Genomic DNA, 57000 nt, shown 5'->3' with positions numbered 1-57000 from the left:
TGCGCGGCCGGCCGGTGCTGCTGCACGCGTTCCAGATGCTGTGCCCCGGCTGCGTCGCGCACGGCACGCCGCAGACCCAGCGCGCGTTCGAGCTGTTCAAGCATTCGGACCTGCAGGTGATCGGGCTGCACACCGTATTCGAGCACCACGCGGCGATGACGGAGGTGTCGCTGGAAGCCTTCATCCACGAGTACCGGCTGACCTTCCCGATCGGCGTCGACGAAGCAGGCGAAGGCACGCCGATCCCGGTCACCATGCAGCGCTACGGCATGCAGGGAACGCCGACCAGCATCCTGATCGGCCGCGACGGCAACATCGTGCATCAAGGCTTCGGACAGCAGAGCGACATGGCGCTCGGCGCGATCATCGCGGCCGAGCTTGCCGCGCCGCATGGCCGATAGCGGCCCGCCCCGGCTGCAACCCGGCTCACGCGACTGCGTTATGACGGCGTCGCGCAATGCGTGATAGCGTTCCGCCAACCAGAACCATCGCCTTGCGGGAGGATGTCATGAAAACCTATCAGCTCTACATCAACGGCCAGTATCTCGACTCCGCCAATGGCGAATGGTTCGACAGCATCGATCCCTATCGCGGCGAGGCCTGGGCGAAGATTCCGCGCGGCACGGCCGCCGACGCCGACAAGGCGGTGAAAGCCGCCAACGAGGCGATGTGGAACGGCCCGTGGGCGAAGATGACGGCGTCCGCGCGCGGCAAGGCGATGCGCAAGCTCGGCGACCTCGTCGCGGCCAATGCCGAGCGCCTTGCCGAGATCGAGGTACGCGACAACGGCAAGCTGATGGCCGAAATGCTCGGCCAGCTGCGCTACCATCCGGAGTGGTGGTGGTATTTCGGCGGGCTCGTCGACAAGCTCGAGGGCGGCCTGGTACCGATCGACAAGGCGGACACCTTCGCCTACACGACGCATGAGCCGGTCGGCGTGGTCGCGGCGCTGACCGCCTGGAATTCGCCGCTGCTGTTCGTGGCCTGGAAATGCGCCGCCGCGCTCGCCGCCGGTTGCGCCGTGGTCGTCAAGCCGTCGGAATTCACCTCGGCCAGCACGCTGGAATTCGCCGCGCTGACCAAGGAAGCCGGAATTCCCGACGGCATCTTCAATGTGGTGACCGGCTTCGGTCCCGAGGCGGGCTCCGCGCTGATCGCCCATCCCGGCGTCGCCAAGATCACCTTCACCGGATCGGACACGACCGGCGCAAAAGTCTACGAGACCGCGGCCAAGAGCCTGAAGCGCGTCTCGCTCGAGCTCGGCGGCAAATCGCCCAACATCGTGTTCGAGGACGCCGACCTCACCGCCGCCGCGGCCGGCGCGATCTCCGGCATCTTCGCCGCCACGGGGCAGACCTGCATCGCCGGATCGCGCCTTCTGGTGCAAAGCTCGATCAAGGAGAAATTCGTCGCGCGCGTGCTGGAGCTGGCAAAGTCCGCGAAGATCGGCGATCCGATGCAGTCCGACACCAATGTCGGCCCGATCACGACGCCGGCGCAATACAAGAAGGTGCTCGACTATATCGATATCGCCAAGGCCGAAGGCGCGCGCTGCCTGCTCGGCGGCAAGCCGGCCACTGGCGATGGCATCAGGGGCGGCCAGTTCGTCGAGCCGACCATCTTCACCGACGTCGACAACACCATGCGGATCGCGCGCGAGGAGGTGTTCGGGCCGGTGCTGTCGATCATCTCCTTCGACACCGAGGAGGACGCCATCCGGATCGCCAACGACACGATCTACGGCCTTGCCGCCGGCATCTGGACCAAGGATCTCGCGCGCGCCATCCGCGTGCCGAAGCAACTGCGCGCCGGCACCGTGTGGGTGAACACCTACCGGGCCATCAGCTACATGATGCCGTTCGGCGGCATGAAGCACTCCGGCGTCGGCCGCGAAAGCGGCATCGACGCGGTCCGCGAATATCAGGAGACCAAGAGCGTCTGGATCTCGACCGCGACGGACGTGCCGGCGAACCCGTTCGTGATGCGGTGAGCTTTCCGCACTGACGTCGCTTGGTTCACCTTTCCCGGACGGACAGAGGTACGGCGGCACCCGCGTGCCAAGCGGCCGCACTTGACGTGCAGCGCGGAGCAGCGATCATGAGTGCCCACGGCACACACCGAAGAGTGTGGCCGATACTTGGGGAGATTCGCCATGACGTTTCGTTACTCGCGCGCAGTGTTCTGCGCGCTCATGCTCGCCGCCGCCCAGCCTGCCCTCGCCGACAAGAAATACGGCCCCGGCGTCACCGATACCGAAGTGAAGATCGGCCAAACCATGCCCTATAGCGGCCCGGCGTCCGCCTACGGCACCCAGGGGCGCATGGAAGAAGCCTACTACGCGATGATCAACGCGAAGGGCGGCGTGAACGGCCGAAAGATCAAGCTGATTTCACTCGACGACGCCTATTCGCCGCCGAAGACCGTGGAGCAGACGCGACGCCTCGTGGAACAGGACGAGGTGCTGGCCATCATCGGCACCATTGGCACGCCGACCAATTCAGCGATCCAGAAGTATCTGAACCAGAAGAAGGTCCCGCAGATCTTCATTTCGACGGGCGCGGCAAAATGGGACGACCCGAAGAACTTCCCGTGGACCACCCAGCTCTATCCGCCCTACCAGATGGAGGGTATGATCTTCGCCAAATACCTGTTGAAGAACAAGCCCGACGCGAAGCTCGGCGTGTTCTCCCAGAACGACGATGCCGGAAAGGATTACGTCAAGGGGCTGAAGGATGGCCTCGGCGACAAGGCGAAGACGATGATCGTCAAGGAGGTGACCTACGAGGTCTCCGATCCCACCGTCGACTCGCAGATCGTTTCCCTGAAAGCATCCGGCGCCGACACGCTGTTCACGATGGCGACGCCGAAGTTCGGCGCGCAGGCGATCCGCAAGGTCTACGAGCTCGGATGGAAGCCGCTGAATTACGTGGTCAGCGTCTCCTCATCGATCAAGGGCGTGATGGAGCCGGCCGGCATCGAAGCCTCGAAGGGACTGTTGACCGCGCTCGCGTTCAAGACGCCCACCGATCCGAGCTGGGAAAACGCAGCCGACGTGAAGGAGTTCAAGGAGTTCCTGGCAAAGTGGTACCCGCAAGGCGACATCGCCGACGGCAGCAACGTCACCGGCTACATCTCGGCCTATATGACGGTGAAAATCATCGAGATGTGCGGCGACGACCTGACGCGCGAGAACCTGCTGAAGCAGGCGACCAATCTCAACAAGGTCGTCGCGCCGCTGCTCCTGCCCGGCATCGCCATCTCGACACGGCCGGACCGCTATGCGCCGTTCACCCAGATGCAGATCGCGACGTTCGACGGCAAGAGCTGGGTGCCGCAAGGCGAGACCTTCAACACCGACGCGGCGGCCGGTCAGTGATGGCGACGCCATTCGCGATACGGTAACTCACCGCATCGCGGCCTACCCTTTCGCCGCGTTCGGCACACCGCCGAACAATCTCGCCTGCTCGGCGCGGCCGGCCTCGACGATGCGGGTGGTGGCGGTTTCGATCGCCTCGCGCAGGCGGGTCATGAACTCATCGCGCGGCAATCCCGGCGGCAGCGGATCGAGGAATTCGACCACCAGCGTGCCGGGATAACGCATGAAGGTGCGGCGCGGCCAGAACAGCCCGGAATTGAGCGCGATCGGCAGGCACGGCACGCCGCTCTCGGCATAAATCTGCGCGACGCCGGCCTTGTAGTTCGGCGCCGCACCGGGTGCGGTGCGGGTACCCTCGGGGAAGATCACAAGCTGGCGGCCGAGCTTCACCTCGGCCGCCGCGCGCTTCAGCGTCTTGATCAGCGAACGCGGACCACCGCCACGCTCGACCGAGATCATGCCGACCTTCTTGAGATACCAGCCGAACACCGGGATCATCATCAGCTCGCGCTTCAGGATGAACAGCGGATGCTCGAAGAAGCGCACCAGCGCGAACGTCTCCCAGAACGACTGGTGCTTCGAGGCGACGATCAGCGGCCCGCTCGGAATCTTATCGACGCCGCGGAACTCGATCCTGATGTTGCAGATCACGCGCATCAGGAACAGGCTGGTGTTGGCCCACGCGACCTCGATCGCCATCAGCGCGCCGCGCGGCAACAGCAGCGCCGGCAGTGCGATGATGCAAAGCACCACCAGCACGAGATAGAACAGCACGTTGAAGATCAGCGAACGCAGGAAGATCATCTAAGTCCCAGTACTAATTCGCCAGCGCCGTAGCCGGGCGGCGTGGCGGCGTTGCCGGCTGCTCGGCGAGATCGGAGGTCAGGTCGAGGCCGAGATCGGCCAGCCGCACCCGCATCTCCGCGGCGACATATTTGGCGTATTCCGATAGCAAGAGACGGAACGTTCCGCCACTCGTCCACCACGGCTCGTCGCGCCATTTGTCGCCGACCACCGCGAACGGGATCAGTGTGACGTCGGGCATCGCATGTGACAGTTCCACGAGCGCCCGCGGCATGTGGTAGTTCGAGGTCACCACGATCAGCGACTTGAAGCCGCGCTCGCGCGCCCAACGCCGGGTCTCCGCCGCATTGCTGCGGGTGTTGACCGCCGAGCGGTCGAGATCGACGCAACAGCGCATCAGCCCCTGACTGTCCGGAACCGTGCGGGAAATGTCGTGGGCGTCGTTGGTCGGATGCACGCCCGAGATCAGCAGGCGCTTGCCGTAGCCGGCAGCGAGCAGCTCCATCGCATCCGACACCCGCGACGAGCCGCCGGTCAGCACCACGATGCCGTCGGCATTGTGCGGCGGATCGGTCTCGACGCCGCGCAATTGCGAGAGGAAGCCGACAAAGCCGACCGCCGCGGCGACGAAGGCAAGCGCCAGCGGCGCGACGATGGCGGCGCGCAGCCAGCCGCGCGGGCGCGCAGCAAAGCCATTCGGCGACGTATCGTCGGACTGCAAACTCATGTGATGCGGTTATCCTTCCCCCCGGGCGATTTTAAAGCATGATCCGGAAAAGTGGAAACCGGTTTTCCCGCCCGCCAGGGCCGTGTGCATGCGCGCGAAATCAAACCTGGGCGACGGAATGCGATCACGAGGCGGCGCCATGATTTCGAATTTTCGCGGCGCCGTCAGTCGATGTCGTCGAGCGTGGCAAACAGGGTGCGCCGCGATGCCCAGGCGGTGATCGCCGCGATCAGCACCGCCTGCATCGCCAGCACCAGATAGCCCGACGGGCGCAGCGAGAACGTGCCGAGCAGGGCCGCGAACTGGTCGCCCACCGGCGTGCCGGAGAACCAGTTGGCGATCGACTCGGAGAAGCCGAACGCCAGCATCGCCGCACCGCCGCCGATCAGGCCGCCTTCGAGGCCGAGCCGAAGGAAATGCCGCAGGAAGCGGTTGGCGATAAAGCTGTCGCCGGCGCCGACGAAATGCAGCACCTCGACGATCGGGCGGTTGGCGGCCATCGCGCCGCGGGTCGCGAACGACACCGAGATGATGGTGGCGATGATCACGAGGATGAGGATGCCGACGCCGGCGAACATCGTGGCGCCCGTCATCGAGCGCATGCGCTCGATCCAGGCGCGGTGATCGTCGACGCTTGCGGTCGGCGCCGCCTGCGTCACCCGCGCGCGTAAGCCGGCAAGATCGAGCGTGGTGCCGGGCTGCACCCGCGCCACGATGACGCGCGGCACCGGCAGTTCATCGATCGAGAGCCCGCTCCCGAGCCATGGCTCCAGCAGCTTGGCGGATTCTTCCTTGCTGAACGGACGGACCTCTAGAATGCCGGGCTGCGCCCGCATCGCCTCCACCGCGGCCTGCGCGTCGCGATCGAGGTCGCGGCCCGGCGACGGGCGCACCTGGATGGTGATCTCGCTCGACACTTCCGACTGCCATTCGGCGGCCGACGCGCTGACCAGCAGCACGGTGCCGGTCGTCAGCGAGGCGAGGAAGGTCATGATCGCGACGACCGCGACCAGCGCACGGCCCGAGATCGAGGCGCGCGGCACGATCGGCGACATGTTGCGCGCGGTGGCCGGGACCTGCGGGCGTTCGCGCCCGAGATCGACCAACGGCACTTTCTCGTCGCCGCTCCTATTCATAGATGTGCAGCCGTCCCTGATGCAGCACCAGCCGCCGCGCCTCGTATTGATCCATCAGCGTGATGTCGTGGGTCGCGATAATGACCGCGGTGCCGGATTTGTTCAGCTCGATGAACAGCCGCAGCAGACGGCGCCCGAGCGTCGGATCGACGCTGCCGGTCGGCTCGTCCGCCAACAGCAACTGCGGCCGCGAGATCACCGCGCGCGCGATCGCGGCGCGCTGCTTCTCGCCGCCCGAGAGGATCGGCGGCAGCGCGTCCATGCGCTCGCCGAGGCCGACCCATTTCAAGAGATCGATCACCTCGCGGCGATAGCTCGATTCCTCGCGGCCCATCACGCGGAACGGCAGCGCGACATTCTCATAGGTGGTCATGTGATCGAGCAGGCGAAAATCCTGCAGCACGATGCCGATCCGCTTGCGCAGGTCGGCGACCTGATCCTTGCTCAGCAGCGAGACGTCCTTGCCGAACAGATTGACCAGCCCGCGGGTCGGCCGCAACGACAGGAACAGGAGCCGCAGCAGCGAGGTCTTGCCCGCGCCCGACGGCCCGGTGAGGAACTGGAACGAGTGCGCCGGGATCATGAACGAGAGGTCGCGCAAAATCTCCGGGCCGAGCCCGTAGCGCAGACCGACATTTTCGAACCGAACCAATGCGCTAGCTCCGTTCGAGAGGGCCGATGGCCCAATACCCCACACCGACGGCGAAGACGGCCCGAACCCCGGCCGAGCGCCCGCGAACCGCACAGAAAGCTTGTGCTTCGGTTATGGTTTCCGATTCGTTAACGGTCGCTAAGTAGCATCCGGGCATCCACACGGTGGAGATTCGGCCTCCATGCATATTGTCTGCCCGCATTGTACAACATCCTACGCCATCAATCCGGCCACCCTTGGCCAGGCCGGACGTACCGTCCGTTGTTCCCGTTGCCGGGAGGTCTGGCTGGCCCGGCCGGAGGACGCCATCGGGGCGACCGCGCCCACTCTGGCCTATCAGTCTGCCGGCTCCGACCTCGCCGCCGAATGGGAGGCCATCGGCCGGGAGGAGGCTGAGGCGACCCCGGTGGTCGAGAGCCCCTCGATTTCGGCCGATTTGCCCACCGAGGGCAGCGACGCCGACACGGAATGGCCGGCGCTGGCCGAGGCGGATGCCGCGGCCCATGCCGACGTCGGGGGCGCCGGAACCAGGGGCCGCTTCCGCCTGCCCCGGCTTCCCCGCCTGTTCCGCCTGCCTGCCGTACCCCGAATTCCGTTCATGCCCGTGATCGGCGCCCTGCCGACCACCTGCGGCGCCATGGCGGCGCTGATCATCGCCCTGTTCGTCTGGCGCAACGACGTGGTGCGGCTGCTGCCGCAGACCGCGTTGTTCTACAAGATGGCCGGGCTCGACGTGAATTTGCGCGGGCTCGCCTTCAAGGACCTCAAGATCACCAACGAGACCGTAGACGGCAAGCCGGTGCTGGTGATCGAGGGCATGATCGTCGGCCAGACCAGGAAGCCGGTCGAATTGCCGCGGCTGCGCTTCTCGGTCCGCGACGCCCAGGGCGCCGAAATCTATGCCTGGAACGCCGTGCTGGAGCAGCCGGTGCTCAATCCTGGCGAGCGGGCCTTCTTCAAGTCGCGCCTCGCCTCGCCGCCGCCCGAAGGCCGCAATATCGACGTACGCTTCTTCAACAAGCGTGATCTCACCGGCGGCCGCGCGTGAGCCGCCGGCCAGCTCTATCGGGAACCGACCAATCACCATGACGCGTGTTCTGATCGCCGACGACGAAGACTCGATGCGCTCGCTGGTGGCGCGCGCCATCGCCATGGACGGCCACGAAACCGTGACCGCGCAGGACGGCGCCGAGGCGCTGGAGGTGCTGACGCGCGACGAAGGCGCGTTCGACCTTCTGCTTACCGACATCCAGATGCCCGTGATGGACGGCATCGCGCTGGCGCTGACCGCGGCGCGCGACTTCCCTGCGCTGAAGATCCTGCTGATGACCGGCTTCGCCCATCAGCGCGAACGCGCCTCCGGCCTCGAGGCGATCGTGCATGACGTGGTAACGAAACCGTTCTCGGTGGCCGATGTCCGCACCGCGGTCGCGGACGCGCTGGCGGCGCGGAAGGCCGGCTAGGGTTACGAGCTCAACTCGGAAAGCATGCCCGGGCGGTCAGCGTCACCGGGGACAGATTGAGAAATTGCGCAAATTGAAATGCATAACTCGCGCTGACCACGTTGCCGCAGGCTGACGTGGAATAGGTGAATGTCTGCGCCGGAAGCGTTAGGCCGAACGCCTGCTGCGCGGCGTAATTCGTGATGGCGCTGCCGCTCGGACAGAGCGTGCTGTTGACGGTCGCGCAACGTGCCGCCATTTCCGTGCCGTGCTGCAGCCCGAGCTGGGTCCAGAACAGCAGTCCGAATTCGATGATGCCAAATATGAACAGGAAGAACACGGGGGCGGTCAGGGCGAATTCCAGCGCCGAGGCCCCTCGATTGTCCCGCCATAGCGTTGTGAGTCTCACTGCAGCCTCGCAGTGGACTGGGCGCTATAGGTGTATGAGGCCGCCACGATCTGATAATTGATCAGCGTGTAGTAGGTCCCTTGCGCCGAAACCATGGCGTATGTTCCGGCCTGCGCGCCGCTGGCGCAGACCGCACCGCAACTGACGGTGCTGACCCCCGAGCTGGTCGGACATCCGCAAAACTGGTACGGCTTGGGCGAAGCGCTGATGGCTGTGGAATTCGTGGCGGCTGTCACGGCGCCGGTAACGCCAGTCTCGTCAAAGCCGCGCACGATGGCGTATTGCGCTCCCGCCTGCGCGGCATTCTCCACCTGCATCTTGCGATAGAGCGCGAGTCCGATGTCGGTCACCGAGACGACCATCAGGGACAGCAACGGGATCATGATGCCGAATTCGATGGCCGCGACGCCGCGTCTGTCGTGAACGGCGGCGCTCATGCGCCGTGTCAGAGAGCAAAGCAACCCGCCGTGGCGCGTGGGTGAGGATTTCTGGATTTGCATCGGGGCCAACCTCATTCGATGAGTTGCGCGGTTTGCGAGCCGATCGTCGCGGTGCCGAGCGCCGAACAATTGACCTGAAGGTTCGACGTGCCGCTGAACGTCAGGGTATCGGCGATGATCTTGGTGCAGGATGTGCTGGTGCCGTTACCACCACCGAAGCTGAGGTTGACCTTTGGCAGGTAGATGGCACCGCCGAAGTTCTGGGTGGCGCCACCCGTGAGATTGAAAGCGGTCCCGGCCGGCATGTTGCGGTCGCCATACATGACGATGCCCTTCGTGGAGCCCGAGGTCGGCGCCGTCAGATCGATGATCGCGTTGCTGCCGATCGAAGCCGTGCCCCACTTGCTTCCCGAGCCCGTAAAGACCAGGGTCACGCCGCTGCCCGTGATCGTGGCGTTGCCCGCGACGCTCAGGTTCGAGCCGTCCAGGTAATAAATGCCCGGATCGAGGTTCAGCGTTGCGCCGGCATTCACCGTAATGCTGCCCGAGTAGCAGCCGGGACTGAGCGAGTTCGTCTTGCCGTTGGAATTGACCGTGATCTTGGCATTCGAGCAGCTCGGCTTCGACGGCGGAGAGACGTTCGCATACGGGTCAGCCATCGGCTGCACGTGCGTCTTGACGCCGTTGGTGGCGGTGATGTTGCTGGCGCCGGAGACGTCGCCGACGACGCCGACCTGATTCGCAGAGACGGTCGCGCTGCCGGCCACGTTGAGCGATGGGCTTGCACCCGAGTTGCTGTAAAGGTTGCACTTGATCAGGTTGAGCTGGTTGCCGCCGCTCACGTTGACCGCGGGACTGGCGCTGGCGTTGAGCGCAAGCACGCAGCCCGTCCCGGAATTCGGCAGGGCGACCGCGCGCGCGGTGACCGGCACCGGGGCCGAGCCGAACAAGGCTGACAGCAGCCGCTGTTGCGGCTGGCTCACGATGACTTCGACCGCCTGCAGGTTCGACGTCTGACTGCCGGTCTTCGGCGGTTGATTCACTGTGACCGTGACGTTGTTCGCCCCGTTCGCGTAACCGTAGTTTGCCGTGACCGCATTGGCTTCGGACAAAAGGTCGGCGCCTGCACTTGCCGCCGTTGCGGCGCTTACCGCGCCGGAGTCGGCGGCACTCTGCATGTTCTTATGTTTGTAGTACCACCATCCCACTTCGGTACCGAGCCCTGCCGTGCCGACCAGGACCGGCATGAGCAGCGCTGAAATGATGACATAGCTACCCGACTGGTCTCGACCGAATTGTCGAACCAAGCTGGTCTTATGTTGGTGCCGGCGAGTAATACCCAATGGCCGACTTGACGATGCAATGAATAAACGGCTGTGCCTCATGTGCTCTCCTGAGACGCTTGCCAATTTTCAGAAGTACGGTGACGCAAGCGACTTAAATGCGCGCCAACGGGAACCCGACAATTTTAATGAAATTGTGCGAAACCGGCGAACGCCCCGCGGACCCGATCGCACTGATTGGAGCGAGAGGTGCGTCGCCCGCAGAAGCCGACGTCTGCCGGCTTATGACCGTCGTGCAGATTCCGCATCATGCCCGCGCGAGCGCGGCATCCGGCTTGCCACGGCCGTTCGATTCAGGCGCCGATGTCTCTTGAATGCCGTTACCCGCTTTCGCGGCGACAGTCGAGGACGAAGCGCGGGCCTCAATAGTCCTTCAGCAGCCGCTCGATGTAGTCGAGCTCGATCTGCGGCCGCGACGGATCGGCGAGGCGGCGGCGCAGCTCTTCGAGGATGCGGCGGACGCGCTGCACGTCGATCTCGCCGGGGATCTTCACCGTGTAATCGTCGCCGAATTCGCGGCCGTGCAGCGGACGGCCGAGCGGATCGGTCTGGTTGCCGCCGCTCTGCTGGCGGCCGGCGCGGTTGCCGGGGCTGTCGCCCGGCTGGTCGCCATCGCCCTGCTGCATCGCGTCGGCGAGGCTCTGGGCGCCCTTGCGCAGCGCATCGAGCGCGCGGCCCTGCGAATCTACCGCACCGTCGGCATTGCCCTCGCCGAGCCGCCCGGAGGCGTCGCCCATCGCGGAATCGGCCTGGTCGAGCCCATCATCGCCGTCATCGCCCTGGTCGCCGCCTTGATCGCCCTGCTGCGCCTGGTCGCCCTTCTGACCCTGACCTTTCTGGCCCTTCTGGCCGCGCTGGTCCGGTCCCATGCCGCGCTTGGCGAGCTCTTCCTGCAGCTTCTTCAGGCGATCGCGCAGCGCCTGCTGGTCCTGCTGCAGGTCGCCCATCGACTGCTCGCCCTGCTTGCCGCGCATGCGGTCGCGGCGGGAATCCTGGCCCTGCTTGAAGGTCTTGTCGCGCAATTGCTGCTGCTTGCGGATCATGTCGCCGAGCTCGTTGAGCGACTGCTGCATGTCGTCGTCGCCCTGATTGGGCTGCGCCATCTGCAGGTTTTCCAGCATCTGCTGCATCTGCTCGAGCAGTTGCCGCGCCGCATCCTTGTCGCCGGAGCGTGACAGCCGCTCCATGCGATCGAGCATGTTCTTGAGGTCCTGCTGGCTCAGCACCTTGGCATTGGGATCGAGCGGCCGCGCGAGCTGCTGCGGATTGTTGCGGAACTGCTCGACCATCTGGCGCAGGAAATTGTCCAGCGCCGCGCGCAGATTGTCGGTGAGCTTCTTGATCTCCTCGTCGGTCGCGCCGCGCTCCAGCGCCTGCTTGAGCGCGTCCTGCGCCGCGCGCAGCGCCTTGTCGACGTCGGAGATGTTGCCGTCCTCGATGGTGACGGCGAGCGACCACAGGCTGGCGACCACCTCGCGCAATTGGTCGTCGGTGCGCGCCGCCTCGAGCTGGCGGCTCACGGTGTGCAGACCAAGGTAATAGCCGGTTTCCGGCATGAACATTTCGGGCGCGATCATCAGCGCCTCCAGCGCGGCAAACACCTGGCCGTTCTGGTTGGCGTCGAGCGCCAGGATGCGGCGCTGCTCGATCAGCGCGCGCGCCAGCGGCTTGGTGAATAGGCGCTCCGGCAGCCGCATGTTGAACGGCTCGCTCTTGCCCTCATTGCCGGCCTCGTCCTTGGCCGTCAGCGTCAAGGTCACGTCGGCGCCGGCATAGGGATCTTCACTGAGGTCCTTCACGGTCTGGCCGACGCCGTTGCGGGTCCGCGCATTCGGCAGGACCAGCGCGAATTGCGGCGGCTCGAACAGCGGCCGCGGCTGCGCGGATTTGCCGTCGGCATCCTTCTTGCTGTCGGCCTCCTTCGGCGCATCGGTCGGCCGCGCCACGAACTGCGCGCGCGCTTCGCTGACGCCGTAATCGTCCTCGAGCCGGTAGGACATTTGCAGCGCGCCGCGCGCCTGCCGCTCCGGATCCTTGGTGAGCGCAATCGACGGCGGGCGGTCCGGCGTCGCGGTGAATTTCCACTGCGGCTGGCCGGCCGGCGCACGGACATGCGCGGTGCCGTCGCCGGTGATCTTGAAATGCCGCTCGTTGGTGCCCTTGGGCGCCTGCCCGTCCGGCGCGACCTCGGTCACACCGCCACCGACGACGACGTCAATGCTGCCGCCGCTGGAGCGCACCAGGAGCGTGCTGCCGGCCGGGACCGCGAGCGGGGTGGTGTCGGCCGCGTTGGCGTCCTTGTTGGCGTTCGACAGAATGATCGGCGGCTTGCCGGTGTAGTTAGGCGGCGTCACCCAGGCATCGACCCGGACATTGGCCGGCGCCATGATGCCGTTCCAGTCGAATGCGGAGGCGACCCGCAGGCCGCGCTCGTCGCCGGCGGCGACATAGCTCGCGACCAGCATCACGATGACCAGCGCGCGCAGCGCCCAGGGGTCGTGCAGCGAGACGCGCGGCCGCGGCAGCCCGGCGCGGATGCGCTTGATCGAGGCCAGCGTGCGCTCGCGCTGCGCCTGCCACAGCGCCAGCGCAAACGGGTCCTTGTTGGTGAGCGTGTCGGAGAGCGTGGTCGCCGGGCGATGGCGAATGCCGGCGCCGCGGTCGAGCCGGCTAAGGCCCTCCTCACGGCTCGGCCAGCGGAAGCGCACCAGCGGCGACAGCGCCGCGAGCGCAGCTATGCCGAACAGGCCGGCACCGGCCACGCGTGCGACAAACGGCAGCACCAGCCATAGGCCGGCCCAGGACGCGACCAGGAACAATCCTGCGATCGTCAGGGATCGCGCCAGATGCGGCCAGGCCCGTTCCCACCCAATCGCGAACCTTGCCCGCTGCAGAGCCTCCGTGAGTCTCTGTTGCGTCAGTTTCAGCCGCGCGACCGCATCGCTGTCGCGGACGGCGCGTGACGGGTCAGAGGGCTCGATGTTGGCTCCGCTCAATAAAATCTCCGGGGTAGCCGGCAGGTCAGCCTAGCACGGCGGCGGCTTTGAGGCACCCGTTCCAGGGCGTAACCCACACCGGGAAATACGCATAACACGAAGGCGTGACTGCGGCGGTTCGACCCCGTAACGTCCCGGCCGAACCATCGCATTAACGCATGAGGAACGCGATATGGACCAAAAAACGCACGACAAGGGGCTGGAAATCCGCAAGGCGGTGCTGGGCGAAGCCTATGTCAACAATGCGCTGAAGAATTCGGACAGCTTCAACAAGCCATTCCAGGAACTCGTCACCGAATATTGCTGGGGCGCAGTCTGGGGCCGCGAGGAACTGCCGCGCAAGACCCGCAGCATGCTCAACCTCGCCATGATCTCGATCCTGAACCGGCCGCACGAATTGAAGGCCCACATCAAGGGCGCGCTGACCAACGGCGTGTCCCGCGACGAAATCCGCGAGATCTTCATGCAGGTCTCGATCTATGCCGGCATCCCGGCCGGCGTCGACAGCTTCCGCATCGCGCGCGAGGTGTTCGCCGAACTCGACAACAAGGCGTGAGGCATTGCTGCCTCACCGCCGTCGTCCTGGCGAAAGCCAGGACCTATAACCACAGGCCTTGGTGGTGGGAACACGCTGGCGCTCCAGCGGAGCACAGCAATCAAGCGCGGTGGTAATGGGTCCCGGCCTTCGCCGGGACGACAGTGAATGTGGGGCATGCGGCTCCGCACATAACGACGCAGAGGAAACGACTCATGGAAATCGGATTCATCGGCCTCGGGAAGATGGGCCTCCCGATGGCGCGCCGGCTGATCGAGGCCGGCCACAAGCTCACCGTGTTCGACACCAGCAAGGACGCGCTCGACAGGCTGGTTGCACTCGGCGCGGTGGCCGCAACCTCGCCCAAGGACATCGCCGACCGCGTCGAGACCGTGATGGCGAGCCTGCCCTCCCTGCAGGCTTCGCTCGAGGTCGCAACCGGCGCGGGCGGCGTGATCGAGGGCACGCGCGTCAAACGCTTCATCGACCTCTCCACCGTCGGCTCGCAGATGGCGGTGAAGATCCACGATCTGCTGGCCAAGAAGAACATCGTGCAGATCGACAGCCCGGTCTCCGGCGGCGTCTCCGGCGCCGAGAAGGGCACGCTCGCCGTGATGGTGTCGGGCCCGCGGGCCGATTTCGAACTGGTCAAGAGCGCGCTCGACGTCATCGGCAAGGTGTTCTTCATCGGCACCAAGCCGGGCTCCGGCCAGACCATGAAGCTCGCCAACAACTTCCTGTCGGCGACCGCGATGGTGGCGACCTCGGAGGCTGTTGTGATGGGCGTGAAGTCCGGGCTCGATCCGGCCGTGATGATCGACGTCATCAATGCCGGCTCCGGGCTGAACACCGCGAGCCGCGACAAGTTTCCGCGCTCGGTGTTGCCGCGCAGCTTCGACTTCGGCTTCGCCACCGGGCTGATGGTGAAAGACGTGCGGCTCGCGGTCGAGGAAATGCGTTCGCTCGGGCTTTCGATGGAAGTCGCCGAAGCGGTCGGCCGGCTCTGGGAAGTCATCATCCGCGACGAGGGACCGGATTCGGACTTCACCGCTGCGATCAAGCCGATCGAGAAGGCCGCGGGCGTGATCGTCGGCGGTGGCAAGGGCGGCGCGCACGCTGCGAAGTAAGCGTCGTCGTCCTGGCGAAAGCCAGGACCCATTACCCCCGGCGTTCGTGGTGAGGGAAGCTGGGGCCACAGCGCCGCAAGACAAGCGGTAGTGGTGGTTATGGGTCCTGGCCTTCGCCAGGACGACACCATTGATATGGCGCGCTTAGCACCTCACAACCACGGCGCGGGCTTGTCCATCGCGATCAGGGCGTCGACGTCGATGCGCGGGCGGACCACGGCGTACTGGTCGTCCTTGACCAGCACTTCCGGCACCAGAGGCCGCGTGTTGTAGGTGCCGGACTGCACCGCGCCATAGGCACCGGCGGTCATGATCGCCAGCAGATCGCCTGCCTTCGGCTGCGGCAGCGCGCGGTCGAGCGCGAGGTAATCGCCGGTCTCGCAGACCGGGCCGACCAGGTCGGCGATCATCGTCGGAATGCCGGGCGCAGGCTGGCGCACCGGCAGAATGTCGTGATGCGCTTCATACAGCGTCGGCCGGATCAGGTCGTTCATCGCGGCGTCGATGATGACGAAGTTCTTCGCATCGCCCGGCTTCACATGGACGACGCGGGTGACGAGGATGCCGGCATTGCCGACGATCATGCGGCCCGGCTCGAACATCAGCGTGCAGCCGAGATTGTGCGTGACGCGCTTGACCATCGCCGCGTAGGCGTCCGGCGCCGGCGGCGCGGCGCGATCCATGTAATAGGGGATGCCGAGGCCGCCGCCGAAATCGACATGCGAGATGTCGTGGCCGTCGGCGCGCAGCGTCTGCACGAATTCGGCGAGCAGGCGGAAAGCGACCTCCAGCGGCCCGAGATCGGTGATCTGGCTGCCGATATGCACATCGGTGCCGGTGACCTTGATGCCCGGCAGCTTTGCCGCGCGGGCATAGACCTCGCGGGCGCGCGCGATCGGAATGCCGAACTTGTTCTCGGACTTGCCGGTCGAAATCTTGGCATGGGTGCCGGCATCGACATCCGGATTGACCCGCACCGAGATGCGGGCCGTCTTCTTCATCTCGACCGCGAGACGCGACAGCATCTCGAGCTCCGGCTCCGACTCGATATTGATGCAGAGGATGTCGGTAGTGAGCGCGGCGCGCAGCTCGCCCTCGGTCTTGCCGACCCCGGAGAACACGATCTTCGAGGGCGGAATCCCGGCCGCCAGCGCCCGCTTCAACTCGCCGCCGGACACCACGTCGGCGCCGGCGCCGAGCTTGGCCAGCGTGCGCAGCACCGACTGGTTGGAGTTGGCCTTCATGGCGTAGCAGACGAGCGCCTTCTCGCCGGCGAAGGCTTCGGTGAAGACGCGGTAGTGGCGCTCCAGCGTCGCGGTCGAATAGCAATAGAACGGCGTGCCGACGGCCTCCGCCAGCTCAATGAGATTGACCGCCTCGGCATGCAGCACGCCGTTGCGATAGTCGAAATGGTTCATGACACGCTTTTAGATACTAATTGCCGAGCAGCGGATCGAGGATGAAGGGCCGTTTATTGCCTCGCGGCGCGGCCGGCGCGGCCTCCGAGCCATAGGTCGGATTGAACACGCTGGGCTGCGCTGCCCGCTCGCTCTCGGTGTCGCTCGGTGCCGCGCCCGGCGCGACGTTCGCGGTCGGCGGCAGGTCGAGCGGTCCCTTGCGGCCGCAGCCGCCGAGCGCCAGTGCTGATACGCCCAGCACAATGATGGCCCATCCCGAGGGGGTCAGGCGGTTCTTGCTAATCACGACGAATTCCCCAATTCGGGCGGCACCATACAAACATTGGCGTGCTCTGGCGAGAGGCGGAGCGCCATGAAATCACGGCCAAATTTTCCGGTTCAGCCCAATTTTCGCTCTTTTTCCAGCCGCTTGGCCCAGCTCTTCGCCTGCGCCATCACATTCTTCGGCGCCGTGCCGCCGAACGAGGTCCGGCTCTGCACCGAGGATTCGACGCTGAGCACCTTCAGCGCGTCGGCCGTGATCTTCGGCTCGACCTCCTGCATGGCCTTGAGCGGCAGCTCGTGCAGGGCCACGCCCTGCTTCGAGGCCAGGCCGACGATGCGCCCGGTGACGTGGTGGGCGTCGCGGAACGGCATTTTCAGGGTGCGGACCAGCCAGTCGGCGAGGTCGGTCGCGGTGGCGTAGCCCTCGCCGGCGGCGGCCTTCATCCTGGCCTCGTCCGGCACCAGGTCCTCGACCATGCCGGTCATGGCGCGAATTGCCAGCGACAGAGCTTCGAAAGCCTCCATCGCGCCCTGCTTGTCCTCCTGCATGTCCTTTTGATAGGCGAGCGGCAGGCCCTTCATCACGATCAGGAGCGCGGTGAGCGCGCCGATCACGCGGCCGGTCTTGGCGCGCACCAGCTCGGCCGCGTCCGGATTGCGCTTCTGCGGCATGATCGACGAGCCGGTGGTGAACTTGTCGCTGAGCTTGACGAGGCCGACCAAGGGCGAGGTCCAGATCACGATCTCCTCGGCAAAGCGCGACATGTGCACGGCGCAGATCGCCGCCGCCGACAGCGTCTCCAGCACGAAATCGCGGTCGGACACCGCGTCGAGCGAATTGGCCATCGGACGGTCGAAGCCGAGCGCCTTGGCGGTCGCGGCGCGGTCGATCGGAAACGAGGTGCCCGCGAGCGCAGCCGCTCCCAGCGGCGATTCGTTCAGCCGCTTGCGCGCGTCGGCAAAGCGGCCACGGTCGCGGCCGGCCATCTCGACATAGGCCAGGAGATGATGGCCGAAGGTGACGGGCTGCGCGGTCTGCAGATGGGTGAAGCCCGGCATCACCGTGCCGGCATGCTCCAGCGCGCGGGCGACCAGCGCCTGCTGGAACGCGGCCAGCGCCGCATTGGTCTCATCGATGGTGTCGCGGACATAGAGCCGGAAATCGGTCGCGACCTGGTCGTTGCGCGAGCGCGCGGTGTGCAGCCGGCCCGCCGCGGGCCCGATCAATTCGGACAGCCGCGACTCGACATTCATATGAATGTCCTCGAGCGCGCGCTTGAAATCGAAATCGCCCTTGCCGATCTCTGACAAAATCGTGTCTAGACCTTTGCCGATATTTTTCGCATCAGCTGACGTGATGATGCCTTGCGCGGCGAGCATCGCGGCGTGGGCCTTGGACGCGGCAATGTCCTGGGCATAAAGGTGACGGTCGACGTCGATGGAGACGTTGATTTCCTCCATGATCGCGTCGGGACGTTCCGAGAACCGGCCGCCCCACATCTTGTTGCTCATGACATCTCGCTCACGAATTCGTATTTCAGCCTTGCGGTTTCATGGCCGGAGGCGGCGAAACAGCACCGCAGTTCCGGTCGTATTCCCGGCACTGCTTAGCCACATCTGACCCAGGATGACAAACGATATGCCCGAGACGACCCCACCCAACCCGACCGCCAGGCCGACCGCCAAGTGGCGTATCCCGCTGGTGATCGGCGCCGTGCTGGCCGGGGCCGTGATCGGCTATGTCGGGGTCTCCAGCCTCAGGCATCCCGCGGGCGGCGATATCGCCTGCAACAGCGCGGTGGCTCTGGCGAAGAAGATCGCTCCGCTCGCCCATGGCGAGGTCGCGGCGCTGACCATGGCAACCACCCCCTTGAGGCTGCCCGACCTGACCTTCGAGGATGCCAACGGCCAGCCGAAGAAGCTCTCGGACTGGCGCGGCAAGACCGTGCTGGTCAATTTGTGGGCGACCTGGTGCGTGCCCTGCCGCAAGGAAATGCCGGCGCTCGACAGCCTGCAGACCAAGCTCGGCGGCAAGGATTTCGAGGTGGTCGCGATCAACATCGACACCCGCGACCCGGACAAGCCGAAAAACTTCCTGAAAGAGGCCAATCTGACCAATCTCGGCTATTTTTCGGATCAGAAAGCCAAGGTTTTTCAGGATCTTAAGAACATAGGCAAGGCGCTGGGCATGCCGACCTCGGTGCTGGTCGACGGCCAGGGCTGCGAAATCGCCAATATCGCCGGTCCCGCCGAATGGGCGAGCGACGACGCGATCAAGCTGGTGAAGGCGGCGCTAGCCCCGGCCGCAGCCGGGTTCTGATCAGGCGATGGCGTTGAGGTTGTCGCCGATACCGGGCGACAAATTCGCGGTGGAAGGCGTGCCGAGCAGGGTCTGAACCGCGAACTTCTCGGCGTCGAGGTTCTGCTTCGTGACGCGGGTCGCGATCTCACCCTGCAAATTGCCCTGCTGCATCGACAAGATGCTGGTGACCATGCTCATCATGTCCATACGCGGCACTCCCAAAACTGGGGTTTGAGGTAACGCGCGAAAGTTAATGCTTGGGTAATCGATCGCCGCGTCAGGCTGACGCATCGGCCTCGAAGGTCCCGCTCGCTCGATGATCCGCGTCTCAGGCCGCGTTCGCCGCGAAGGCCGCGCCGAGGGTGCGCAGCGCCTGCCGTGTCCGCGCGTCAGACAGCTTTGAGTGCAGCACCACATCGCGGGACGGCAGCGGCGGCAGGCCAAGCTTTGGCCCGAGGTCGACGGTATCGGCCGGCGCCACCCGGCGCGCCAGCGCGGCAACCGCAAGGCCCGCGGAGAGCGCAGCTCCGATCGTCGACAGCCCGCCGCCGACGAATGCCTCGGTCCAGGCGATGCCGGCGGCGTCGAGAACTTCGATCGCCATGGCCCGCACGCTGCACGGCTCGGCTTGCGTGGCGAGGCGCAACGGCTCGCCCGGCCGATGGTGAAAATCAGGCGCGGCCATCCAGCCGAACAATTCCTCGAACAGCACGTCGCCATCGCGGCGCTTGGCGTCATGGCGAAGCACGATCGCCGCATCGAGCTTGCCGTCGTCGAATGCGCTGAGCACCGAACGCGACGTATCGACGTGCAGCTGAATCACCACCCCGGGATCGGTGGTGTTCATCCGCTTCAGCAGCGAGGCCAGCTCCGATCCGACGATGTGGTGGCTGATGCCGACGACCAATCGCCGATGCTCGACGGCAAACGAGCCGATCGCCGATTGATGCGCGGCAACCAGATTGCGCGCGGCGCCGAGGAAGGCGGCACCTTCAGCTGACAGCCGAACCAGCCGCGGCGTTCGCTCCAGCAGCCGCCGGCCGAGGCCGTCCTCCAGCCGCCTGATCTTCAGGCTGATCGCGGACTGCGTGGTCTCCATCGCCTGCGCCGCGCGCGTGAAGCTGCTGAGATCGGCGACCAGCACAAAGGCCTGCACTGCCTCGATATCGAGTGCTTTCATGGCCATACATTTAAAATCAAAATCATTGAAATACTATTCCATACGATTTTTCAATGATCAAGAAGCTCCTAGGTTGGGTCGAACCCGACAGGAGAACCGCCGTGGCGCCCGCTTCAGCCATCCCATCCGTCTTGCCATCCCTCTCGCCGCGGATGAGCGGCATCAAGGCGTCGCCCGCGTCGGTGCTGCGGCGCCGTGCCCGCGAACTTCGCGCGGCCGGCCGCGACATCATCGAGCTGTCGTCCGGCAATCTGGACTTCCCGACGCCGGATCACGTGATCGCGGCGGCGCATCAAGCGGCATTGCGCGGCGAGACCCGTTACACCGATGTCGACGGCACGCCGGAGCTGAAGCGGGCGGTGCGGGCCGCGCTGCTGCGCGACCATCATCTCGACTACAGGCTGGATGAGATCGTCATCACCAACGGCTCGACGCAGGCGCTGTTCAACGCGCTGCTGACGACGCTGGCGCCTGACGACGAGGTGATCATCCCCGCACCCTATTGGGCGCCCTATCTCGATCAGGTGCGGCTTGCCGGCGCGGCGCCGGTGGTGGTGCCATGCGCGCAGAACAACGGCTTCAAGCTGCGCGCGGAGGATTTGCAGGCTGCGATTTCGGCGCGAACCCGCTGGATCATCGTCAACAATCCGGTCAACCCGTCCGGCGCGCTGTATTCGCGCGAGGATCTGTCCGAGATCGCCGCGGTCCTGGTGCGGCATCCGGACATCTGGGTGCTGGCCGACGGGCTCTACGAGCACATCGTGTTCGATGGCGCGCCCGCGCCGACGCTTGCGGAAATCGAGCCGCGCCTCAAACCGCGGACGCTGACCGTCAGCGGCCTCGCCAAGAGCTACGCCATGATGGGATGGCGCATCGGCTATGCCGCCGGACCATCGACGCTGATTCGCGAGATGATCACCATCCAGTCGCAGACCACGTCCGGCGCCTCGTCGATCAGCCAGGCGGCGGCGGTTGCCGCGCTCGACGGCGCGCAGGATGTGCTGCTTGAGCGCGCCGCCATCCTTCGCGCCAAGCGTGACCGCTTTGCCGAACTCGTGAACGAATGCGCCGGGCTGTCCTGCACGCCGCCGGAAGGCACGTTCTATCTGCTGGTCGCCTGCGCCGGCGTGATCGGCAAGCGCGCGCCGGATGGCAGAGTGATCCGGACCGACCGCGATTTCTCGGCCTATCTGCTCGAGGCGGCCGATGTGGTGGTGTTTGCCGGCGAGGATCTCGGGCTGTCGCCCTATATCCGCGTCAGCTTCGCCAACCCGTCAGCGACCATCGAGGAGGCTGCAGGGCGGCTGAAGCGCGCCTGCGCGGCACTGCAATGACGCCTCACGCACACAGCCAGCGTCTCGCGCTGGCGGCGCATCTGCTCGGACTTGGAACGGGTGTGGCTGTCATCGCAGGTCTCGTGCCCGCAGCGCTCGCGCTCTTGCGGACACTGATCTGAAACGAGAGAGGTGATTACCGCGTCGGGATCGGCTTGTCGCCGCGATAGTCGTAGAAGCCGCGCTGGCTCTTGCGTCCGAGCCAGCCGGCTTCGACATACTTCACCAGCAGCGGGCACGGCCGGTATTTGGAGTCGGCCAATCCCTCGTGCAGCACCTGCATGATCGACAGGCAGGTGTCGAGACCGATGAAATCGGCGAGCTCGAGCGGGCCCATCGGATGGTGCGCGCCGAGCTTCATCGCGGCGTCGATCGCCTCGACGTTACCGACGCCTTCATACAGCGTGTAGATCGCCTCGTTGATCATCGGCAACAGAATGCGGTTGACGATGAAGGCGGGGAAATCTTCCGACACCGCGACCTGCTTGCCGAGCTTGGCGACGAACGCCTTGGCGGTGTCGAAGGTCATGTCGTCGGTGGCGATGCCGCGGATCAGCTCGACCAGCTCCATCGCCGGCACCGGATTCATGAAATGAATGCCGATGAATTTCTCCGGGCGGTCGGTCGAGGCGGCGAGCCTTGTGATCGAGATCGACGACGAGTTGGTCGCGACGATCGCTTCCGGCTTCAGCACCGCGCAGACCTCATGGAAGATCTTGCGCTTGGTCTCTTCCTTCTCGATCGCGGTCTCGATCACGAGATCGCAATCGGCGAGCGCGTCGAGCGACTCGGCGGAGGTGATGCGGTCGAGCGCCTGCTTGCGGTCGGTCTCGCTGATCGCCTTCTTGGCGACCTGGCGGGTCAGATTGCCGTTGATGGTCGCCAGCGCCGACTTCAGCCGGTCGCCGGACACGTCGTTGAGCACCACGTCGAAGCCGGCCAGCGCCGCCACATGGGCAATGCCATTGCCCATCTGACCCGAACCGATCACGCCGACCTTTTTGATTGCCACCGTCATCTTGTCATCCACCGGAACGGCGCGCACATCGCGCCTGCCCAATTCCAACGATACCCGAAGTAAAGCCTTCCGGGTTGCCCAATCCGCCGGAAAACGTTTCCCGGGACCATGATGTGATGACAGGTCATCACATCATGGTCCCATTTCCCCTGTCGAGCATGATCCTTTCGGAAAAACGTTTCCGGATCATTGCCTCGAAAATAATAACACCGGCCGGAGCTTACCCACCCGGCCGGTGTCTTGTCGCTTACTTTCCGAGCTTGCCGAGCGCTTCGGTGAGCTCCGGAACCGCCTGGTAGAGGTCGGCGACCAGGCCGTAATCGGCGACCTGGAAGATCGGCGCGTCCTCATCCTTGTTGATGGCGACGATCACCTTGGAGTCCTTCATGCCGGCCAGATGCTGGATCGCGCCGGAGATGCCGACCGCGACATAAAGTTCCGGGGCCACCACCTTGCCGGTCTGGCCGACCTGCCAGTCGTTCGGCGCATAGCCGGCATCGACCGCGGCGCGCGAGGCGCCGACGCCGGCGCCGAGCTTGTCGGCGAGCGGCTCGATGTACTTGGCGAAGTTCTCGCGGCTCTGCATGGCACGGCCACCCGAGACGATGATCTTGGCCGAGGTCAGCTCGGGGCGGTCGCTCTTGGCGACTTCCTCGCCGACGAACGTCGACAGGCCCGGATCGGCGGCCGAAGCGGCGTTCTCGATCGCCGCGCTGCCGCCTTCGCCGGCGGCGGCGAAGGTCGAGGTGCGGACCGTGATCACCTTCTTGGCGTCCTTCGACTTCACGGTCTGGATCGCGTTGCCGGCATAGATCGGCCGCTCGAAGGTGTCGGGCGCGACGACCTTGATGATCTCGGAGACCTGCATGACGTCGAGCAAGGCTGCGATGCGCGGCATCACATTCTTGAAGCGCGAGGTCGCGGGCGCGACGAACGCATCATAGCCGGGAGCCAGCGCGACGATCAGCGCAGCCAGCGGCTCGGCAAGGTCGTGCTCATAGGCGGGGCCTTCGGCCACCAGTACCCTGGTGACGCCGGCAAGCTTGGCAGCTGCTTCCGCCGCCGCCTTGGTGCCCTGGCCGCCACCGGCAACCAGCACATGGACATCGCCGCCGAGCTGGCTCGCCGCGGTCAGCGCCTTGTTGGTCGCGTCCTTCAGCGTCTCGTGGTCGTGTTCAGCAATCAACAGCGTCGTCATCAGAGAACCCCGGCTTCGGTCTTGAGCTTGTTCACGAGTTCGGCGACGTCCTTGACCTTGACGCCCGCCTTGCGGCCTGCCGGTTCCGCGGTCTTCAGCACTTCCAGACGCGGCGTCACATCGACGCCGTAGTCGGCGACGCTCTTGTCGTCGATCGGCTTCTTCTTCGCCTTCATGATGTTGGGCAGCGACGCATAGCGCGGCTCGTTGAGGCGCAGGTCGGTGGTGACGATCGCCGGGCCCTTGAGCTTGATGGTCTGCAGGCCGCCGTCGACTTCGCGGGTGACCTTGAAGTCACTTCCTTCGACCTCGAGCTTGGAGGCGAAAGTCGCCTGCGACCAGCCGAGCAGCGCGGCCAGCATCTGGCCGGTCTGGTTCGAGTCGTCGTCGATCGCCTGCTTGCCGAGAATGACGAGGCCGGGCTGCTCCGCCTCGACCACCGCCTTCAGGATCTTGGCAACCGCGAGCGGTTCGACATTGCCTTCGGCCTTGACCAGGATGCCGCGGTCGGCGCCCATCGCAAGTCCGGTGCGAATGGTCTCGGAGGCCTGCGCGGGACCGATCGACACCACCACCACTTCGGTCGCCTTGCCGGCTTCCTTCAGCCGCAGCGCTTCCTCGACGGCGATTTCGTCGAACGGGTTCATCGACATCTTGACGTTGGCGAGCTCCACGCCCGTCCCGTCACTCTTGACGCGGACCTTGACGTTGTAGTCGACGACCCGCTTTACCGGCACAAGAACCTTCATCGATCCTCTTTCGCTTTGATTTTATGGGTTTCGGTTGGCTGGCGCGGAACCTAAAGGTCCCGTTTCTCCCGGTCAACGAGCCAAAGCCAAAAAACCGTCCCCCGATTTTGAACCAGTTTAACGGTTCTGGCCCGGCACCCACAACACGTCCCCCGCTCCTTTATTGTTCTGGAAGCGGCTGGCAACGAACAGGAAATCCGACAGGCGGTTCATATACTGGATGCCAGCCTGATTGACCGGCTCATCGGGTTGGGCGGCGAGTTCCACCATCATCCGTTCCGCGCGGCGACATATCGTCCGGGCAAGATGCAGATAGGCGGAGGCGGGCGTGCCGCCGGGCAGCACGAACGAGGTCAGCGGCGCGAGCTGGTCGTTCAGACTGTCGATATCGCGCTCGAGCCGCCCGACCTGGCTTGCCAGCATCCGCAGACGTTCGGCCTTGCCCTCGCGCTCGGGCACCGCGAGGTCGGCGCCGAGATCGAACAGATCGTTCTGGATCCGGCCGAGCATCGCATCGACCTCGGGGCTGCCGGCAAGATGCAGCCGCACCACGCCGATCGCAGCATTGGTCTCGTCTACCGTGCCATAGGCGGCAATGCGCAGATCGTATTTCGGCCGCCGCTCGCCGGAGCCGAGCGCGGTGGTGCCGTCATCGCCGGTGCGCGTGTAGATCCGATTGAGAACGACCATGGCAGGCTCCGGTGTTCGATGTTCGAGTCCACCGCTCCGATCGGGAGAGGTAGAGAATAGCCCGACAAATCTACCTCACCTAGCGCCCCATCGCCCAGACCGCGAGCATTGCGAAGACGATGGCCACGAACTGCAGCAGCACGCGCAGCCGCATCAGCTTTTGCGACGTGTTCGGCGAGCCGCCCTTCATCATATTGACGAGGCCGAGCAGGAGCACCAGCGCGACGGCGCCGACGGCGATGGGAAGAATGATCGTGCTGAGGAGAGATGTCATTTGCGGTACATAACACCGCAGGACGCCGACTTCCACACAGCCCGGCCATGCAACCAACTGGCTTTTCAGCGCGTAATATCAGATGCTGGGTCCGTTCTCGGGCCGAGCAGTTTTCGACAATGCCGGGTGGAATGTGAAGCAGCTTCGTTACGTCACCCACGTCGTGATGGATGCCTTTTACACGTTCCTCGCCGACGACGGCTGGGCGATCGCGAGCCACATCGCGCTGTCGACGCTGATGGCGCTGTTTCCGTTCCTGATCGTGCTGACCTCGGTGGCCGGCTTCTTCGGCTCCAAGCAGCTCGCCGACCAGGCGGTCGGGCTGATGCTGCAGGTCTGGCCGCAGCAGGTCGCCGAGGCGCTGTCCGGCCAGATCCACGACGTGCTGACCAACACCCGCGGCGACATCCTGACCATCGGCGCGGTGCTCGCGGTCTACTTCGCCTCCAACGGCGTCGAGGCGCTGCGGGTGGCGCTGAACCGCGCCTACGCCGTGATTGAGCCGCGGCGCTGGTATTGGCTGCGGCTGGAGTCGATCGGCTACACGCTGGTCGCGGCGTTCACCTCGCTCGCGATGGCTTTCCTGATCGTGCTCGGGCCGCTGATCATCGAGGCGGCGCGGCGCTATATCCCGTTCTTCGTCGAATCCAACGAGAGCCTGCTCAACACCGCCCGTTACGGCGTCACGATCCTGGCGCTGGTCGTCGCACTCTTCATCCTGCACGCCTGGCTGCCGGCGGGCCGTCGCAGCTTCACGCAGATCCTGCCCGGCATCATCTTCACCATGGTGGCCTCGCTGCTCTCGGGCATCGGCTTCGGCATGTACCTCGCACGCTTCGCCAACAACTACGTCACGATGTATGCGGGACTGGCCTCGGTGGTGATCGCACTGGTGTTCCTGTATTTCATCGCCGCGATCTTCGTGTTCGGCGGCGAGTTGAACGCGGCGATCATCAAGTCGCGGCTGCCGCACGGCGTGTCGCTTCATGCAGCGCAGTCGCGAGCGCCCGCGGGGACACAGGCTTGACCAGGAAGCCGTCGGCGCCGGCAGCGCGCGCCGCGGCTTCGTCTTCGGCCCGGCCGGAAATCCCGACAATCACGATGCGGCCGTGCGGCGGCGGCAGCGCGCGGATGCGCTTGATCGCCTCGATGCCGCCGATGCCGGGCAGCACCATGTCCATCAGCACGGCGTCAAAGGCGCCCTGCACGAGCCGGTCGGGCGCGGCCTCGCCCTGACCGACGAATTCGGCGTGATGACCGAGCTCAGTCAGGATCGTGTTGAGCACGACGCGGCCGAACGGATTGTCCTCGACACTGAGTAGCCGCAGCCCTTGTGACATCAGCGCCGCCGCGCTCGCGCCGGAGCCGGTGCCGGCCGGCCCTTCGGCGGGCTCCAGTTCCACCTTGAGCGTGAAGGTGGTGCCCCCGCCGGCGCGACGGTCCGCGACGATGTCGCCGCCCATGGCGCGCGCGAGCTGCCTGACGGAGGACAGGCCGAGCCCGGCGCCGCCGAACCGCGCGGCGATCGAGACGTTGGCCTGCGAGAACGGCCGGAACAGGCGCTTGACCTCCGATAGCGTCAGGCCGATGCCGCTGTCGGAGATCGCGAACGCGACGCCGATCTTGTCGCCCGACCTTCCCTTGGCCGCGCCCACCGGCGCGATACGCAGCTCGATGCTGCCCTGCTCGGTGAACTTAACCGCGTTGTCGATCAGATTTTCGAGCGCCGCGCGCAGGCGGACGGGATCGCCGACCGCGAAGGCAGGCAGCTGGTCGGAGACCTCGACGGAAGCCTGCAGCCCCTTGGCTGCCGCACGGCCGGCCAGCGAATCCGCGGCGTGGCGCGCCAGCGTGCGCAGGTCGAAGAAATCCTGCCGGATCTCGAGCCCCGGCCCCTCGCTCCGGGCGGCGTCGACGAACAGGGTCGCAAGGCTCGCCAAATGCTCGGCGCCGGCCTTGATGGTGTCGACCCAGCGCCGCTCGCGCTCGCCGAGATCGGATGTCGCGAGCAGATTGCTGATCGCAAGGATTCCGGTGAGCGGCGTCCGCACCTCATGGGCAAAGGCGGCAAGCGCGGTATCGACCATGCCGGGACCGGCCTTCGGGGCCGGCTTCGGCACGGCCCGCTTGCGGCGCGGCCTGGCCGCCACCTTGGCCACTCGTGTCTTGGCCACACGCGTTTTGGCAGCACGCGGTCTGGTGGCGCGCGTCTTCGGCGGCGTCCTTTTGGATGGCCGCTTGCTGCGCCGTGCGCGCGATTTTGACGCCATGGTCTCCGTGATCCCCGCCCCGGTCGACAACATGGCATGCCAGGCGTGCCGGAGTCACGGCGGCGTTTCCGGTGCGCCCGCGCAAAGCGCCATGATGGTAACCGCACTCCTTTGCGATCAAACCTGGCCAAAATCCCAGGGCAAACCGACCAGGCGGCGGATATCGGCCGGGCTCGCCCCCTCCGCCCGCAACTCGCGCAGCCCGGTCGCCTGGGTCGATTTCGACAACTTTTGGCCGGCCGCGTCTCGGATCAGCCGATGGTGCCGGTAGTTTGGCACGGGCAGACCGAGCAGTTCCTGCAACAGCCGATGCACGCTCGTCGACCAGAACAGGTCAATGCCCCTGACCACATCGGTAACGCCTTGCAGGGCGTCATCGATCACGACCGAGAGATGGTAGCTGGTCGGGGTCTCCTTGCGCGCCAGGATCACGTCGCCCCAGGCCTCAGGCCGGGCCGCGACGTCTCCGCTCTCGCCAGCCGGCCCCTCACCCGCGTCCTGCCAGCGCAGTTCGCCGGCGCGCGCGCGGGCTGACGCCATGTCGAGCCGCAACGCGAACGGCACGCCCTGCCCGATCAGCCGGTCGCGCGCCTCGGCCGACAGCGATTTGGCCAGCCCCGGATAAAGCGGCGCGCCGTCCGGATCACGGGGCCACGCGCCCCCGGCCTCGCGTTCCGCGACCAGCCGCGCGATCTCGGTTCGGCTTTCGAAACTCGGGTAGACCAGCCCCCGGGCCGACAGGCGGTCGATCGCCGCGCCATAGGCGGCAAAATGCTCGGACTGCCGCCGCACCGGGGTCTCCCAGGCGATGCCGAGCCAGGCCAGATCCTCATAAATCGCCTGCTCGAATTCCGGCCGGCAGCGCGTCGCGTCGATGTCCTCGATCCGCAGCAGCAGGCGTCCGCCCGACTGCCGCGCGAGATCGTGGTTGAGCAGCGCCGAATAGGCGTGGCCGAGATGCAGGTAGCCGTTCGGACTCGGCGCGAAGCGGAAAACGGGTGGCATGGTCATCGGTCACGCATCATTGCCGGGCTTGCCCGGCGACTCTGATTCATGCGCCTGGACAAGACTCTGTTACGATAGGAGATCGATGCGCGGGTCAAGCCCGCGCCTGACAAGCCGATGCAGACCCCGCAAATGCTGATTCATCTCGAAACCCAGGCCGACCTCGACGACGCGATCCACAAACTGGTCGACCAGGACCGCCGCCTGCGTCCGATCCTGGAACTGACCGGCATGCCGGCGATCAGGCAGCGCGAGCCTGGATTTGCCGGGCTTGCCGCGATCATCTGCGGCCAGCAGCTCTCGACCGCGAGTGCGGCGGCAATCTGGGGGCGCGTCAGCACGGCGTTCGACCCGTTCCACCATGACGCGATCCGCAAGGCGCGGGCCGACCGGCTCGGCCGGCTCGGGCTGTCGGCGGCCAAGATCAAGACGCTGAAGCACATCGCGCGCGAGCTCGCCGAGGAGCGGCTGAACCTCGACGTCCTTGCCAATGAGGAGGCCGATGCGGCGCACAACACGCTGACGGCGCTGCCCGGGATCGGCCCGTGGACCGCCGATGTCTATCTGCTGTTCTGCCTCGGCCATGGCGATGCCTGGCCCGCGGGCGACCTCGCCGTGCAGGAAGCGGTCAAGATCGGGCTTGGCTTGAAGGAGCGGCCGACGCCGAAACAGATGGCGCCGCTTGCGGAGCCGTGGCGTCCGCTGCGCGGCGCCGCAGCGCATCTGTGGTGGGCGTATTATCGCGTGCTCAGAAATCGCGAGGGCGTGATCGCAGGCGCAAAGTAGTCGTCGAGAAAAACACACCAACCGCGTCATCGCGTGATATAGAATCAGCGGACAGATACTTTTTCAATTTGCCGGCCTCGCCCATTTAGCACGCGCAGCACGTCCCTATTGCAAGGAGACGGACCTGATTTCTCTCCGTATCCCGCTGACGCTTCTCTCGGTATCCTTGGGCGCGATCGCCGCGGTGTGGTGGTGGCTCGGCATCCCGGTCAACCTGCCGCGCGCGCCGATCGATCCGAACGACAAGGTGCAGTGCATCTCGTACGCGCCGTTCCGCAACAATCAAACATCACTTTCGCCGGCGACGCAGGTCTCGCCGGAACAGATCGCGGAAGACCTCGCTCAACTTGCGAAGATTTCCGACTGCATCCGCACCTATGCGACCGATCTTGGTCTCGACCAGATTCCCGCACTCGCGGCCAAGGCGGGGCTGAAGGTCATCCAGGGCATCTTCCTCGATCGGGACCGCAAGAAGAATGCAACGCAGGTCGCCACCGCGATCCGCCTCGCCAAGGAATATCCGGACACGATCATCGCGCTCGTGGTCGGCAACGAGGTGTTGCTGCGCAAGGAAATGTCGGCTTCCGACCTCGCCGCCACGATCCGCTCGATCAAGGCGCAGGTCTCCGTCCCCGTCACCTATGCCGACGTCTGGGAATTCTGGCTGAGCAATCGCGAACTTTCCGACGCGGTCGACTTCGTCACGGTTCATATCCTGCCGTATTGGGAGAATGTTCCGATCCGGGCGGAAGATGCCGCCGCCCACGCCGACGAGATGCGCCGACAGATCGCGGCGGCTTTTCCGGGCAAGGAAATCTTTATCGGAGAGATCGGTTGGCCGAGCGAGGGGCGCATGCGCGAGTCCGCGCTGCCCTCCCGCATCAATCAGGCGCGAGTGGTTTCGGAGGTCCTCGACCTTGCCCGGCGCGAGCATTTCCGCGTCAACCTGTTCGAGGCCTATGATGAAGGATGGAAGCGGGAGATCGAGGGCACGGTCGGCGGCTCCTGGGGGCTGTTCGATTCCGAGCAGCGCATGCCGAAATATCCGCCGGGCCAGCCGGTCAGCAATTTTCCGCTCTGGAAGCTGCAAATGGTCAGCGGAATGGCGCTGGCGATCCTCGTCTTCGGTGCGGCATGGCTGACCTTGCGCCGCAAGCCGAGAAAGGCCGCATTCGCGTCGTGGCTTGCGATCGCGCTATCGGCGACCACGGCTGGCATCCTGTTTGGCGTCGCCGAGCAAAGATTAGTCTATGAAAGCTACGGAACGGGAGGCTGGCTTGTGTGGGGCTCGCTGCTGGTGGCGGCCACGGCTTCGCCGGTGCTGGGCGCCAACGCCCTGATGTCGGGCCGCGCACCGCCCAGCTTTTTCGAAGTGTTGGGCCCGAAGGGCCACCACACTGAATCGGTGCTGGTGACCCTGCACGGACTGGCCTTGATGATCACCGTCGTGATCGGCACGGCGACCGCAATCGGACTTGTGTTCGACCCGCGCTTCATTGACTTTCCCTTTGCGCCTCTGACCATGGCGGCGGTGCCCTTTGCCGCCGTGACGCTGCTCAATCCTCCCAGCAAGGGAATCCGCCCGCTGGCGGAGTCGATCTTTGCCGGCATTTTCATTGCAACGGCGATCTACACAGGATTCAACGAAGGGGCGGAGAACTGGCAGTCGCTGTGGACCTGCGCGGCCTTTGTCTTGCTCGCGGTGACGCTGTTGCGGGCGCGTGCCTGACAACGCGCCCTAGCCCCGCAGCCTGACGCGGTCCTCGCGCGCGCAGTCGGTGACGAAGCCGATGACGGCGCGCACCGCGGGCAGCGCGACCAGATCGGGATGGGCGAGCAGCCAGAGATCGGAGAGGCTCGAGAGCTTTTGCGGCGCGACCCGCACCAGATCGGGGTAGTCGGCCCCGACCAGGCAGGACAGCGCGCAGATCCCGAGCCCGGCCCGCGCCGCCGCGAGCATGTCGCCCTGCGAGGAACAGCGCATCACCAGCGTGCCCTGCCGGGTGATGACGTCGCTCCAGCGCGCCAGATGCGCATTCGAGGCCTGGTCGGCAAAGCCGATCACATGGTGGCCCCGCCACTCGTCCCGCCGCTCCGGCAGCTTGCGCCCTGCCGCATAGTCGCGGGACGCGTAGAAGCCGGTGCCGAGCCGCCCGATCTTGCGCCCGATCAGGTTCTCCTCTCCCGCATCGACCGGCCGCAGCACCACGTCGGCCTCGCGGCGGCGCACGCTGGCCGGGAACGGATGGGTGATGATCTCGAGCTGGATGTTGGCGTGATCGCGCAGGAACGGGCCGAGGCGCGGCATCAGCCAGTGCGCGGCCAAGGTCGCGCCGATCGACAGCTTCACGACGCCGCGCGCCTGCTCGCCGGTGGCGGACGCGGCCGCCTCCGCGCGGAGCGCCGCCGCGGCCATTGCTTCGGCGTGCTCGCGGAATTTGCGGCCATGCGACGTCAGCGACAGGCCGTCATTGGAACGCGCGAACAGGCGGGTCCCGAGTTGCTGCTCGAGCGCCGCGACGTTGCGACCGACGGTGGGATGGCTGATGCGCAGCCGCCGTGCCGCCCCGGCAAGGCTGCGTGTCTCCGCCACCGCCACGAATGTCTTGCAAAGCTCCCAGTCCATGCCGCTCCCCTTCCTGCGACACCGTTCATTTCTGGCCAATCCGATGTTCAATATTGAACGCCATGACCGAGCCGTCCAGCCTTATATTGCCGCGCCAAGAGCGCCGCCGCTCCAGCCATCACAATAAATCGCGATCCGCCCGGGCCGCCGGCCGGGCGACGCGCATGGAGGATCCGAAAATGACGCTGCCCGCTTCGCTCGCCAACAAGCTTGAACTGCCGGTCGTCGGCTCCCCGCTGTTCATCGTCTCGGGGCCCGAGCTCGTGATCGCGCAGTGCAAGGCCGGCATCGTCGGCTCGTTCCCGGCGCTCAACGCCCGCCCGGCCGAGAAGCTCGACGAATGGCTGACCCAGATCGAGAACGAACTCGGCGAGTACCAGGCGCTGCATCCGGAGAAGAAGGTCGCGCCCTACGCCGTCAACCAGATCTGCCACGCCTCCAACGACCGCCTGATGCGCGACATGGAAACCTGCGTGAAGCACAAGGTGCCCGTGATCATCACCTCGCTGCGCCCGCCGTCCGAGATCGTCGAGGCCGCGCACTCCTATGGCGGCGTCGTGTTCCACGACGTCATCAACGTGAAGCACGCGCGCAAGGCCGCCGAGCAGGGCGTCGACGGCCTGATCCTGGTCTGCGCCGGTGCCGGCGGACACGCCGGCACGCTGTCGCCGTTCGCGCTGGTGCGCGAGGTCAAGCAATGGTTCAACGGCACGATCCTGCTGTCGGGCGCGATCTCCGACGGCTGGAGCATCGCATCCGCGCTCGCGCTCGGCGCCGACCTCGCCTATATCGGCACCCGCTTCATCGCGACCGAGGAGGCCAACGCCGATATCAGGTACAAGCAGGCGCTGACCGAATACGCCGCGCACGACATCGTCTATTCGAACCTGTTCACCGGCGTGCACGGCAACTATCTCGGACCGTCGATCGCGGCGGCAGGGCTCGATCCGGGCAATCTGCCGGTCGCCGACAAGACCAAGATGAATTTCGGCTCCGGCGGCAACATGAAGGCCAAGGCCTGGCGCGACATCTGGGGTTCGGGCCAGGGCATCGGCCAGATCTCCGATGCCCCGCCGGTCGGCGAACTGGTGGCGCGGCTCAAGTCCGAGTTCGTCGCGGCGCGCAGCGATTTCCTGCGCGCCAGCGCCTGACGCTATTGCGCAAAATCCGGGAGTGAACCATGAAACGAGCGCGACACGCGCTGGCTGCCGCGCTTGCGGTCTGCGCGATCACCAGCACGGCCGCCGCCGACAACGGCAACGAGGCGATCCGGATCGGCCAGACGCTGCCCTATAGCGGACCGGTCTCCGGCTTCGGCACCATCGGCCGCGCCCAGGAAGCGTTTTTCGCGAAGGTCAACGCAGAGGGCGGCATCAACGGCCGGCAAGTGAAGTTCATCACGCTGGACGACGCCTATTCGCCGCCGAAGACCGTCGAGCAGACCCGCAAGCTGGTGGAGCAGGAGGAGGTGCTGATGATGTTCGGCTCGCTCGGAACCGCCACCAACAACGCCGTGCACCGCTATCTCAACACCAAGAAGATCCCGCAATTGTTCGTGCTGAGCGGCGCGACCAAATGGGCCGACCCGAAGACCTATCCGTGGACCATGCCGGGCATGGCCTCCTACGAATCCGAGGGCGTGGTCTATGCCAAATATGTGCTGCAGGCCAAGCCGGACGCGAAGATCGCGATCCTTGCGCAGAACGACGATTTCGGCCGCGACTATGTCGCCGGCTTCAAGCGCGCGCTCGGCAGCAAGGCCGCGAGCATGATCGTCGCGGAAGCGAGCTACGAGACTTCGGCGCCAACCATCAGCTCGCAGCTCGCGACCCTGAAGGCGTCCGGTGCCGATGTGCTGTTCGGAGTCGTGCTCGGCAAGTTCACGCCGCAGATGATCAAGGGCGTCGCCGAGATCGGCTGGAAGCCGGACCTGTTCTTCGTACCGACCTCCGCGTCGTCGATCTCGTTCCTGGAGTCCGCAGGCCTGGAGAACGCGGTCGGCCTGATCTCATCCAGCAACCAGAAGGACACGATGGACGCGCAATGGGCCGACGATCCCGCCGTGAAGGACTATCTTGCCTTCATGAAGCAGTACCTGCCCAATGCGGACCTCAGCAACTCGAACTACTCGGCGGGCTATCATTATGCGACGCTGCTGATGGCCGTGCTGAAGGCCTGCAAGAACGATTTCAGCCGCGAAAACATCATGCGCCAGGCGGCGTCATTGCGCGACGTTCCGCTGCCGCTATTGTTGCCGGGCATGACGGTATCGACCGGGCCGGACGACTACCTGCCGTTCCAGCAGTTGCGGCTGCGCCGGTTCAACGGCAAGAGCTGGATCAGCTTCGGCGAGATCCTGGACGATCGCTAGGAGACGAGGCGCGACATGATCATCAGCGGCGACAGACAGATCAGCTACGGCGACATTCACGCCCGCATCGCGCGGGCGGCCGGCGGCTTCCGGGCACTCGGCGTGCAGGGCGGCAAGCCGGTCGGCATGATGCTGCGCAACGATTTCGCGCTGTTCGAGGTGGTCGCGGCTTCGGCCGCGCTCGGCAGCCCGGTCGTGCCGATCAACTGGCATCTGAAGGCCGACGAGGTCGCTTACATCCTGTCCGACAGCGGCGCCGACACGCTGGTCTGCCACGCCGATCTCTTGCCGCAAATCCGCGACGGCCTGCCGCCGGCAATCAAGTTGCTGGTGGTGACGACGCCACCGGAGATCGCAGCGGCCTATGGGGTAGCGCCGGCGCTCACGCGCGTGCCCGACGGCATGACCGACTGGGACGTTTGGCGTGACAAGCACCAACCGCTGACCGACGCGCCGATCGGTGGTGCGCCGATGTTCTACACGTCGGGCACCACCGGACTGCCGAAGGGCGTCAAGCGCAAGCCGATGCCATCTGAGCAGCAGGCGGCGGCCGCGCGCGTCGGCGCCATCACCTACGGCGTCAAGCCGAACGAGAAACAGGTGATCCTGATGAACGGCCCGATGTACCATTCGGCGCCGCACTCCTACGGGATGCTCGCGTTCCGCAACGGCTGCGTGATCGTGCTCGAGCCGCGCTTCGATCCGGAGGATCTGCTGCAACTGATCGAGCGCCACCGTGTCACCCATATGCATATGGTGCCGACGATGTTCGTGCGGCTGCTGCGTCTGCCCGAGGAGACGCGGCGCCGCTACGACCTGTCGTCGCTGCGCTTCATCGTCCACGGCGCGGCGCCCTGCCCTGTCGACGTCAAGCGCGCGATGATCGAGTGGTGGGGACCGGTCATCAACGAATATCTCGGCTCGACCGAGACCGGCATCCCGGTCTGGCATTCGTCAGCCGAAGCGCTGGCGAAGCCCGGCACCGTCGGCCGCGCCATCGAAGGCGGCATCGTCAAGATCTTCCGGCCCGACGGGACGCAATGCGACGTCGGCGAGCCCGGCGAGATCTTCATGCGTCAGAAGTTGATCTCGGACTTCGACTATCACGGCAATGCCAAGGCACGCGCCGAGGCCGATCACGACGGCCTGATCAGCGTCGGCGATGTCGGCTATCTCGACGCGGACGGCTATCTGTTCCTGTGCGACCGCAAGCGCGACATGGTGATCTCGGGCGGCGTCAACATCTATCCGGCCGAGATCGAGAATGCGCTGATCGGCATGGCAGGCGTGCGCGACTGCGCGGTGTTCGGCGTCCCCGACGACGAATATGGCGAGCGGCTGTTCGCCTGCGTCGAGCCGGAAGCAGGCAGCACGCTTTCGGTTGCGGCGATCCAGGATTTCCTGCGCGACAAGCTCGCCAATTTCAAGGTGCCGAAGGATATCCGCTTCATGGACGCGCTGCCGCGCGAGGCCACCGGCAAGATCTTCAAGCGTAAGCTGCGCGACCTCTACCGCGAAGGACAGCTCGGCTGAACGATCTGACGGCGAAGCGAACGACGTTTGAAACTTAGTTGCTGTTGCAAACGGCCGGCGAACGAAGCAACGATGCCGGTGCACCAAAGGCCCGGATCATCCGCCATGAACTCGACCGACTTCATCGTCATCCGCAACGATCTGCAGCAATGCAAGGTGATCGAGACGCCGTTGCCCGACGCCGCCGCGCTGCCGGCCGATGCGCTGCTGGTGAAGGTGACCCGCTTCGCCTTCACCGCCAACAACATCACCTATGCGGTGATCGGCGAGCAGCTGAAATACTGGCACCTGTTCCCGGCGCCCGAGGGCTACGGCATCATCCCGGTGTGGGGCTTTGGCGAGGTGCTGGCATCGAAACATCCCATGATCGCAGAAGGCGAAACGCTGTTCGGCTATTTCCCGATGGCGACCCATCTGGTGATCGAGGCGGCCGACGTCAGCAAGCGTGGCCTGCGCGACGGCGCCGCGCACCGGCAGGAGGTCTCGCCGGTCTATAACGCCTATGCCCGGGTCTCCGGCGATTCGACCTATGCCGGCCAGCAAGGCGATTTCCGCGCGCTGCTGCTGCCTCTGTTCATGTTGTCTTTCCTGGTCGACGACTTCCTGGCAGAGAATGAATTCTACGGCGCACGCCGCGTCATCCTGTCGTCGGCCTCGAGCAAGACCGCGTTCGGGCTCGCCCATCTCGCGCACAAAAGGGGCATCTCGGTGATCGGGCTGACCTCCAGGGGCAATGTCGATTTCGTCAGATCGCTCGGCTGCTATGACGAGGTCGTCACCTACGATCAGGTCACCGCGATCCCGCCGGCCGAGCCGACAGCCTATGTCGACATGGCCGGCAACAGCGCGCTGCGCGAGGCCCTGCACCGGCACTTCGGCGCGCAGATGGTTTATTCCGGCCGGGTCGGGCTGACGCATCGCGCGAGCGAGCCGGAGGAGCCGACGCTGCCCGGCGCCAAGCCGGTGTGGTTCTTCGCCCCCGACCAGATCCGCAAGCGCGCCAAGGAATGGGGTCCCGGCGGCATCGACCAGCGCTTTGGCGCCGCCTGGGCGGAGCTGGTGCCGCATCTGCCGAATTGGCTTGATGTAGTCGAGCGGCGCGGCCCGGCCGCGGTACGCGAAGCCTATCTCGATACCCTGCAGGGCCGCGTTCCGCCGGATCAAGGCCTGATCCTGTCGCTGGCCGAATAGGCGATATCCCGTCGCGCCCTTTCTGCATGCCTTCGAATGGGTATAGGCTTTGCGGCAATGGGAACGCCGCCAAGAAAATATCAGCAAGGCGGCCGATGACGAGAAACGCTCGATGCTCGACAAGACGGACGATATTTCGGTCGCCGCCGACAATTGGCTTGTGCAGTTCGAAGATGCGTTGGCCAGCCCCGACGATGTGCTGCTGAAGCCGCTGTTCCATCCCGACAGCTACTGGCGCGACGTGCTGGCGCTGAGCTGGAACATCCAGACCGTCAATCGGGCCTTCGCAATCATCGAGGAGCTGCCGGCGCATGCGCGTCACAGCGCGCCGCATGACTTCCGCATCGATGCCGAGCGCGCGGCGCCACGCCGGGTGACACGCGCCGGTACCCATGCGATCGAGGCGATCTTCAAATTCGAGACGGCGGTTGGCCGCGGCCACGGCATCGTACGACTGATCCCCGATGCCGCCGACGACGATCGCCTGAAGGCCTGGACCTTGCTGACGACGCTCGAGGAGCTGAAGGGTTTTGAGGAGCAGCAGGGCCACACCAGGCCGCGCGGACAGGCCTATTCGCGCGACTTCCGCGGCCCCAACTGGCTCGACCTGCGCAAGGCATCCGCCGAATATGTCGACCGCGACCCCGATGTGCTGGTGGTCGGCGGCGGACAGGCCGGGCTTGCGATCGCCGCGCGGCTGCAACAGCTCAAGATCGACACGCTGATCGTCGACCGCGAGGCGCGCGTCGGCGACAATTGGCGCAAGCGCTATCACGCGCTGACCCTGCACAACCAGGTGCAGGTCAATCACCTGCCCTACATGCCGTTCCCGCCGAACTGGCCGACCTACATCCCGAAGGACAAGCTCGCCAACTGGTTCGAATCCTATGTCGACGCCATGGAGCTGAACTTCTGGACCGGCACGGAATTTGTCGGCGGCAGCTATGACGACGCGGAAGGGCGTTGGAGTGTCGAGTTGCGCCGCGCCGACGGCACGACACGGACAATGCAGCCGCGCCATGTCGTGATGGCGACCGGCGTCAGCGGCATTCCCAACTTGCCCGACATCCCGGGCCTGAAGAATTTTTCCGGCAAGGTCATGCATTCCAGCCGCTACGAGGATGGCGAGAGCTGGACCGGCAAGAGCGCGCTCGTGATCGGCACCGGCAACAGCGGCCACGACATCGCGCAGGATCTGCATTCCTCCGGCGCCGACGTCACGCTGGTTCAGCGCTCCTCGACGCTGATCACCAATATCGAGCCGTCGGCGCAGCTTGCCTATGCCGCCTACAATGAAGGTACGCTGGAGGACAATGATCTGATCGCGACCTCGATGCCGCTTGTGCTCGCCAAGCGCAGCCATGTGCTGATGACCGAGCAGTCGAAGCAACTTGACAAGCCGCTGCTCGACGGCCTCGCGCGCAAGGGCTTCAAGCTCGATTTCGGCGATGGCGGCACCGGCTGGCAGTTCAAATACCTGACCCGCGGCGGCGGCTATTACTTCAACGTCGGCTGCTCCGATCTCGTCGCGAGCGGTGCGGTCGCCCTGCAGCAATTCGCCGACATCGAGACCTTCGTAAGCGAGGGCGCGCGGCTGAAGAACGGCGAGATCGTTGCCGCCGACCTGATCGTGCTCGCGACCGGCTACCGGCCGCAGGAAGAGCTGGTGAAGAAACTGTTCGGCGAGGCGGTGGCCGCGCGCGTCGGCCCGATCTGGGGCTTTGGCGACGGCCAGGAGCTGCGCAACATGTACACCCGCACGCCGCAGCCCGGCCTGTGGTTCATCGCCGGCAGCCTCGCGCAATGCCGCATCAACTCGCGCTATCTCGCATTGCAGATCAAGGCGATCGAGGAAGGCCTGTTGCCGCGCGACGTCGGACCGCGGGCGGGCTTTTCATAGAAACCTGCCGTCGTTCCGGGATGCGCGAAGCGCGGACCCGGAACCTCGAGATTCCGGGTTCGATGCTGCGCATCGCCCCGGAATGACGATCTTGGGGAGACATCTTATGCCAATCACCCTCGGCACCGGCGAACACCGCTATCGCGTGGTGGAGAACTTCGCAAAGCTCCCCGACGGCTGGAGCCTGACGGATGTCGCCTCCGTCGCCGTCGACAGCAAGGACCGCGTCTATGTCTTCAACCGCGGCAACCATCCGATGGTGGTGCTCGACCGCGAGGGGAATTTCATCAAGAGCTGGGGCGAAGGCGTGTTCTCGCGCGCCCACGGCCTGCACATCGACGCCGACGACAATCTCTATTGCACCGATGACGGCGACCACACCGTGCGCAAGTGTTCAACCGACGGCAGGGTGGTGCTGACGATCGGCATCCCGAACAAGCCGGCGCCGTTCATGAGCGGCGAGCCGTTCCATCGCTGCACCCATACCGCGCTGTCGCCGAAGGGCGAGATCTATGTCTCCGATGGCTACGGCAATGCCTGTATCCACAAGTACACGCCGGATGGCAGGCTGATCAAAAGCTGGGGCGAGCCCGGCACCGATCCCGGCCAGTTCAACATCGTGCACAACATCGCGACCGACGCCGATGGCTGGGTCTACGTCGCCGACCGCGAGAACCACCGCGTCCAGGTGTTCGACGGCAACGGCAGATACGAGACGCAGTGGAACAACCTGCACCGGCCCTGCGCGCTGTGCTGCTGCGGCGGCGGCAAGCAGCCGAACTTCGTGATCGGCGAGCTCGGCCCCGGCATGGCCGTCAATCGCAAGGTGCCCAATCTCGGCCCGCGGCTGTCGATCGTGGATCACACCGGAAAGCGCATCGCGCGCCTCGGCGGCGAACAAGGCCCCGGCATCGAGACCGGAAAATTCCTGGCGCCGCACGGCATCGCGCTGGATTCCCGCGGCGACATCTATGTCGGCGAGGTCGGCGTCACCGACTGGAAGACCAGCTTTCCGGACACCGAGATGCCGGCCGCGGTGCGCGTGACGCGGTGCCTGCAGAAGCTGGAGAAGGTTTAGATTCAGTCTCCCACCGTCACTCCATCACCGTCACCCTGAGGAGCGCGCATCGCGCGCGTCTCGAAGGGTCGACGGCCCCGGCTGGTGGCCGTGCATCCTTCGAGACGCCGCTTCGCGGCTCCTCAGGATGACGGGTCGAAAAGCGCTCCCGCGCAATCAAATCTCGCCGATCACCTCGCGGCGGCGCTGCTCGGATTCTTCCGCATAGCGCCGCATGGCGTGCGCTTCGGTGAGCAGGCCGATCGGCCGCCGGTCGCCGTCGCCCCCGACCACGGCGAGCGATTCCGCTTCGGCCGCGTCGAACACCGCGATCGCCTCCTGCACGTTCATGCCGGGATGCAGCACCACGTCGGCGTAGCGCAGAATGCCGGCAAGCCCCTTGTCGGCCTCGAGATCCGGCGCGTGCGCTTCGGCGACCAGCGCAAGCCCCGCGTAGTGCCCCTCGCCGTCGACCGCGACGACCTGGGTCTTCGAGCCCGGCGGGAATTCCTCGCGGAACGTCTCGATCGGCATCGCGGCGTTCACCGTCGTCATGTCCTGCCGCATCATCTTGCCGACCGTGAGATCGCGGATCCAGCCGATATCGGCGGCGCTGCGGATGGTCTCGCCGCGCAGATGCAAACGCCAGGTCGCGAACGAATAGCCGAACAGCTCGCGCGTGATCGTGGTCGAGATGATGACCGCGACCAGCACCGCGGTCGTGAGCCAGAGGTTGCCGGTGGATTCCAGCGCGATGAACGACATCGTGAGCGGGCCGCCGATCACCGAGGCCGACAGCGCGCTCATGCCGATCACCGCATAGGCGTTGGGGTCGAGGTTCAACCCCGGCCACACGATGTCGACGCCGGCCGCGAACAGCCGGCCGCCGAGCGCACCCATGAACAACGTGGCGAAGAACAATCCGCCGCGGAAGCCCGAGCCGAGCGAGACGATCGAGGCCACCGCCTTCAGCGCGAACACGCCGGCGATGAAGGCAAGCGGCATCGCCACGATGCCGGCGAAGCGCAGCGCGCCGTGGCCCGACGACATCACCTGCGGCGTGAGTAGCGCCATCGCGCCGACCGCAAGCCCGCCGAGCGCCGGCCGCAATGGCGGCCACAGCCGGCTCTTGGTCAGCAGCGCCTCGCACAGCGTGACCCCGCGCATGATCGCGATCCCGGTCAGCGCCGCGACCATGCCGAGCAGCGCGGCGATCGCAAGATCCCGTCCGAGCACATCGCCGACGGTTCCGACGCCGACGCCGAGCGGCAGCGGCTCAAAGGCATGGGCGACGAAGTAGCCGGTCACCGCCGCCACGCCGACCGGGGTCAGGCTGGCCGGCGTATAGCCACCGATCACAAGTTCGAAAGCGTAGAACGCGCCCGCCAGCGGCGCGCTGAACGCGCCGGCGATCGCCGCCGCCGCGCCGCAGCCGACCATGATTCGCTGGTCGTTGCGGCGAAGGTGAAAGCCGCGGCCGAGCGATGCGGCGAGGCCGCTGGAGAGCTGGGTATAGCCGGCCTCGAGCCCGACCGAGCCGCCGACGCCGCTCGACCAGATCGTCTGCAGCGCCACGATCACGCTGCCGCGGAACGACATCCGCCCGCCATAAAGCGCGTTGGCTTCGATCGGGTCGATTTCGCGGGCCGGCCGGACCCGGAGCAACAGAAGGAACGCAAATCCCAGCAGCAGGCCGCCGATCGTGGGAACCACGAGCGCGCGCACGGGATCGATGCTGGGCTGGCTCGACAACCGGTCGCCGAGCGGCAGATTGAACAGCACCGAATGCAGCACCGTGACGAGGCCGCTCATGACCGCCACCACGAGGCCGCCAATGGCTCCGATCAGCACCGCCAGCACCACAAGGCTCGTCTCGTGCGCGCGCACGAACGCGCGCAACCGGCGCGGCGCCTCGAGATAGCTTGAGGTCGTGGTCATCGGCAGGGTCCGTCACTGGCCGACAGGGCCTTGCGGCTCCCTTTACGGGCCTCGCGGGCGGGAGGCAATCGGGGCAGGAACATGGCAGGGCGCGGCGGATAAGCCGCTCATTGCTCTTCACAATCCCGTCACGCTGCCTGTAGTATGTGAGTGCATGCTGCTTCGCAGCTAATGGGAGTCAGGAGCGTTATTTGAACGCACATGTCTCGCAAGGCGGTTGGCCGGTGCTGGTCTTGAATGCGGACTTCCGGCCGCTGAGTTATTACCCGCTGTCGCTCTGGTCCTGGCAGGACGCGATCAAGGCGGTGTTCCTCGATCGTGTCAACATCGTCGAATATTACGACCGGGCGGTACGAAGTCCGTCCTTCGAAATCCAGCTGCCGAGCGTTGTATCCCTCAAGTCCTTCGTCAAGCCGACCACCCACCCCGCCTTCACCCGGTTCAACGTTTTCCTGCGCGACCGATTCAGCTGCCAGTATTGCCTGTCGGGCGACGATCTCACCTTCGATCACATCATTCCGCGCAGCAAGGGTGGCCAGACCACCTGGGAGAACGTCGTCGCCGCCTGCTCGCCCTGCAATTTGCGCAAGGGCAATCTGACGCCGCAGCAGGCCAAGATGTTTCCGAAGCAGACGCCTTACGCTCCGACCGTGCATCAGCTGCATCGCAACGGCCGGCTGTTTCCGCCGAACTATCTGCACGAGAGCTGGCTCGATTATCTCTACTGGGATACTGAGCTCGATCCGTAGACCGCGTTGGCGCGCCTCGTCCTCACAGCGAATGCAAGCCGTACTGCTATGGTTTGGAATCAGGTGGGTCGTTTGGTGAGCGCTGCCTCGCCCTCCTCGCGGCCGGGAACGCTGACGTGAACCTCGTGCCCCATCCTGATCGCCAGTGCCGCGGCGGCCACCGCCGATTCGAATGCAGCTTCCTTGGTGGCGTATCCGCCGTTGAGATTGCCGTCGTGCAGGACGCCCCATTCCTCGCCGGCCGCGATCACCGCATATTGAGCCAATCCCATCGTCTCCTCCTTGCGCCAGCGGCGCTGCGACAGGTCTCATTCCGCTTGTATCTCTCGCGGACGACCTCCCCGCCGGCCTGCACCGTGCGCCTGCTGCGAAAATGGTGCTGAAGCGCGCCGAAGATCAAAGCGGTCAGCTGGCGAGCCGTTTGGCGACGGCAATGGCTTCATCGCGGTCGGTAACCGGCTGGCCGGTTGCATCGATCACGCGCTCATCATTCACAATCGCGAAGTGAAAGGCGGGCATTCGCTATCTCCGCGCATCACTGCGTATTCGATTCATGCCACTTTTCCAGGTCCGGCTTCTCGTCTCCGGAGCGCTTCGCGTCTCCGGAGCGCTGCTCCTTCTCCGGGTTTCCCTTCCACGGCTTGTCGGTTTGCGCGTGGGAACCCCAGTCGCTCGGGCGTCCGGAATCCGGCGTGACAGGCTTTCTGTTCATGACAATCTCCTCAGGAACAGAAGCTTCTGTATCCCGATGCGTTCCTAACCGGCCGCGCTCAAGGTCCGCTCGCAACCGACCATAACCAGCGCATCAAGGTCGATCGTGCAGCAGTATTGACGCTCCCTCACGCAGGATCGCATTTGCGTGATCATCCGCGATGTTCGGAGCTATATAGTTGTAGCCTAATAGTTCGCATCCTATCTAATTCGCATGCCGCCTTCGCAGTCCCATATCCATGCCGAGATCGGCCGCCTGGTGACCAGGCTCGCCCGGATCTGGCGCCGCGAGTCGGATCAGGCCTTGTCCGACCACGGCCTGTCCTACGCGACGGCGATTCCGCTGCTGGTGCTGTCGCGCCAGGGGGAAACCGTCCGGCAGGGCGTGCTTGCCGACGAACTGGGCATCGAGGGGCCTTCACTGGTGCGGCTGATCGATCTGCTCCAGTCTGAAGGCTTCGTCGAGCGCCGCGAGGACCCGACCGACCGGCGCGCCAAGACGCTGCATCTCACCGCGACCGGCGAAGCCAAGGTCGAGGAGATCAACCGGGTGCTGCGCCGCGTGCGGGCCAGCCTGCTGAAGGATATCGGCAGCGCGGAACTTGCGGTAACCTTCGAGACGCTGCAGCTCATCGAGCAGCGGGCGAGCCGCCTGCAGGGCGCCAGGACTACGCCAGCCAAGACAGTTCCAGAGGCGAAATAGTCATGCGCGCGGAAGAGCCGTTCCTGGTCCGCCACGCGGACCTCGTCTTCGCGTTGAAGACGTTCGCGGCGTCGATGCTGGCGCTTGTCATCGCCCTGGCGATCGATCTGCCGCGCCCCTATTGGGCGATGGCGACGGTCTATATCACGTCGCAGCCGCTGGCCGGCGCGACCAGCTCGAAGGCGTTCTTCCGCGTGATCGGCACCCTGGTCGGCGCGAGCGTCACGGTCGCCCTGGTGCCGAACCTGGTCAATGCGCCGGAACTGCTGTGCCTCGTGATCGCGCTCTGGGTCGGGCTCTGCCTTTATCTGTCGCTGCTCGACGGCACGCCGCGCAGCTATGTCTTCATGCTGGGCGGATATACCGTCGCACTGATCGGCTTTCCGTCGGTGGCCGACCCGGGCAGCATCTTCGATGTCGCGCTGGCACGGGTCGAGGAAATCTCGCTCGGCATCATCTGCGCGAGCCTGGTGTCGACAGTGGTATTTCCGCGCAGCGTCGCGCCGGCGGTCGGCGGCCGCGTCAGGAGCTGGCTGTCGGATGCGCGCCGCCTGTCCCGCGACGTGCTGCTTGACCGCGGGACCAGCGAGACGCGCCGGGCCCAACGCCTTCGTCTTGCAACCGACATCGTCGAGATCGATACGCTGGCGACCCATGTCGCCTATGACCGGCTGGCCGACGTCGGCACCGTGCGCGGCCTCGGTGAGGTCCGGCTGCGCATGCTGATGCTGTTGCCGATCATCACCTCGATCGAAGACCGGCTTGCCGGACTCGGCGAGGCGGCGCTGCAGAAGCAACCGGAGCTACGGCGCCTGATCGAGGATCTCGCCGCATGGATTGTGGACGAGGATCGCCTGCGGCAATCCGGCGAGCAGATCCGCGCTGCAATCGCCGAGCGGCAATCCGCGCTCGACGGCGTCGCGTCGCGGGAGCGCATCATCACGATCAGCCTGCTGCTCCGGCTGCGCGAGCTTGTCGACATCTCGGCCGACTGCCGCGCAATAGGTGATGCGATTGCCGCGGGCCGGGACATCTCCACTGTCCCGCTGGCATTCCATCCGGAGTCGGGGGCAGCGCCGGTCCGGCATCGCGACCACGGCATGGCGCTATGGTCCGCTGCGGGGGCGGCGGTCGCCATCCTGATCTGCTGCGGCCTGTGGATTGCGACCGGCTGGCCGGATGGCGCCTCGGCGCCGATGATGGCGGCGGTCGCCTGCTCCTTCTTCGCCGCGCAGGACGAGCCGGCGCGCAGCATCCGGGCCTTCGGGCTGTTTTCGCTGGTCGCGATCGTCGTCGTCGCGATTTACCAGTTCGCGCTGGTGCCGGGCATCTCCCACGTCGAGGTCCTGATCGCCGCGCTGGCGCCGACCTTCCTCCTGTACGGCTTTTTGATCGCACGGCCCAAAACCGCGCCGATCGGCATGGCGCTCGCCGCCAACACCGCGACGCTGCTCGCGCTGCAATCGACCTACAGCGCGGATTTCGCCAGTTTCGCCAACACGTCGGTCGCCTTCTTCCTCGGCGTTGTCATCGCGGAGATCGTGACGCGGATCGCGCGCGGCGTCGGCGCCGAATGGATCGCCAAGCGGCTGATGACGTCGAGCTGGCAGACCCTCGCGGTCGCCGCCGAGCGGCGCGGCCACGGCGATCGCGCGCAGTTTGCCGGCCTGATGCTGCATCGGCTCGGGCTATTGGTCCAGCGGATCGCCTTCATCTCCGAGAGCGACCGCCGCGATGCCGACAGCCTGGTCCAGCTGCGCATCGGGCTCAACATCATCGACCTCAGGCGGGCGCGTTACGGCCTCGCCGCATTGACCGTGCGTGCCATCGACGACATGCTGGACGACCTCGCGGCGGCGTTTCGCGCCCATGCGAACGAGGCAATGCCCGCCGAACTGCTGTCCTGCATCGATGCAGCGCTGACTGCGGTCGTCAAGGATCCCAATGAGCGCGCGCGGGACGATGCATTGCTCGGCCTTGTCGGCATCCGCCGCGGCCTGTTTCCGGATGCGCCCGCCTATCGATCGCAGCCCGAGGAGAGTTTTGCCGCATGAGATATGAGCTCGACATTTACGGCGTGCTCGTTCCGGCGCTGCTGCTGTGGCTCATCGTTGCCTATGCGCTGAGCGCGGTGGTGAGCCGGGTCATGCAGCGCTTCGGGTTCTACCGGCTGGTCTGGCATCGCGCGCTGTTCAATTTCGCCCTGTATGTATGCCTGCTCGGCGTCGTGGTCTATCTTTCGGAGTTTCTGCCATGAAAGGGAATTTCGCCTGGCTCGGTCGGGTTGCGCTGACCGCGATCGCCGTCATCGCCGCGCTCGCGGTCGCGCGTGCGCTCTGGGTCTACTATATGGAGGCGCCATGGACCCGCGACGGCAGGGTTCGCGCCGACATTGTGCAGGTTGCCCCCGACGTATCCGGCTTCGTCACCGACGTGCTGGTCAAGGACAATCAGCCGGTGCATCGCGGCGACATCCTGTTCCGGATCGATCGCGCACGCTTTGCCCTGGCACTGAAGCAGGCCGACGCGGCGGTCGCCGGCCATCGCGCGACATTGGATCAGGCCGACGCCGACCTCAAGCGCTACAGCTCGCTGACCACCGATGCGGTGTCGCAGCAGAAGCAGGAGCAGGTTCTGGCGACGCAGCTGCAGGCCAAGGCGGCCTATGACCAGGCGGTCGCCGACCGCGCCGTCGCGCAGCTCAACCTGGATCGCAGCGAGGTGCACGCTTCGGTCAATGGCACCATCACCAATATGGACCTGCGGCCGGGCGCCTACGTCACCGCGGGCAAGGGCGTGATGGCGCTGGTCGACACCGATACGCTGCATGTGGAAGGCTATTTCGAGGAGACCAAGCTCGCGCGCATCCGCGTCGGCGACAAGGCGCAGATCCGGCTGATGGGCGAGCCGGTGCGGCTCACCGGACATGTCGAGAGCATTGCGGCCGGCATCGAGGATCGAGACCGCGCGGCAGGCGCGAGCCTGCTCGCGAACGTCAATCCGACCTTCAGCTGGGTTCGGCTGGCACAGCGCATCCCCGTGCGCATCGCGCTGGATCACCTGCCGGATCGCATCGCGCTGGTCGCCGGCCGTTCGGCGACGGTCGAGATCATGGATTAGCCGGCTGGCCGGGCCGCTGCGACAGCATCGGGCCGGCCCGCTTGCTGCAGCTCGGTCGGCCGCACTCGGTTATCGCACGCCGTAGCGTGTGAAATCGTCGCCGATGCTGCCCTGGATCGCCTTGGCCGCCGCCATGTCGATATTGCCGCCGGCCTTGTCGCCCTGCTTCAACTTCGCCAGGCCGCGTCCATAAAGTGCGCTTGCGAGCTTGGGATCGATGCGAAGTGCGGAGCTGTAGTCGGCAATCGCCGCGCCAAGCTCGCCGGTCTTCAGATAGATCAGGCCACGCGAGTCATACGTCGCGGCGTTGGCGGGCCCCGATTGAAGGGCCTTGTTGCAATCCTCCAGCGCCGCCTGCAATTCGCCAAGGATGGCCCGGCTCCAGCAGCGTCCGCTCCACACCCCGTCCAGGTTCGGCTTGAGGCGAATGGCCTCATCGTAGTCCTGCGCCGCGCGCGCAAAATCGTTCTGCTTCAAATAGGCGCCGGCGCGATTGGCGAAGGCCTCGCCGTAATTCGGGTTGAGCCTGATCGCCTGATCGAAGGCGTCGGTCGCGCGATCGTATTCGCGCTTCCTGAGATAGGCCACGCCGCGGTTGTTGAACGGCTTGGTGTAGGTCGGATTGAGCTCGATCGATCGATCAAAATCCCGGATGGCGCCGTCGTAGTCCCCCTTGGCAGCGTAGGCGTTGCCACGGTTGTTGTAGGCGATCGCGAGGCCGGCAGGGGTCATGTCCTGACCCGCATCGATCAGCGCCGTGCAGGCAGCAACGCGCGCGTCGGCCGGTGTGCGATCGAGGCCGCTGCACAATCCGATAGTGCGGAGATAGTTGTCCTTCTTCGGGTTCTGCGCGACCGCCGGCAACGCGGGGAGCATCGCAACGAGAAGCGATGTCAGGCTGACAATTGCGCCGGCGCTTGCACGAAGTTTCATATCGGGCCTTGCTTGCACGAAACGGGCTGCGCCTGGCCTAGCACCCTCGACAGATGTTTGGATTGAACTTGTGGAGGGTGTTTTGCTCAGGTTGCTGCGGCTTTCGTGTCCCGACCTTCCTGACCTTGCTCTTGCCCTCTTCAACGAGCGTGGCGAACTTCACCGTTCCATCGTCCGATATCTCGATGCGTGGCGTGGTGCCTCGAATGCCCATCGTTGCCACGGGGGTGTCGATCTTCATGTCGCCGGTCTTTGCAATGTTGCCGGCAACGAAGGTGAAGGTCCCATTGGTCAGTTTGAGCAAGGTCGAGTTCGACTTGCCGTTCGGGTCGTACACGAACTCGGTCATCGCCATCTTGGCGTTGCTCGACAGATTGAACGAAGTGCCGTCGGAGAAATTGATCCCGACGCGTCCGTCAGCTCCAGTTTGCACCACGTCGCCCAGATAAACGGGGTCGCCAACCTGCGCCTGAGGCAGTTTGCCAGGCAGCCCTGCCTGAACGACGACTGCATTCGGATGCTCGATCGTGACCGAACCGGTGGCGGCGACGACCCTTCCGATGAATTTCAATTGAATATTGTCGACCGCGGGCTGGGCCGGTTCGGTTTGCGCCTGCACCTGGCCGGGCGCGAGCGTTGCGAGCGCCAGAACGAAACTTGCAAGCAATTGAACAATCAAATGGATGCGCACGATCCCCTCCACGAGAAGATCTTGTCGTGTCGTGGCTCGATGGTGATCGGGACCACCGGGCCGAGACCGCAGGACCTTGAGTGCCAGACGAGTTGTCGCAGACAGGCCTAAATGCCTGACGCAGTTCGACTAAAAATTAATAAGTGGACAATTTGCATGGTAATCATACTATTAATTTTGCGGGGCTGCACGCGCGATAAAGGACAACTGTTCTGTCCTTTTCGTAGGGCTCCCCATAGTATTGGAATTCCATTTTTACTGCCGAATTTGGTTTCAATCAGGACGTTTCAGCGGACAAGCCTATGGCTGACGGCACGGGGTTTTTCGCCGCGTGGCCGAACCAAGCCAAAATAAAAAGACTGCGGCGCCACCTTCCGCTCGAACTGCCTAACAGGCAAAAAGCCAATGTTTGTTGCGTCCGGCGTAGAGTTCGGGGACGCGTGCATGGCCGTTTTGGGCCAGCCGCCCCGTGTGGTTGGCACTGTTTGGACGACGATCGGTTGCGGCACGATCGCGCGTGCCCGCGGCGTACCGATTCAAATCGTAGCTGGCGATCCCGTTCGCCAGGGTGACGTCATCGAGGTCGGAGCCGGCGGGCAGATCGAAATCCGCCTGGTCGATGGCAGGCTGCTCAATTTGCCGGCCGGTACCCGGCTGGAATTGGGCGACATCGCGCAAGCCCCCGGTGGGAGCTTGCGGCCGGGCCCGTTCGCGAAAGCCAGAAGCCTCTTCCGCCTCATCGGCAGCCGGCTGGCAGGATCTGCCGTCCTGACGGCTGACACACCGGTTGGCACCATCCGGGCCAGCGGCCTCGGCATGCTGTCGTTGGCCGCCCTGACTTTCTCGCTGCTGGAGGACGCCCGCGCCGCGGAGCCGAACGTCACGTTCCTGGACGACGACAGCATCAAATACAAGGACCTCCACCACGGCGTGTTCGAGCTCGTGACCAAGGAGGCGATCCCCCGTCATATCATCGTCGAGGATCCCGAAGAGACGATCATTCTGAGCAGAAGAGGATCCTCCGTCGGCGTGAACCATGCCACGAATTCCCCTGCGCACATGGAGGAATTACGGGAGGCCCAACAGGAGACGCTTGCCTATTTCGAGAAAGGACCGGCATCGAAAGGGTCCGGCATGCCCGCTCTCGAAGGGGGCCAGCTGCTGCTACCAATCAATTTTATTCAGCAGTCCCCGCTGTCGCCGGTGCAAGATACGCTCGGGCCGCTGCCGGTCGCGATCTTCGCGAAAAATGATCTCTTCAAGCTGCCGCCGACTCCGCCGAAGCTGAACCTCGGATCGGGGCCGACTGAAATCGATACGGTGATATTTGACGATTTCAATGCGGCGAACGGGACCTTTTCCGCGAGCAGCATCAAGGGCGGCGCGCTGAAATTCGGCATCAGCGGAGGCGCCACAGGCGATACGGTGCTGGGACAGGCGACCTACGACGTGTCGAGCGTCGGTACATTTGGCACGCTCTATCTCAACAGTGCCACCGGAAACTACACCTTCGTTCCGAACAACACCGCAATCAACGCCCTGAAGGCCAACACGACCCAGAGCTTCGTGATCACGGTCTCGGACGGCTCGCTCTCGGCCAGCGAGAGCTTCAACATCAGCATCCTCGGCGCCGATGACGCGTCCATCATCTCCGGCACCAAGGCCGGCTCGGTGGTGGGCGCGGTCGGCGTCAGTCATGCCTCGCCCGGCCTGCTCATCGCACAGGGCACGCTCACCGACACCGATGTCGACGATCCCGTCAATACCTTCACCGCCGTGAACGTGCCGACGACAAGCGTTGGTGGCTACGGCTCATTCACGCTGACAACGGCCGGGGTGTGGACCTATACGCTCGACAACGCCAACAGCTCCGTGCAAGCCCTCCATGTCGGCGACGCGCTGACCGACAGCTTCACGGTGACCACGATAGGCGGTACCCCGCAGACGGTGACACTCGTCATCCATGGCCCCTTGATCGGGATCGGAACGGTGCCATCGCTGACGTTGAGCGAGACCCATCTGACGGCGACGACGCTGGACGACAACATCGCCGGCTCGGCACCCGATGCCGCGCTGACGACGAGCTCGGGCGAGTTCTCGGCGGCATTCGTCACCGCACCGGGTCTGACGGTCAGCTACGCACTGACGATCACCGGCGGCAACGGTACGGCGTCAGGGCTGATCGACTCGCACACCGGTCTCGCTGACCTGCTGGTTCTGAACGGCAATACCATCGAAGGCCATGTCGGCACAGCAAGCGGGGCGCTCGCATTCACTATCACGGTTGACCCGGCCACGGGCCGCGTGACCTTCGTCGAGCACCGCGCGGTGGAACAATCGTCGGGCACCAGCCCTGACGGCGGCGAAGGGATCGCGCTGGGGACCGGCCTCGTCAACCTGATCGCAACGGTCACGGAGAGCGACGGCCAGTACCAGGATCTCAGCATCGATCTCGGCAAGCAGCTGACGATCACGGACGATGGCCCGCGCATCGAGGCGGCGGGCACCGCCCCGTCGCTGACGCTGAGCGAGACGCATCTGACGGCAACGGCGCTGGATGACCACATCGCCGGCTCGGCACCGAACGCGGCGTTGACGACGACTTCCGCCGATTTCTCGACGGCGTTCACCTCGGTGCAAGGCGCCGATGGCGCGACCATCCGCTACGCGCTGACGATCACCGGCGGCAACGGCACGGCGTCGGGGCTGATCGACTCGCATACCGGCCTCGCCGACCTGCTGGTTCTGAACGGCAACACGATCGAAGGCCGCGTCGGCGCGACCAACGGCACACTGGCATTCATCATCACGCTCGATCCGGCCACGGGACGTGTCACCTTCACCGACTACCGGCCGGTGGAGCAGCCGCTCGGCACCAGCCCGGACAGCGGCGAAGCCGTCTCGCTGGCCGCGGGCATCGTGAGCCTGAACGCCACGATCACGGACAAGGACGGCGACTTCCAGAGCGCCAGCCTCGACCTCGGCAGCAGCCTAAGCATCAGCGACGATGGCCCCTGCATCCGGGCCAATTGCAACGCTCCGTCGCTCACGCTGAGCGAGACGCACCTGACGGCAACGGCGCTGGACGACCACGTCGCGGGCTCGGCGCCGGATGCGGCGCTGACGAAAATTTCCGCCGATTTCTCGACGGCGTTCACTTCGTTCCAGGGCGCCGACGGCGCGACGACTCACTATGCACTGACGATCAACGGAGGTGACTGCACCCCATCCGGTCTGATCGATTCGCATACCGGCTGCTCCGACGTGCTGGTTCTGAACGGCAACACCATCGAAGGCCATGTCGGCACAGCAAGCGGGGCGCTGGCATTCACCATCGCGGTTGATCCGGTCACGGGATGCGTCACCTTCACCGAATATCGCGCGGTGACGCATCCGTCCTGCGCCGGCCCTGACAGTGGCGAAGCCGTGTCGCTGACCGCCGGCGTCGTAAGCCTGGTTGCCACCATCACGGACAAGGACGGCGACTTCCAGAGCGCGTGCATCGACCTCGGCAAGCAACTGACGATCACGGACGATCACCCGATCATTTGCGGCTTCCCGGAGACCTTCGTCGCCGCTCAGGACCATCAGACTGCGACAGGCACCTACGATATCAATTTCGGCGCGGATGGCGATGCCGCGATGTTCGTTGCCATCCACAACGGTCCAGTCGGTTGCACGGGATATGATCTGGCCACGTCATGTCTGGGCAACGGCATTACCGCGGTGCACGTCACCGGACATGGCGATGATTACAGCTTCTACTATACGACCCATGAGGTGGGCGGCGGCGTCGAACTTGACGCGTATCTTGCCGATTGCGGCGGCAGGCTGGACGATCCTTATTTCAAATTGCTGATCGATCCGGATGGAACCTTCTGCTTTGATCTCGAGCACGCCGGGCCGTCGAAGGACGTCACCGTCAGCGGTTCCGATTTTGATGCCCCGATCTGCGGCACGCCGTCATTGACTGCTCCGGACGGACAGCTGGTGATTACCGGATCCGACTGCGCCGGCCATCCGCTCGATGTCAAGGCATCGGACTGCGGTATCGCAGTCGGCGATAGTGGACTGCAAATGGACCCGGCCGAGCAGTTGAATCTCGCCTTCACCGAGAAGCAGTCGCAGGTCAGCTTCAACCTCACGGAATGGCAGGGCTACGGCACCGCCGGTGTGATCCTGAAGGTTCTTGATGGCAGCGCCGATGTTCACGACTTCTGCATCGATGTTCCCAGGCCGCTCTGCGGCAGTGCCGGCTTCGTGGTCCAGGAGACATCGGATGCTTCGCTGATCGACACCTACACCTTTGATGCTGCGACGACGACGTATACACTTTACGTTGACAGGTCGTTTAATCAAGTCCAGGTCGACTACGATCGGGTGGAAGCCGGGTGTCCCACCTTCGCGGTCAACAACATCAGCTATACCGAAAAGACGAGCATCAATGCGGACCTGCTGTTCGATGTGGCGGCGGTCGATGCGGACGGCGATTCGGCTACGAGTAACCTTCAGGTCGATATTCAGTGCCACACGGCGGGGATGGACGCCTTCATATTCGCCGCCAGCCCGGACAGCCCCGCGCCGCCGGTCGGCGCCAGCGCTCCAGCGCCCGACGTTAGTCCGATGTCAACGAGTGGCCACGAGGACGCGGCGTTGTCTCTGGCCGTGTTGCCCTTTGTAGACGGCGGAGCATCCGGGCAGTCTTTTCATTTTGCGGAGGAGCTTCCGAGCCTTGAACAGCAGGGAGCTTCGTCCCCTTCACAATTCGATCAAAGCCCAACGTGGTTCGGTCACGACGACTCCGCCGGATTTCAGCTGGCGCAAGGAGTTGCAGCTGGTGGAACGCCGGCAATGGGGCCGGCCATCCCGGCACAAACAGATTTCTTCCCGGACCATACGCCGGACACCGTCGTGACCCATCCGCTACACGATCTGATCGTGTAGCGATCCCTTCGTGCAGCGATCCCCTTGGGCGCGTGGCCAAACTCCGGCCCGCGTCAAATGTTGGCGCGGGCCAGAAGGGTTTCTCGTGTCAGTGCCAGCCCTCGCCGGCCTTCAGCGCCGCCGAGAGGCTGCGCACCGGGCGCGTCACCAGCGGGTCGAGGTCGAAGCGCTTTTCGAGCATCTTGAGGATCGATGTCGTGTCGAAGTCCTCATGCGCGACGCCCGACTTGTTGAAGCGCTTGGCGATCAGGAGCGCCGGAATGCGGGTGCCCGGGCCCCACTGATCCGCAGCCTTGGCTTCGGCACCATGACGGTTGAACGGCGGCGGCGGAACGTGGTCCCACTGCCCGCCGAACTCGTCATAGGTGATGACGATCAGCGTGTCCTTGCCATCCGGCCCCTCGACGATCGCCTTGACGAGATCGACGAGATGCTGGCTGCCTTCGGACTCGCTGGTGTAGCCCGGATGCTCGTTCTCCTCGCCGATCGGCTTGATGAAGCTGACCTGCTTCAGCCGACCGGTCCTGGCCGCCTGGATGAACTCAGCCTCGTCCTTCAGGTGATCCTTGCGAGCCTGCGTTCCGGGAGCGTAGTTGGCGAAGTAGTTGAACGCCTGATGGTGGTACTGGAAATCCACGTCCGGGCAGTTCGGGAACACCGCCGTGGAGACATGGTTCGGATCGGTGCAGGTCGTGCCGTTGCCGTTGGTCCAGCCCGAAGCGCCGACGTCGCCGTTGGCGTTCGACCAGCCGCCCGAATACCAGGCCCAATCAACGCGCTTTGCCGACAGCCGATCACCGATGTTCGGCGTGTGCAGCGGCGGCAGGCGCTTGATGTCGGCGGTTCCCGGCGAATAGGGCTGATAGAACGGCTGCGTGGTGTTGATCGCGTAGTCGCCGCAGGCGAGGCCCGCCGGCAGGCCGGCCTGATTGCACTTCGCCGTCAGCTGCGCATCCTTCACGGTCGAGAGCGGCGTGTAGAGCGGCGTGCTGGTCGGCATGCCGTTGGCGTCGACGATCGAATGGAAGTCGTTGGCGCTGCCGTCATTCAGGGCACCGACGAACTGCGGCGCCGCGGCGGCGACGAAGAACTGGTGGTTGAGGAATGAACCGCCGAACGCGCCCTGGAAGAAACTGTCGGCGATGATGTAGTTCGGCGCGCCGTGGCCGTGGAGATAGCCGTAGATCGGCAGCTTCTTGGTGTCGTAATAGCCCATCACCAGACCGGCCGCATCGCTGCCGGTCATGTAGCGGTTCTGCCGGCCGCCGTTGAGCTGATACTGCTCGCTGTAGAAGCGGTGCACGATGTCCGCGGTGCAGCCGCCGGGCGCGCCGGTGCCGTTGAGGAAACCGTGAGCCGCGAAAGCGCCGAGCGGCTTCGGGCAGGTGGTGGCCGAGGTCGGAATGAACTCGTTGATCTCGAACGGCTTGTTCTTGAAGGCGCTCAGGATCGCGACCGTGCCCGTATTGTCGGTGCAGCTCGTCGGTTGCGGCGACGGAGAGGTCAGGTTGACGTCGTTCTGCAGCAGGCAGGCATAGACGGTCTGGTTGTCCTGCCGAACCTGCAGGGTGTGCGCCTGATCGGCATAGGATATGCCGTTGATCTGGTCGCGGCCGACGTCGCCCCAATGGCCGTAGAGGTTATCGAAGCTGTGGTTCTCCTGATAGATGACGACGATGTGCTTGTATTGATGCACGCCTTCATGGCCGCGATCCCGCAGATCGCGCAGCTCGTCCCTGATCTCGTGCTTGAACTCATCAACGATCTTTTCGACCAAATTCTCTGCGTTTGCTACCGGCGAGATGGCAACGGCGCCAGCAACAACCGCGAGCGCCGGAATGGCTCCCCAAAGCCGCATAGTGCTCTCCTGATTTAGAAAGAAATAGAAATGGAGCTACACGCTATGCAAAACACATTTCGCTGGGATGACTGTTTTTCGACGCGCGCGCAAACGCGCGGAAAGATGCCCGCGCACCAACAGACATTCATGCTGTCGAACGCAGACTGCGTTGCGGTGCGCTGATCGAGCGTCATCAAACCGCAATCAAAATTCGTCTATCCAGTCAGATGGTCATTGATCCTGCCGACAGGAAACTGTCACCTCCGTGACATCTTCCGACGCACGGCAGCGCATATGCATTTGTGACAGGGGCGTTTTCGCGCAATGGCTTGGGATATTCTGGCATCCGGCTCCGGAAACCATCGTGCGGCAGCTGCCGATCGCGGCGTCAGGCCGGCACGGATCGCGTGGCTGGCGCTCGTCGTTGCCCTGCTCCCGTTGCGCGCGACGGCGTTCCCGCTCGGCGGCGACCAGACCGTGCTGCCGGCCGGCACCGAATTTTCCGAGGAGGCGCTGGCGCGTCCGCGCGAACTCTTTCATTCCGAAGCCATCGGCGGGCGAAAGTCCTATTTGGTCAATCTCGGCGATCTCGCGTTCAACTCGCCTTCCATCCTCGGCGGCAAGGCGCGTCAGGCGGAGATGAGCTGCGGCACCTGTCACGTCAATGGCGCATCGAACCCGAAACTGTTCGTTCCGGGCGCATCTTCGCGCCCCGGCACCTTCGATACGACCAGCCTTGTCTTCAACGCGAAGACGTTCAACAGCATCCTCGATCCGGTCAGGATTCCGAGCCTGCGCGGCGCCCGCTTCCTCGCCCCCTACGGACATGACGGGCGCATCACCTCGCTGCGCGACTTCGTCTATAATGTCATCGTCAATGAATTTTCCGGTCCGAAGCCGCGCGACGAAGTTCTCGACGGCCTCGTCGCCTATATCAACGATATCGATTTCCTCCCCAATCCGAAGATTGCACCCGCCGGCAGGCTTGCCGCGCAGGCGAGCCTGGCCGAGCGCCGCGGCGAGGCGCTGTTCTTCAAGCCGTTCCCGAAGCAGGCCGAGCTGAGCTGCGCCGGTTGTCATGTTCCGGGTGGCACCTTCAACGACCAGATGCGCCACGACGTCGGATCCGGTGGACTGGTCAAGACGCCGACTTTGCTGAACGCCAACTTCAACGCCCCGTATTTCCACGACGGCCGCTACGGCAGCTATGAACAGGTG

53 protein-coding genes (2 of these 53 cut by a window edge) are annotated in these 57000 nt (G+C 65.1%); 26 read left to right on the top strand and 27 right to left on the bottom strand.

The window, feature by feature from the left end; translation table 11 throughout:
• From JEY66_RS05340 to JEY66_RS05330, 3 genes are all read left to right on the top strand, one after another.
• Nucleotides 1–401, top strand: the 3' portion of a protein-coding gene (locus tag JEY66_RS05340; RefSeq protein ID WP_016845311.1) for a peroxiredoxin family protein. It extends 70 nt beyond the left edge of the window; only the last 401 of its 471 coding nucleotides appear in the window; its start codon lies beyond the left edge, outside the window; it ends in the stop codon at nt 399–401.
• A 107-nt stretch (nt 402–508) separates the two neighbouring features.
• Complete coding sequence (locus tag JEY66_RS05335) at nt 509–1990, top strand: aldehyde dehydrogenase (protein WP_016845310.1); 1482 nt, start codon at nt 509–511, stop codon at nt 1988–1990.
• 162 nt (nt 1991–2152) lie between these two features.
• Nucleotides 2153–3376, top strand: a complete 1224-nt coding sequence (locus JEY66_RS05330; RefSeq protein ID WP_016845309.1) for an ABC transporter substrate-binding protein — start codon at nt 2153–2155, stop codon at nt 3374–3376.
• Nucleotides 3377–3418: 42 nt separating this feature from the next.
• On the opposite strand, the gene JEY66_RS05325 is transcribed toward JEY66_RS05330, so the two are convergent.
• From JEY66_RS05325 to ftsE, 4 genes are all read right to left on the bottom strand, one after another.
• The gene (locus JEY66_RS05325) at nt 3419–4180 is read right to left on the bottom strand and encodes a lysophospholipid acyltransferase family protein (protein ID WP_016845308.1); all 762 of its coding nucleotides are present in this window, start codon (nt 4178–4180) and stop codon (nt 3419–3421) included.
• A 13-nt stretch (nt 4181–4193) separates the two neighbouring features.
• Entirely contained in the window at nt 4194–4907 is a 714-nt protein-coding gene (locus JEY66_RS05320) for a YdcF family protein (RefSeq protein WP_018268951.1), read from the bottom strand.
• A gap of 164 nt (nt 4908–5071) precedes the next feature.
• On the bottom strand, nt 5072–6043 hold the full coding sequence (locus JEY66_RS05315; RefSeq protein WP_016845306.1) for a cell division protein FtsX: 972 nt from the start codon (nt 6041–6043) through the stop codon (nt 5072–5074).
• On the bottom strand, nt 6036–6695 hold the full coding sequence (gene ftsE / locus JEY66_RS05310) for a cell division ATP-binding protein FtsE (protein WP_016845305.1): 660 nt from the start codon (nt 6693–6695) through the stop codon (nt 6036–6038). The genes JEY66_RS05315 and ftsE overlap by 8 nt, the downstream gene beginning before the upstream one ends.
• A gap of 181 nt (nt 6696–6876) precedes the next feature.
• Between ftsE and JEY66_RS05305 the strand changes: the two genes are divergently transcribed.
• Nucleotides 6877–7743 carry an MJ0042-type zinc finger domain-containing protein gene (locus JEY66_RS05305; RefSeq protein WP_018268952.1) on the top strand — a complete coding sequence of 289 codons (867 nt, stop codon included), beginning with the start codon at nt 6877–6879 and terminating at the stop codon, nt 7741–7743.
• 37 nt (nt 7744–7780) lie between these two features.
• Nucleotides 7781–8158, top strand: coding sequence for a response regulator (locus JEY66_RS05300; RefSeq protein WP_018268953.1), 378 nt, complete (start codon nt 7781–7783; stop codon nt 8156–8158).
• Between the two features lie 10 nt (nt 8159–8168).
• Here JEY66_RS05300 and JEY66_RS05295 read toward each other — a convergent pair whose 3' ends face one another.
• From JEY66_RS05295 to JEY66_RS05280, 4 genes are all read right to left on the bottom strand, one after another.
• Nucleotides 8169–8546: a TadE/TadG family type IV pilus assembly protein gene (locus tag JEY66_RS05295; protein WP_240536819.1), complete on the bottom strand. Its 378-nt coding sequence runs from the start codon at nt 8544–8546 to the stop codon at nt 8169–8171.
• On the bottom strand, nt 8543–9046 hold the full coding sequence (locus tag JEY66_RS05290; protein ID WP_240536818.1) for a TadE/TadG family type IV pilus assembly protein: 504 nt from the start codon (nt 9044–9046) through the stop codon (nt 8543–8545). The genes JEY66_RS05295 and JEY66_RS05290 overlap by 4 nt, the downstream gene beginning before the upstream one ends.
• Nucleotides 9047–9057: 11 nt before the next feature.
• Nucleotides 9058–10293 carry a TadE/TadG family type IV pilus assembly protein gene (locus tag JEY66_RS05285; protein WP_244620868.1) on the bottom strand — a complete coding sequence of 412 codons (1236 nt, stop codon included), beginning with the start codon at nt 10291–10293 and terminating at the stop codon, nt 9058–9060.
• A gap of 398 nt (nt 10294–10691) precedes the next feature.
• Complete coding sequence (locus JEY66_RS05280; protein WP_018268954.1) at nt 10692–13325, bottom strand: TIGR02302 family protein; 2634 nt, start codon at nt 13323–13325, stop codon at nt 10692–10694.
• 172 nt (nt 13326–13497) lie between these two features.
• Here JEY66_RS05280 and JEY66_RS05275 point away from each other — a divergent pair, with 172 nt between their 5' ends.
• Together JEY66_RS05275 and JEY66_RS05270 are read left to right on the top strand one after the other, a co-directional pair.
• Nucleotides 13498–13881: a carboxymuconolactone decarboxylase family protein gene (locus JEY66_RS05275; RefSeq protein ID WP_018268955.1), complete on the top strand. Its 384-nt coding sequence runs from the start codon at nt 13498–13500 to the stop codon at nt 13879–13881.
• A 194-nt stretch (nt 13882–14075) separates the two neighbouring features.
• Nucleotides 14076–14987, top strand: coding sequence for an NAD(P)-dependent oxidoreductase (locus JEY66_RS05270; protein WP_016845295.1), 912 nt, complete (start codon nt 14076–14078; stop codon nt 14985–14987).
• 152 nt (nt 14988–15139) lie between these two features.
• On the opposite strand, the gene lysA is transcribed toward JEY66_RS05270, so the two are convergent.
• The 3 genes from lysA to argH all read right to left on the bottom strand — a co-directional run bounded on the left by lysA (nt 15140) and on the right by argH (nt 18181).
• Nucleotides 15140–16405, bottom strand: coding sequence for a diaminopimelate decarboxylase (gene lysA, locus JEY66_RS05265; RefSeq protein ID WP_018268956.1), 1266 nt, complete (start codon nt 16403–16405; stop codon nt 15140–15142).
• A 16-nt stretch (nt 16406–16421) separates the two neighbouring features.
• The gene (gene lptM / locus JEY66_RS05260; protein WP_018268957.1) at nt 16422–16691 is read right to left on the bottom strand and encodes an LPS translocon maturation chaperone LptM; all 270 of its coding nucleotides are present in this window, start codon (nt 16689–16691) and stop codon (nt 16422–16424) included.
• Between the two features lie 92 nt (nt 16692–16783).
• Nucleotides 16784–18181: an argininosuccinate lyase gene (argH, locus tag JEY66_RS05255; RefSeq protein ID WP_016845292.1), complete on the bottom strand. Its 1398-nt coding sequence runs from the start codon at nt 18179–18181 to the stop codon at nt 16784–16786.
• 127 nt (nt 18182–18308) lie between these two features.
• Between argH and tlpA the strand changes: the two genes are divergently transcribed.
• Nucleotides 18309–18989, top strand: coding sequence for a thiol:disulfide interchange protein TlpA (gene tlpA, locus JEY66_RS05250; RefSeq protein WP_018268958.1), 681 nt, complete (start codon nt 18309–18311; stop codon nt 18987–18989).
• Here tlpA and JEY66_RS05245 read toward each other — a convergent pair whose 3' ends face one another.
• On the bottom strand, nt 18990–19178 hold the full coding sequence (locus tag JEY66_RS05245; protein ID WP_016845290.1) for a putative motility protein: 189 nt from the start codon (nt 19176–19178) through the stop codon (nt 18990–18992).
• A 121-nt stretch (nt 19179–19299) separates the two neighbouring features.
• A complete protein-coding gene (locus JEY66_RS05240) occupies nt 19300–20157 on the bottom strand; it encodes a LysR substrate-binding domain-containing protein (protein ID WP_016845289.1) in 858 nt (285 codons plus the stop codon).
• Nucleotides 20158–20252: 95 nt separating this feature from the next.
• Between JEY66_RS05240 and JEY66_RS05235 the strand changes: the two genes are divergently transcribed.
• Entirely contained in the window at nt 20253–21485 is a 1233-nt protein-coding gene (locus tag JEY66_RS05235) for a pyridoxal phosphate-dependent aminotransferase (RefSeq protein ID WP_240536815.1), read from the top strand.
• A complete protein-coding gene (locus JEY66_RS45035; protein WP_259171278.1) occupies nt 21482–21607 on the top strand; it encodes a hypothetical protein in 126 nt (41 codons plus the stop codon). Before JEY66_RS05235 ends, JEY66_RS45035 begins: the two co-directional genes overlap by 4 nt.
• Nucleotides 21608–21621: 14 nt before the next feature.
• On the opposite strand, the gene JEY66_RS05230 is transcribed toward JEY66_RS45035, so the two are convergent.
• The 5 genes from JEY66_RS05230 to JEY66_RS05210 all read right to left on the bottom strand — a co-directional run bounded on the left by JEY66_RS05230 (nt 21622) and on the right by JEY66_RS05210 (nt 25414).
• On the bottom strand, nt 21622–22503 hold the full coding sequence (locus JEY66_RS05230; RefSeq protein WP_026191882.1) for a 3-hydroxybutyryl-CoA dehydrogenase: 882 nt from the start codon (nt 22501–22503) through the stop codon (nt 21622–21624).
• A 247-nt stretch (nt 22504–22750) separates the two neighbouring features.
• Nucleotides 22751–23701 (bottom strand): electron transfer flavoprotein subunit alpha/FixB family protein, encoded by a 951-nt coding sequence (locus JEY66_RS05225; protein ID WP_016845286.1) that lies wholly within the window; start codon nt 23699–23701, stop codon nt 22751–22753.
• Complete coding sequence (locus tag JEY66_RS05220) at nt 23701–24450, bottom strand: electron transfer flavoprotein subunit beta/FixA family protein (protein WP_016845285.1); 750 nt, start codon at nt 24448–24450, stop codon at nt 23701–23703. Before JEY66_RS05220 ends, JEY66_RS05225 begins: the two co-directional genes overlap by 1 nt.
• A 117-nt stretch (nt 24451–24567) precedes the next feature.
• On the bottom strand, nt 24568–25140 hold the full coding sequence (locus JEY66_RS05215) for a cob(I)yrinic acid a,c-diamide adenosyltransferase (protein ID WP_016845284.1): 573 nt from the start codon (nt 25138–25140) through the stop codon (nt 24568–24570).
• Between the two features lie 79 nt (nt 25141–25219).
• On the bottom strand, nt 25220–25414 hold the full coding sequence (locus JEY66_RS05210; protein ID WP_016845283.1) for a twin transmembrane helix small protein: 195 nt from the start codon (nt 25412–25414) through the stop codon (nt 25220–25222).
• Nucleotides 25415–25580: 166 nt separating this feature from the next.
• Here JEY66_RS05210 and JEY66_RS05205 point away from each other — a divergent pair, with 166 nt between their 5' ends.
• Nucleotides 25581–26441, top strand: coding sequence for a YihY/virulence factor BrkB family protein (locus JEY66_RS05205; protein WP_370143883.1), 861 nt, complete (start codon nt 25581–25583; stop codon nt 26439–26441).
• Here JEY66_RS05205 and JEY66_RS05200 read toward each other — a convergent pair.
• Nucleotides 26368–27684 carry an ATP-binding protein gene (locus tag JEY66_RS05200; protein WP_026191884.1) on the bottom strand — a complete coding sequence of 439 codons (1317 nt, stop codon included), beginning with the start codon at nt 27682–27684 and terminating at the stop codon, nt 26368–26370. The genes JEY66_RS05205 and JEY66_RS05200 overlap by 74 nt on opposite strands.
• Nucleotides 27685–27801: 117 nt before the next feature.
• The gene (gluQRS, locus tag JEY66_RS05195; protein ID WP_026191885.1) at nt 27802–28689 is read right to left on the bottom strand and encodes a tRNA glutamyl-Q(34) synthetase GluQRS; all 888 of its coding nucleotides are present in this window, start codon (nt 28687–28689) and stop codon (nt 27802–27804) included.
• Nucleotides 28690–28821: 132 nt separating this feature from the next.
• Between gluQRS and JEY66_RS05190 the strand changes: the two genes are divergently transcribed.
• Both JEY66_RS05190 and JEY66_RS05185 read left to right on the top strand, forming a co-directional pair.
• Nucleotides 28822–29475 (top strand): DNA-3-methyladenine glycosylase family protein, encoded by a 654-nt coding sequence (locus JEY66_RS05190; RefSeq protein ID WP_026191886.1) that lies wholly within the window; start codon nt 28822–28824, stop codon nt 29473–29475.
• A 166-nt stretch (nt 29476–29641) separates the two neighbouring features.
• Entirely contained in the window at nt 29642–31204 is a 1563-nt protein-coding gene (locus JEY66_RS05185; RefSeq protein ID WP_016845278.1) for a glycoside hydrolase family 17 protein, read from the top strand.
• A 9-nt stretch (nt 31205–31213) separates the two neighbouring features.
• Here the strand turns inward: JEY66_RS05185 and JEY66_RS05180 are convergent, their stop codons facing one another.
• The gene (locus JEY66_RS05180; RefSeq protein ID WP_016845277.1) at nt 31214–32101 is read right to left on the bottom strand and encodes a LysR family transcriptional regulator; all 888 of its coding nucleotides are present in this window, start codon (nt 32099–32101) and stop codon (nt 31214–31216) included.
• A gap of 179 nt (nt 32102–32280) precedes the next feature.
• Here JEY66_RS05180 and JEY66_RS05175 point away from each other — a divergent pair, with 179 nt between their 5' ends.
• The 6 genes from JEY66_RS05175 to JEY66_RS05150 all read left to right on the top strand — a co-directional run bounded on the left by JEY66_RS05175 (nt 32281) and on the right by JEY66_RS05150 (nt 40174).
• Complete coding sequence (locus JEY66_RS05175) at nt 32281–33252, top strand: NAD(P)H-dependent flavin oxidoreductase (protein ID WP_026191888.1); 972 nt, start codon at nt 32281–32283, stop codon at nt 33250–33252.
• Nucleotides 33253–33281: 29 nt separating this feature from the next.
• Nucleotides 33282–34472, top strand: coding sequence for an ABC transporter substrate-binding protein (locus JEY66_RS05170; RefSeq protein WP_016845275.1), 1191 nt, complete (start codon nt 33282–33284; stop codon nt 34470–34472).
• 15 nt (nt 34473–34487) lie between these two features.
• On the top strand, nt 34488–36005 hold the full coding sequence (locus JEY66_RS05165; RefSeq protein WP_016845274.1) for an acyl-CoA synthetase: 1518 nt from the start codon (nt 34488–34490) through the stop codon (nt 36003–36005).
• Between the two features lie 105 nt (nt 36006–36110).
• A complete protein-coding gene (locus tag JEY66_RS05160) occupies nt 36111–37196 on the top strand; it encodes a DUF2855 family protein (RefSeq protein WP_016845273.1) in 1086 nt (361 codons plus the stop codon).
• Between the two features lie 112 nt (nt 37197–37308).
• The gene (locus JEY66_RS05155) at nt 37309–39096 is read left to right on the top strand and encodes a flavin-containing monooxygenase (protein ID WP_038375970.1); all 1788 of its coding nucleotides are present in this window, start codon (nt 37309–37311) and stop codon (nt 39094–39096) included.
• A 106-nt stretch (nt 39097–39202) separates the two neighbouring features.
• Nucleotides 39203–40174 carry a peptidyl-alpha-hydroxyglycine alpha-amidating lyase family protein gene (locus JEY66_RS05150; protein WP_018268962.1) on the top strand — a complete coding sequence of 324 codons (972 nt, stop codon included), beginning with the start codon at nt 39203–39205 and terminating at the stop codon, nt 40172–40174.
• A 156-nt stretch (nt 40175–40330) separates the two neighbouring features.
• On the opposite strand, the gene JEY66_RS05145 is transcribed toward JEY66_RS05150, so the two are convergent.
• The gene (locus JEY66_RS05145) at nt 40331–42091 is read right to left on the bottom strand and encodes a chloride channel protein (protein WP_018268963.1); all 1761 of its coding nucleotides are present in this window, start codon (nt 42089–42091) and stop codon (nt 40331–40333) included.
• Between the two features lie 191 nt (nt 42092–42282).
• On the opposite strand from JEY66_RS05145, the gene JEY66_RS05140 reads away from it, so the two are divergent.
• Nucleotides 42283–42840, top strand: coding sequence for an HNH endonuclease (locus JEY66_RS05140; RefSeq protein ID WP_016845270.1), 558 nt, complete (start codon nt 42283–42285; stop codon nt 42838–42840).
• 59 nt (nt 42841–42899) lie between these two features.
• Here JEY66_RS05140 and JEY66_RS05135 read toward each other — a convergent pair whose 3' ends face one another.
• Together JEY66_RS05135 and JEY66_RS05130 are read right to left on the bottom strand one after the other, a co-directional pair.
• On the bottom strand, nt 42900–43112 hold the full coding sequence (locus tag JEY66_RS05135; protein WP_026191889.1) for a hypothetical protein: 213 nt from the start codon (nt 43110–43112) through the stop codon (nt 42900–42902).
• A gap of 263 nt (nt 43113–43375) precedes the next feature.
• Complete coding sequence (locus JEY66_RS05130; RefSeq protein WP_016845267.1) at nt 43376–43552, bottom strand: hypothetical protein; 177 nt, start codon at nt 43550–43552, stop codon at nt 43376–43378.
• A gap of 213 nt (nt 43553–43765) precedes the next feature.
• Between JEY66_RS05130 and JEY66_RS05125 the strand changes: the two genes are divergently transcribed.
• From JEY66_RS05125 to JEY66_RS05110, 4 genes are read left to right on the top strand one after another with little or no spacing between them, the layout of a single operon-like run.
• Nucleotides 43766–44254 (top strand): MarR family winged helix-turn-helix transcriptional regulator, encoded by a 489-nt coding sequence (locus tag JEY66_RS05125; RefSeq protein WP_016845266.1) that lies wholly within the window; start codon nt 43766–43768, stop codon nt 44252–44254.
• A gap of 2 nt (nt 44255–44256) precedes the next feature.
• The gene (locus tag JEY66_RS05120; protein WP_018268964.1) at nt 44257–46308 is read left to right on the top strand and encodes an FUSC family protein; all 2052 of its coding nucleotides are present in this window, start codon (nt 44257–44259) and stop codon (nt 46306–46308) included.
• Nucleotides 46305–46511, top strand: a complete 207-nt coding sequence (locus tag JEY66_RS05115) for a DUF1656 domain-containing protein (RefSeq protein ID WP_016845261.1) — start codon at nt 46305–46307, stop codon at nt 46509–46511. Before JEY66_RS05120 ends, JEY66_RS05115 begins: the two co-directional genes overlap by 4 nt.
• Nucleotides 46508–47374, top strand: a complete 867-nt coding sequence (locus JEY66_RS05110; protein ID WP_016845260.1) for an efflux RND transporter periplasmic adaptor subunit — start codon at nt 46508–46510, stop codon at nt 47372–47374. Before JEY66_RS05115 ends, JEY66_RS05110 begins: the two co-directional genes overlap by 4 nt.
• A 69-nt stretch (nt 47375–47443) precedes the next feature.
• Here JEY66_RS05110 and JEY66_RS05105 read toward each other — a convergent pair whose 3' ends face one another.
• Together JEY66_RS05105 and JEY66_RS05100 are read right to left on the bottom strand one after the other, a co-directional pair.
• A complete protein-coding gene (locus JEY66_RS05105) occupies nt 47444–48307 on the bottom strand; it encodes a tetratricopeptide repeat protein (RefSeq protein ID WP_016845259.1) in 864 nt (287 codons plus the stop codon).
• A 37-nt stretch (nt 48308–48344) separates the two neighbouring features.
• Nucleotides 48345–48998, bottom strand: coding sequence for a FecR family protein (locus JEY66_RS05100; RefSeq protein WP_370145942.1), 654 nt, complete (start codon nt 48996–48998; stop codon nt 48345–48347).
• Nucleotides 48999–49442: 444 nt separating this feature from the next.
• Between JEY66_RS05100 and JEY66_RS05095 the strand changes: the two genes are divergently transcribed.
• On the top strand, nt 49443–53942 hold the full coding sequence (locus JEY66_RS05095) for a DUF5801 repeats-in-toxin domain-containing protein (RefSeq protein ID WP_018268965.1): 4500 nt from the start codon (nt 49443–49445) through the stop codon (nt 53940–53942).
• Nucleotides 53943–54030: 88 nt separating this feature from the next.
• Here JEY66_RS05095 and JEY66_RS05090 read toward each other — a convergent pair whose 3' ends face one another.
• Nucleotides 54031–55800, bottom strand: coding sequence for an alkaline phosphatase family protein (locus JEY66_RS05090; protein ID WP_018268966.1), 1770 nt, complete (start codon nt 55798–55800; stop codon nt 54031–54033).
• A gap of 306 nt (nt 55801–56106) precedes the next feature.
• Here JEY66_RS05090 and JEY66_RS05085 point away from each other — a divergent pair, with 306 nt between their 5' ends.
• A protein-coding gene (locus JEY66_RS05085) for a cytochrome c peroxidase (RefSeq protein ID WP_018268967.1) crosses the window boundary here: on the top strand, nt 56107–57000 show its 5' portion. Its footprint extends 537 nt past the window's final position; the window shows 894 of its 1431 coding nt (coding positions 1–894); the start codon lies at nt 56107–56109; the stop codon falls past the right edge of the window.

It is taken from the genome of Bradyrhizobium elkanii USDA 76, assembly GCF_023278185.1.
Taxonomy (GTDB): Bacteria; Pseudomonadota; Alphaproteobacteria; order Rhizobiales; family Xanthobacteraceae; genus Bradyrhizobium; species Bradyrhizobium elkanii.
This window is presented reverse-complemented; position numbering and strand designations above follow the sequence as displayed.

Bases quoted from the DNA above. Each gene is read 5' to 3' on its own strand.
- JEY66_RS05215 (WP_016845284.1), bottom strand. From the start codon at position 25,140: ATGGTCGTTCTCAATCGGATCTACACGCGCACCGGCGATGACGGCACC.
- JEY66_RS05240 (WP_016845289.1), bottom strand. From the start codon at position 20,157: ATGGCCATGAAAGCACTCGATATCGAGGCAGTGCAGGCCTTTGTGCTG.
- JEY66_RS05105 (WP_016845259.1), bottom strand. From the start codon at position 48,307: ATGAAACTTCGTGCAAGCGCCGGCGCAATTGTCAGCCTGACATCGCTT.
- JEY66_RS05315 (WP_016845306.1), bottom strand. From the start codon at position 6,043: ATGAATAGGAGCGGCGACGAGAAAGTGCCGTTGGTCGATCTCGGGCGC.
- JEY66_RS05150 (WP_018268962.1), top strand. From the start codon at position 39,203: ATGCCAATCACCCTCGGCACCGGCGAACACCGCTATCGCGTGGTGGAG.
- JEY66_RS05165 (WP_016845274.1), top strand. From the start codon at position 34,488: ATGATCATCAGCGGCGACAGACAGATCAGCTACGGCGACATTCACGCC.
- JEY66_RS05330 (WP_016845309.1), top strand. From the start codon at position 2,153: ATGACGTTTCGTTACTCGCGCGCAGTGTTCTGCGCGCTCATGCTCGCC.
- JEY66_RS05220 (WP_016845285.1), bottom strand. From the start codon at position 24,450: ATGAAGGTTCTTGTGCCGGTAAAGCGGGTCGTCGACTACAACGTCAAG.
- JEY66_RS05145 (WP_018268963.1), bottom strand. From the start codon at position 42,091: ATGACCACGACCTCAAGCTATCTCGAGGCGCCGCGCCGGTTGCGCGCG.
- lysA (WP_018268956.1), bottom strand. From the start codon at position 16,405: ATGAACCATTTCGACTATCGCAACGGCGTGCTGCATGCCGAGGCGGTC.
- JEY66_RS05290 (WP_240536818.1), bottom strand. From the start codon at position 9,046: ATGCAAATCCAGAAATCCTCACCCACGCGCCACGGCGGGTTGCTTTGC.
- JEY66_RS05160 (WP_016845273.1), top strand. From the start codon at position 36,111: ATGAACTCGACCGACTTCATCGTCATCCGCAACGATCTGCAGCAATGC.
- JEY66_RS05125 (WP_016845266.1), top strand. From the start codon at position 43,766: ATGCCGCCTTCGCAGTCCCATATCCATGCCGAGATCGGCCGCCTGGTG.
- JEY66_RS05325 (WP_016845308.1), bottom strand. From the start codon at position 4,180: ATGATCTTCCTGCGTTCGCTGATCTTCAACGTGCTGTTCTATCTCGTG.
- JEY66_RS05180 (WP_016845277.1), bottom strand. From the start codon at position 32,101: ATGGACTGGGAGCTTTGCAAGACATTCGTGGCGGTGGCGGAGACACGC.
- tlpA (WP_018268958.1), top strand. From the start codon at position 18,309: ATGCCCGAGACGACCCCACCCAACCCGACCGCCAGGCCGACCGCCAAG.
- JEY66_RS05320 (WP_018268951.1), bottom strand. From the start codon at position 4,907: ATGAGTTTGCAGTCCGACGATACGTCGCCGAATGGCTTTGCTGCGCGC.
- JEY66_RS05210 (WP_016845283.1), bottom strand. From the start codon at position 25,414: ATGACATCTCTCCTCAGCACGATCATTCTTCCCATCGCCGTCGGCGCC.
- JEY66_RS05175 (WP_026191888.1), top strand. From the start codon at position 32,281: ATGACGCTGCCCGCTTCGCTCGCCAACAAGCTTGAACTGCCGGTCGTC.
- JEY66_RS05335 (WP_016845310.1), top strand. From the start codon at position 509: ATGAAAACCTATCAGCTCTACATCAACGGCCAGTATCTCGACTCCGCC.
- JEY66_RS05225 (WP_016845286.1), bottom strand. From the start codon at position 23,701: ATGACGACGCTGTTGATTGCTGAACACGACCACGAGACGCTGAAGGAC.
- JEY66_RS05205 (WP_370143883.1), top strand. From the start codon at position 25,581: ATGGATGCCTTTTACACGTTCCTCGCCGACGACGGCTGGGCGATCGCG.
- JEY66_RS05130 (WP_016845267.1), bottom strand. From the start codon at position 43,552: ATGAACAGAAAGCCTGTCACGCCGGATTCCGGACGCCCGAGCGACTGG.
- JEY66_RS05305 (WP_018268952.1), top strand. From the start codon at position 6,877: ATGCATATTGTCTGCCCGCATTGTACAACATCCTACGCCATCAATCCG.
- JEY66_RS05110 (WP_016845260.1), top strand. From the start codon at position 46,508: ATGAAAGGGAATTTCGCCTGGCTCGGTCGGGTTGCGCTGACCGCGATC.
- JEY66_RS05090 (WP_018268966.1), bottom strand. From the start codon at position 55,800: ATGCGGCTTTGGGGAGCCATTCCGGCGCTCGCGGTTGTTGCTGGCGCC.
- JEY66_RS45035 (WP_259171278.1), top strand. From the start codon at position 21,482: ATGACGCCTCACGCACACAGCCAGCGTCTCGCGCTGGCGGCGCATCTG.
- JEY66_RS05275 (WP_018268955.1), top strand. From the start codon at position 13,498: ATGGACCAAAAAACGCACGACAAGGGGCTGGAAATCCGCAAGGCGGTG.
- JEY66_RS05230 (WP_026191882.1), bottom strand. From the start codon at position 22,503: ATGACGGTGGCAATCAAAAAGGTCGGCGTGATCGGTTCGGGTCAGATG.
- JEY66_RS05190 (WP_026191886.1), top strand. From the start codon at position 28,822: ATGCTGATTCATCTCGAAACCCAGGCCGACCTCGACGACGCGATCCAC.
- JEY66_RS05270 (WP_016845295.1), top strand. From the start codon at position 14,076: ATGGAAATCGGATTCATCGGCCTCGGGAAGATGGGCCTCCCGATGGCG.
- JEY66_RS05200 (WP_026191884.1), bottom strand. From the start codon at position 27,684: ATGGCGTCAAAATCGCGCGCACGGCGCAGCAAGCGGCCATCCAAAAGG.
- JEY66_RS05095 (WP_018268965.1), top strand. From the start codon at position 49,443: ATGGCCGTTTTGGGCCAGCCGCCCCGTGTGGTTGGCACTGTTTGGACG.
- JEY66_RS05115 (WP_016845261.1), top strand. From the start codon at position 46,305: ATGAGATATGAGCTCGACATTTACGGCGTGCTCGTTCCGGCGCTGCTG.
- JEY66_RS05135 (WP_026191889.1), bottom strand. From the start codon at position 43,112: ATGGGATTGGCTCAATATGCGGTGATCGCGGCCGGCGAGGAATGGGGC.
- JEY66_RS05120 (WP_018268964.1), top strand. From the start codon at position 44,257: ATGCGCGCGGAAGAGCCGTTCCTGGTCCGCCACGCGGACCTCGTCTTC.
- JEY66_RS05170 (WP_016845275.1), top strand. From the start codon at position 33,282: ATGAAACGAGCGCGACACGCGCTGGCTGCCGCGCTTGCGGTCTGCGCG.
- JEY66_RS05155 (WP_038375970.1), top strand. From the start codon at position 37,309: ATGCTCGACAAGACGGACGATATTTCGGTCGCCGCCGACAATTGGCTT.
- JEY66_RS05245 (WP_016845290.1), bottom strand. From the start codon at position 19,178: ATGGACATGATGAGCATGGTCACCAGCATCTTGTCGATGCAGCAGGGC.
- JEY66_RS05300 (WP_018268953.1), top strand. From the start codon at position 7,781: ATGACGCGTGTTCTGATCGCCGACGACGAAGACTCGATGCGCTCGCTG.
- gluQRS (WP_026191885.1), bottom strand. From the start codon at position 28,689: ATGCCACCCGTTTTCCGCTTCGCGCCGAGTCCGAACGGCTACCTGCAT.
- argH (WP_016845292.1), bottom strand. From the start codon at position 18,181: ATGAGCAACAAGATGTGGGGCGGCCGGTTCTCGGAACGTCCCGACGCG.